Here is a 57,671-nt window from a genome sequence, read left to right as displayed (position 1 = left end):
CCGTATATCATAAACGGATAAGCTTTTACCGCCTTCATTCCAACCACCTTCTGTCTGCATACTGCTGACACTGTTTCCCCAGTAAAATTTTTTCAAATTGATTCCTCCATCATTTGTATTCGCTTACAAAACCTATTATAATTAGGTGAAACAGGCATGTAAATTTTTCAAAAACATATGTAAAGCTTTTTCTATACATGTTAATTTCAGCGGATTCTTTAGTGATAGACCTTGTTTTTATCCCCTTCAAACAAAACTCAAGTCCATGAATTTCTTTACATAAGGAGTGATGACTATGACAAAATACAAAGAGATCGTTGATCAGTTGCGGACGGATATTTATGAAGGAGTTTTTCCTGCTTTATCAAAACTACCGGAACAAACGGCGTTAGCCAAACGATTTCAAACCTCGCGAATGACGATCCAAAAAGCGCTAAATCAACTGAAGCAAGAAGGCCTGATTTCCACCAAAAGAGGTCATGGCACCTATGTCAATTCAGCGACCTACCAAGGACAGATCAATGAGTATATCGGTCTAGTCAACCGATATGGCGGACGGCATAAAGTGCAAAGTAAAATCATTAGTTTCAATGTACGTTTTCCAGAAGCCAACGAAATGGATTACTTGTCCTTGCGAGAAAACGAACCTGTTTATGATATCGTACGACTGCGCTATGTTGATAACGAACCCTTTGAATTGGAGTACACGATCATGCCCATCAAAACAATTCCCAATATTGATATGGCGATCCTTGAACACTCGATCTATCGATATATCACTGATTCCTTACATCTCAAAATAGGTCCCGCCATACGTAAAATCCGTGCCGACAAAGCAGATTCCTATGATATCAAATATTTAGAAGTCGATCCCAATGATCCGATCTTAGAATTAGAACAAGTTGCTCGTCTCTCCGACGGACGGCCCTTCGAATTTTCGCAAACTCGTTATCCATACCAAAATCGTGAGATTTACTATCTTTCTGAACCTTAATGGCAAAAAAACAAGTCTGAAGAAAACTCAGACTTGTTTTTATTATCCAGGGAAGGTGAATTCGTTAAGATTCTTCGGTTTTTTTCGCCGTTCGCTCAGGGCTGACCCAAACGCCGCTGCCGTAACCGAGGATGGTCTTAACGGCTGGAATAAAGGTAGTGACGATCGTTATGGCATTGATCATCCAGTAAAACAGCATGTAAAAAGGAGCAAAACGGAAATACTTCAGCTTGCTGCGGTTATCATCCGCCAAGAGGCTGGTAAATAGCTGCATGACCCCCGCAATCATCTCGAAACAAACGAAGAGAAAGGCCATCGTAAACATATGATAGATCCGTTCGTAATTCCCAGTTGCACCATAATAGATCAGATAGAAGACAAACAAGGCAGATGAAAGCCAGAAAAAGAATGACCAGATGATACTTAATGTTTGATCAACAAACATAGCGGTTCGACCAATGTTTTCAAAAGGATGCAAAAAGACCTTTTTAAAGTTGGTCAGCCATACTTCTGTACCGCCCTTCGCCCAGCGTTTCCGTTGTCGGTAGAGCATCTTGAGTGTTTCTGGCACCTCCATGAAAAACATCACTCGTGAAGCAAATAAAGACAGCCAACCTCGGAATTGGTGGTCCCAGGCAATACTGATGTCTTCTGTGGCTCGATTTTGTCGAAACAGCCCCACGTCCATCAATGCCGCGCGGCGATACATCGTATTGGCACCGCTATAAGCATAGATGACCCCAAAAACGGCTTGCTGGGTCCGTTTGATAATTCCTACGATACTTGAAAATTCAACGGTTTGTGATTTCCCTACGATCGTTGTGCGGTTTTGAACATCCATATTCGCCGTAATGGCAGAGATATTGATGGAATCTTGGCGGATGAAATAATTGACATATTTCCATAACGCATCAGGTTCAGGAACCGTATCTGCATCGTTGCTCAAGATCAATTCCCCTTTGGCAAACCCTACCCCAATATTAAAGGCATGGGCTTTTCCTTGATTTTTTTCGATGCGCAACACTCTTAGATTTGGGTACTGTTCCATCAATCGGTCTAGTATCACAGGAGTTTGATCCGTTAAGCCATCATCAGTCACCAACACCTCATAATTGCTGTAGTTCAGATTGTTCATTAAATAATGAATCGTGTCTTCAATAACGATTTCTTCATTGTGAGCTGGTACCATAATCGTGATCATCGGCTCGATCTCTTCGGGGATCGGTATCCACTCTAATTGTCGATAACGGAATAAAAAACGATTGCAGATCACCCCGATGAACCAAGCAAAGCCACCTAAAATTGGATACGTAAAGAGAATCATCAAAACGACTGTTAAAAATGTATCCAACCACGGGAACCCAGTATCAAAATTGACAACCATCAGCCCACCCCATTTCTACGGAAAAGTTCTTGAATCTCCGTTTCTCCGATGTTTTGCTCCGGTGCAACTGCGTAGTATTTTGCCCCGTGGCGTTCTTCTTTCGTGCCGAAGCGTTCTTCGTAAAATGCTTCTAGCAACTCTTTGCGTTTTTCCAAGGCAGCTTCATCATGCATCGATTGCTTTTGCAGCAATCGTTTGAAGCGGCGGTTGTTCCTCAAAGTTAATAAAGCAAACGTAAGAACTAAAATCAAAAAAGAAATGCCCAAAAATAACGCTAGAAATTCGAAAGTGACTGCTTCTTCTAAATAGGTCCGAAAGGCGATCCGATCCGCCAGATTCGGCAGCGTCAACGGAATGGCCAGCCATACAAAGGGAACCAAGACCATCAGCCAAGCAAGAATCGTCAAAATCGTTTGGCGGGTCTTTAAAGCGGAACGACCTTTTTGAAAATACGCATCGGTGACCAACCGTTCTTTGACTTCTTCCCGTGTCACTCGTTGTTTCATTTTTACTCACTCCTTAAAATTTTTTTATTTGCTGTGAAGAAAAAGAAGCAACAAAAGCAAGTCGTCTGGACCTGCTTCGTTCTTCTTCTGTTTGTTTCACTTAGATTTCTTGCCAACTTTCAACGCATTGAACAGCGTGTGAAATTGGCCTTTAAAGGACATCACTTGCTCAAACACATCTTCCCCATCATTCAGCATCTTGACCGTCACCCAGCCTAATGCTTCGGTAATACCGCTAGCCACACTGGCATTGATTGCAGCTCCAGTAACGGTGCCGACTGCTGGGACAAATTTCAAGATATTGCCAACGGCACTGCGACCAAAACTCACAACGACTAGCTCTTTCGAAATACTTTTCGCTAACCCTTCACGCCATGTTCGCCCAAAAATACGATACAAACGAGCCATCATTGTCATCTGAACTGGCACAAGTAACACTGCATCTGAAAAGGGAATCGGTGAACAGCCGATGATCGCCGCCGTCAAAGAAGCCGCATGGATCGTGCGGTGGGCTTTTTTTCGTGTTTCATCATCTACGCCAACTAAAAACTCCTCAAACACCTGATCAAATTGATCCTTGCTTTTCGCTAACACTTTTTCCGCCTGGGCTTTTGATCCGTCATAGCCTTTCATCACAAGGGCAGCCGATTTTTTCGGCATTCGCTTCATGACATCCGCAAAAAAAGAAGTAAACTCCGCTTCTTCTTGCAGCTCTTCTCTCGTTTGACTTTGCTCGACTTGAACGGACTGTTCCGTTAATAATTCATTTTCGTTTTGCTTCTTTTTGCGTTTTATCCATGGTTTTTTCAAAGAAATGTCTCCTTCTTTCGACTCGTTGTTCATTTAAAAATCAAAGTGAGCCATGATTTTGTTCCTCTTTCTATTTTAGCTCAGGTTTTTCAAGATAGCGAAAATGTAGCTTGAGAGAGCTTACACTTGCTGAAAAATGCAAATTTGCATCTTTAGATTATTTATTTATATTATCGTTTTTTTATGCTATGATACACAAAAGGAGTGGATCGAATGAAAAAGAAATTGAATTGGAAAGTCCTTTTTTATCTAGGCTTATTGACTTACTTTCTTTTAAGCGGGATCTTCGCATTCTTTGGCGTCGAAATACCGTTTCTTTATAAACGTTGATCTTCACGTTTTCTCAGAACCATATCATTCAACTCTTTGCTCTATGTTAAGAGAATCCATCATTCTATCGTCCATTCAATCTAATCAGAAAAGGTGATTTTCTTGTCCATTTTATTTGATCTATTGCAGCTGCTTGCCGTTATCTGTATCGCGTATTTATTGTTCACAAAAAACCATTTCCTCAAACAATTAACTGCTGTTCAGAAAATGGTCTTTGTCGTCTTATGTATTTCGGTGATACTGCCGGCTCTCTACGAATTTATTACTGGTTTTGCGCAGGGATTTTGGGAACGGTTGTGATTGACGTTCCTTACAAAACTCGCTGCCTTTACAAGACAAATAGATAGCTTATATCTACCAATCCTTTCTCCTTTTATTCAAGCAATGAACCAATTCTTTGGTGCTTAGAATACTAAGAAGAAAGGTTTTTTGTCTTTTTCTGTGTTGAAGTATTTTTTGATCGCACAAAAAAAGAACCCCTCAAAAGAGGAGTTCTCAAGGCTTGCTTACATCATGCCGCCCATACCCATTGATGGGTCCATTGCAGGAGCTGCTGGCGCTGCTGGTTCTGGTTTGTCGGCAACGACTGCTTCAGTTGTTAACAATAATGCGGCAACAGAAGCTGCGTTTTGTAATGCAGAACGCGTCACTTTTGTTGGGTCAACGATCCCAGCTTCTAGCATGTTTACCCATTCGCCAGTTGCTGCATTGAAACCAACGCCTAAGTCAGCGTTTTTCAATTTGTCGATGATCACTGAACCTTCGTAGCCTGCATTTTCAGCAATTTGACGAACTGGTTCTTCTAAGGCACGTAAAACGATTTTGACACCTGTTGCTGCATCGCCATCTGTTTCGATTTCTGCAACTTTGTTGATGACATTGACTAAGGCAGTTCCCCCACCTGAGACCATGCCTTCTTCAACAGCGGCACGTGTTGCATTCAATGCATCTTCAATACGTAATTTCAATTCTTTCAATTCAGTTTCAGTTGGTGCCCCAACTTTGATCACAGCAACCCCACCAGCAAGTTTTGCTAAGCGTTCTTGTAGTTTTTCACGGTCAAAGTCAGAAGTTGTATCAGCGATTTGGTTTTTGATCAATTGAACGCGTGCGTCAATTGCTTCTTTTTCACCAGCACCTTCAACGATTGTTGTGTTGTCTTTATCCACAACCACTTTGCTTGCTTGACCTAAGTTATCGATGGTTGCATCTTTCAGCTCAAGACCTAAGTCTTCAGTGATCACTGTACCACCAGTTAAGATCGCAATGTCTTCTAGCATTGCTTTACGACGGTCACCAAATCCTGGTGCTTTCACTGCAACAACATTGAATGTTCCACGGATTTTGTTCAATACAAGTGTTGGTAATGCTTCGCCATCAACGTCATCAGCGATGATCAATAATGGTTTTGATTGTTGTAAGATTTGTTCTAACAATGGCAAGATATCTTGGATGTTAGAGATTTTTTTGTCAGTGATCAAGATGTATGGATTTTCTAACGCTGCTTCCATTTTATCGTTGTCAGTTACCATGTATTGTGATAAGTAACCACGATCAAATTGCATTCCTTCCACAACATCTAATTCTGTTTCGATCCCTTTTGATTCTTCAATAGTGATAACACCGTCATTGCCGACTTTTTCCATTGCATCAGCGATGTATTGACCAACTTTTTCACTACCAGAAGAAACAGCACCAACTTGTGCGATTGCTTCTTTTGAATCAACGATTGATGAAATGTTGTGTAGCTCTTCTACAGCCACTTTTGTTGCCATTTCGATCCCACGACGAATACCTAATGGGTTCGCACCAGCGGTGACATTTTTCAATCCTTCACGAACGATTGCTTGTGTCAATAACGTAGCAGTCGTTGTTCCGTCACCAGCGATATCGTTTGTTTTTGAAGCGACTTCAGAAACAAGTTTTGCGCCCATGTTTTCAAAATGATCTTCTAATTCGATTTCTTTAGCGATCGTTACACCGTCATTTGTGATCAATGGTGAACCGTAAGATTTTTCTAAAACCACGTTACGACCTTTAGGGCCTAAGGTTACTTTTACTGTATCTGCTAATTTATCTACCCCACGAAGCATTGCTGCGCGTGCGTCTTCTGCAAATTTGATTTCTTTTGCCATGATTTCATCACCTCAAGTATTTTTTATTTTTGTTATTCTACTACTGCAATGATATCTTTTGCAGCAACGATCAAATATTCTGTTCCTTCATATTTCACTTCTGTGCCAGCGTATTTTTCGAACATTACTTGTTCGCCAACGTTGACAGCAACAGGAGCTTTTTCACCGTTTTCGAGCGTGCGTCCTTCGCCGACTGCAATAACGGTACCCGTTTGTGGTTTTTCTTTTGCTGCTGATGCAAGCACGATTCCGCCTACAGTTTTTTCTTCTTCTTTTGCGACTTCGATAATCACACGATCACCTAATGGTCTTAACACGATAAATCCCTCCAATGAATGTTATAGAATTTAGCATTAGCACTCTCTTGTATCGAGTGCTAACTTACAGTTTCAATATTACTCATTTTCCCAAATTTTTGCAAGCCTTTTGCTAAATTTTTTTTGCATTTCTAATTGATTGATAAATATAGTAGGATTTTTTGTTTCTAGAAGCAACCTAGTCTATAATGAAGCAAAGGAGTGTGAGGAAACAACTATGTCTTTATCAAAATATTCTTTGTCCACGATTCTTACTTACGGCATCGTCTTTTTTCTACCGATCGCCTTCGTCCCTAGCGGACATCAAGTAGCAGCAACAACGATCGGTTACTTAGCTGGTGCAGCGATCATGTTTTTCTTGTATTTCAAACAAACAGAACCGCTATCGTTTGAACACAAAAAAACCAAAGTCTCAGCGATTCTTATTTACGGGCTAACCGGCATTGTCGCAGCGATTTTGTTGCAAAATCTAGCCATCTTTATCGAATCCTTTTTCGGAGAAGTCAGCGCTTCGCAAAATACCGAAAACATCATTGCCATCGTGGTGCAAAACCCACTCTTTGCTCTCGCAGCAATGGTCGGTGGGCCAATTATGGAGGAATTTGTCTTCCGCAGAGCCTTAGTTGGCATCATTGGGAAATACAGCAATGTTTGGGTTGGTGTAGTGGTCAGCGCCGTAGCCTTTGCCTTTGCCCACAATGACAATCATCTCTTAGTCTATATTTTCTTAGGACTGTTCTTTTCTGGGCTTTATGCTTTGACCGGCAGTATTTGGACTTCCATGATCACCCATGTGGGAATGAACACTTTAGTTATTATTATTCAGTTATTGCTTCATTACGGCTATATCCAAATGCCCTAAAGAAAAAACGCTACGCAGAAATTTTGCGTAACGTTTTTTTCTTTAGACCTTCGTGCCATTGGACGCAATCACTTGCTGATACCATGCAAATGAATCTTTCTTCTGACGAGCAAGGGTTCCATTTCCTTCATTGTCTTTGTCCACATAGATCACACCATAGCGTTTCTTCATTTCCCCTGTCCCCGCAGAAACCAAGTCAATGATGCCCCACGGTGTATAACCTAATAAGTCGACGCCATCATAAGCTACTGCTTCTTTCATCATTTCGATATGGGCTTTTAGGTAGTCAATACGGTAGTCATCGTGGATCTGTCCATCCTCTTCCACCGTATCCACCGCACCAAAGCCATTTTCTACAATGAAAAGCGGCAATTCGTAGCGTTCGTTAAACCAGTTCATGGCATAGCGCAAGCCTACGGGATCAATCTGCCAGCCCCATTCAGAAGCATCGACATAAGGATTATCCACCAGATCTTGGCTCTCATCATAGTCATAGGTTGGATCATTCTCCTTGCCTTTGATCGCAAAAGACATATAGTAGCTAAAACCAATATAGTCAACACAACCTTTTGCCAAAGCTGCTTCATCTTCAGGGGTGATATCTAAATCAAATTGTTTTCTTTCAAAATAGCTGCGCATATAACTCGGATAGTGCCCACGGGCATGAACATCTGAAAACCAATAGCGCCGTTGCATGGCCACCGCGGCTGCCATCATGTCTTTGGGATCGCAAGAATACGGATAGATTGGGCACATCGCGATCATCGATCCGATTTGAAACGCAGGATTGATCGCATGTCCTAGCGCCACCGCTTTTGCACTGGCAACGAGCTCGTAATGAGCTGCTTGGTACATGACTTTTTCTCGGTCTTCTCCTTCCGTAAAGAACAGACCAGAATTGGTAAATGGCGCAAAATCTTCTTTATAGTTTGCTTGATTATTGATTTCATTGAAGGTCATCCAATACTTCACTTTCTTTTGATAGCGCGTAAAACAAACTTCTGCAAAGCGGACAAACAAATCGATCAACTTACGGTTACGCCAACCTCCGTATTCTGTCACTAAATGATAAGGCATTTCAAAGTGAGACAGGGTAATGACTGGCTCAATGCCATAGCGTAAACACTCATCGAATAATTGATCATAAAAGGCCAGGCCTTCCTCATTCGGCTCGCGCTCATCCCCCTTTGGAAAAATACGGGTCCAGGCAATCGATGTTCGGAAGCACTTCAACCCTAATTCGGCAAAAAGCTTGATATCTTCAGGATACCGATGATAAAAATCGATCGCTTCATGATTGGGATAGCTTTCGCCCGGTTGGATCCCTTCCGTGATTCGGCGAGGAATTCCGTTGCCTCCGACAGTCATGACATCAGCGACACTCACGCCTTTTCCATCCGCACGATAGCCGCCTTCCAATTGGTGAGCAGCGACTGCGCCACCCCATAAAAAATCGCTTCTTAGTTTATTCATTTCTATTCAACCTGCTTCCTTGGTATTAAACAATCTCTGTTTCTTGTTTATAGTTCAAACTATCGACCTTACGAATGAAAGGATAGTAAATAAAGAAACCGATTGCTAAAACAACAAATTGTAAGATAGCGGTCCGAATGCCACCTACTAGAAAACCTGAAATGATCGGCGGGGTCGTCCAGGGAACTTGCACAGCAGTAAATAGCGGTACGATACCGGTATAAAGTGCAAAATACGTGATCACGCCTGAAACCATCGGTGTCAAAATAAATGGTAATACCATGATTGGGTTCATGACGATCGGTGTCGCAAAAATAATTGGTTCATTGATATTAAAGAATGCCGGGATCAAGGAAAGACGTCCTAATTGTTTGAACTGCGCCGAACGGGCAAAAGCCACCATGTATAGCACGATCCCAATCGTCATTCCTGCGCCAGTTACCGTCATAAATTGATCCAAAAACTGCTGGGTCACGATGTGTCCGCCATTTTCTAATGTCAATGCTTTACCAGATTCAAGAATAGCCGTATTGGCTAGTGAATTGGCTTGTAAAATTGGTCCCATGATCCCGCCCACGATCGTCGAACCGTGAACCCCAAAGAACCACAAGAATGGCACTAAGAAGCCTAGCATCATTGCACCACCAAGGGAATCCGTCACCCCTTGCATTGGACTTTGAATCACGGTGTGATCCATTCGACCACGGTTGTTTGAAAAACTTTATCAAAGAAAATATAAATGCCTAATGCGATGGTCGTCAAAACAGCGGCTGGAATCAATGCTGTAAATGAGTTTGCGACATTGGTGGGTACTTGCTCTGGCAGTTTGATTCGGATGTCGCGTTTCAAGAACCACGTATAGCCCCAACCCACAAAAAGTCCCACTAAGATGGCACTGATCATTCCTTGTCCACCGGTCCACGTCTTATCAATGACATTTGCGATGGTCACATTTGCTCCAGCATCCGTCACACTTGACTCCATAGTTAATAAGAAAATAACTAAACCAATCATTCCTGCAGGGAGTCCTTCGTAACCTTCTGCTTTTACATATGAATAGGCGATGCCCATTACGGCGAAAAAGGCCATAATTGCAAAAGAGGCGCCATAGGCTTGGTTGAAGTATTCACCTAAGCCGCTACTCGTTACCCAATCCGCAATCGACTGGACGGGAAAGTTTGCTAATAGCAGGAAAATCGATCCTACGATTGAAAAGGGCATCGTATAGAGCATACCGTTTCTTAATGCAGTGATTGCTTTCGTATTGACAAATTTTAATATTGGGGGTAATAATTTCTCATTGATCCATTCGTTCATCTCACATCACTCCTAAAATAAAATTCTATCCACTGGCCAGTGAATTCGCTTACAAATAAATCTTAATGGATAATATTCCCCTTGCCTATAGCTTTTCTAAGTTATGAAACATGTTCCAACAAAAAAAACAGCCGAAGCTGTTTTTTTACGATCACTTAGATTTGCTTGTAGACTTGATGGGCTAAAAGTTCGATCAGTGTAATCACTGGGACTTGCGTCGTCAGGTTCAAATCGACTTCTTTTCCCCCACTGACGACGGGCATATAATAGGAAATATTGTAATCTGCCATTTGGGCGATCGTCGATTTTTCATCATTGGTGATACTGAGTACTTTTGCCCCATACCGTTTGAAGTCCTCCGTTTGCTTGATCATTTGAATGGTTTCCCCCGAAACTGATAAAATGATCGCTAACGTATTTTCCATCCCACGAGGCGGTACTGGCAAAAAGGGATCGACGATGCTATAGGCATTGATGCCTAAATTAGCAAAATAGCGGCTGCCATAGGTGCCAAGAATGCCACTTGTGCCGATACCTGAAAACGCCACATGGCGTGCGGAAAGAATCAGTTCTACCGCTGGCTGGATAAACTTACGGTAATCTTCATTATTGACTTTTTTTAAGAATGTATTGACTTGGATCGTTGCATCATAGAAAAGATCAAACGCTCGTGCATCTTGTTCCTTTTTTTGACAGATCGCATACTTTAACTCTGAATACCCGCGATAGCCTAATTTCGTGATACATCGTAAAATCGTCGAGGTCGAGACATGGCATGCAGCTGACAATTCGCGGATCGTCAGTTGATCGATCTCTTCAAAATGCTGGACAATGTACTTATAAACAGCCATTTCAAGCTCGTTCAGACGCTTGATTTTTTCTTCATCAAACATACCTGCTGCCTCCACCCGACAATTTTATCCTTTGTTGATCGATTAGATTGCAAATAACTCCGTCGCTTTGTCAGGATCGGTATCATAGACTTCAAATGTTTCTCCAACACCTAGATCATGTTCTTTCATGGTGTTGACCATCGTTAAGTGCGCCAACTCTTTCAAGTTGTTTTCTTTACTTAAATGACCAAGATAGACCCGTTTGGTATTGTCGGTCAAGATATCCGTCATGACCAGAGCGCCATCTTCATTCGATAAGTGACCACGATCTCCAAGAATTCGCTGTTTGAGGCTCCACGGGTAAGGGCCCATTCGCAGCATTTCTAGGTCATGGTTGCTTTCCACAAGGTACGCATCGGCGCCTTTGATAATGCCTCGCACATGATCGCTGCAATAACCGGTGTCCGTCAACATCACGAATGATTTGCCGTCTTTATGGAAACGATAAAATTGCGGCGCTGCAGCATCGTGAGAGACGCCAAAGCTTTCGATGTCCAAGTCACCCAAGGTCAGCACTTTTCCCATTTCAAAGATATGTTTTTGTTCGACAGCGACGTTACCGATCATTGGATCCATCGCTTGCCATGTTTTTGTATTCGCATAGACATCAAGTTTGTATTTTCGCGCCAGTACTCCGACACCGTGGATATGATCTCGATGTTCGTGGGTCACAAGAATGGCGTCCAAATCTTCTGGTTTACGCCCTACTTCATCCAATAATGAAGTGATCTTCTTGCCGCTCAAACCGGCATCCACTAAGATCCGCTTTTTATTGCTTTCGATATAGAGCGAATTTCCTGAGCTTCCGCTGGCTAGAATACTTACTTGAAAGGCATTTTCCTTCATCATGGTTTACGTGACTTCCTCTCTGGTTGTTTCAACGAATTCCATTATACCCGCTTTTTTATGGATTTTCTACCTTTTGAACGGCATTATTCGTGATGATCCGATTGCTAAAGGCATTGACCGTTTCGATTTGGATGGTGTCATCGCCATCTAATTGGAACGCAATAAACCATGCAGGAATATACACATTTTTTTCCCTAACCTTCAAAATCATCGTATAGGCTAATTCCGTCCAGAGAATTTTCGAGTGACTCGGCAGCTTGTTGTTTAGATAAAGCGTATTTACTGCTTCTTTTTCTGAATAGACCGTCATCTTTTCCCTTAGAGGCGTAATATTGGAGATATGTGTTTGCGTGTAACGGGCAATCTGCAATAGATCATCCGTTTGTTCTAAGGTGATATCGATTCGACTTGAGCTGTCATTGAAAGGAATGCCTTCATAGGATTGAACCGCCACCACGGTCGGATGATTGGCGTTCAAGACAGAGAGGTTTTCCAAATAGTCATATTCATCCCCAAACAGGACTTGATCTTTTCGTTGCAAAAAACCATTGACGGTTTCTTCCGTTTGGGAATCATCACTGATGTAAAAGCCATTGGTTGAGACATGGATCAACTGCTGCCCTTTGACCGTCGACCCTCTTTTGAACTGCGTATTGAGTTGCGGATTTCGTAGCTCCACATCAAAATCCGTCTGTTCACCGCTCAAATAATAGCCACTCAAGACCTCATCTGATAATTCGCCCGAATAGCGAATGTCCTCAGACTCGAGGCGTTGTTCGATAGGAATCGTTTGGTTTGATTGTGAAACCATCTGATGCTCGCTGCGAGCCTCACTGTAAACATTGAATAAAAAGACGTTCAGACCAAGAAAAGCGAGGAAAAAAATCCATTCGATTCGTTTAAAATCCAATTAATTCTCCTCCGTTTCTGCTAATTTTGTCATTAATGCATCATAACTGATCCAAGACGAGTCATAATTGACATACCAAGCAGGCGTCAAATCAACGAGTGGTGCATCTTTGATCTCCCCCCATTGATAGCCAACGATGATCTGTTGCAATAAATCAGGATCAGCCCCTGCCGCAATCAGCTCATTTTTGACCGACAAACTAGAGGGCAATTCAATCTCGGTTTCAGAAGGAATCGGCACTTGAATCGCGTTCAAACTGGCAGAAATCGTCATTTCCCGACTGCCGGTCTGACCACTTTCTGAAAAAGCCACACTAATCACCCCTTGACCACCAGTACTAAAGACTGGATAGCCTTCAACGAAAACCCGATAATCCAAGTGCTTGTCTTGTTGATCAAAATAGCGGATCGTCCCAAAATTGTTGCCTAAACGAATAATATAATCCGCACTCAACATCGCCAGGTCCGTTTCATCGGAACCATCTGTGGTAGTTTCAAACTTGACTTGCTGCTGATCTTGCAAGACCGTCATGTTTTGCCCACCTTCATAATAGTAGGTATCGACACTTTCATCATTGATCTTGACGTTTTTAGGATTGCTGAAAAAGGCTTCTCGAAACAAGCTCTGAGATTGGGTCGAAGAATAGTAGCTGTATTTTTTCAGCTTGATCGAATCCTGCGTATAATATTGCTTGCTGGATCGTTCTTCATCTGCCACCATTGTCGTCCATTCCCGAGGGTTGTCTGCTAGTAAGTGTTTTACTTGGGTTTTGTCCCAGTCAATTTTACCTCGCACCACTCGTTGATGGGTAAAATCAACAAATTGGATCGTGTTTTCTTCAAGGTCAAACTGGATGCGGGAAAACGGAAAATCCTCTGTTTCACTTTCGTCCTCTAAGGACAGCTCTTTTTCAAAGGTTTTCTCATAATCTTTCAAGTAAAACGTCGTATAGTAGTTTAAGGACACCCCTTGATTGACTTCTTGGGCTTTTGAAAAAGCTTGTTCCTCGCCATAGGTCCGCAGCGTCAAATCACTGATCGTTGCCTCATTGATCACCTCTTGGATCTCTCGAATCACCGCTTCAGAGTTGGTTTCTTTGATCGCGTCCTCGTCATTCCAAGTCAAATACAGGGGCAAAAACAAATCGCTTTTTTGTTTGTAGGTTTGAACCGAAGGATTGACGCCGGTATCTGTTTCCGTGCTGGCATTGTTGAACCCAGTCGGATTCAGCCAAATCATATAGGAGAAATAAAAACTCAAGGCGATCATTACGATCAAGCCTACACGAATGATTTTTTCTGAGATTCTCATACCCACCAATCCTCCTCATACGGTTCATACGGCAACATGATGTAAAATGTTGACCCGCGATTTTCTCGACTTTCCGCCCAAATCGCACCGCCATGAGCTTTGATGACTTCTCGTGAGATCGCCAATCCTAAGCCAGTACCTCCTTGCTGACGGGCACGAGCTTTGTCGACTCGGTAAAAACGATCAAAGATCTTCGTGAGATCTTTTTTCGGAATCCCTAGTCCTTGGTCATTGATGCTAAGTACGATGTTGTTATGGGTCTCCATCAATTTCACCGTAATGATCCCGCCATCTGGCGAATATTTGATGGCATTATTCATGATGTTATCGATCACTTGGATCATTTTATCGGTGTCGACTTCCACCCACAATTCTCGTTTAGTGAACTCCCGACGAATCAAGTATTTTTTGCTTTCATTCGTCACCATCATGTCAAAACGATCCAACACGAAATTGACCATCTCATTGAAGTTGATGTATTCCAGCTGCAGTTGCGAATTGCCGCTATCCATCCGCGACAGACTCAACAAGTCATTGATCATCCGAATCATTCGATCCGTTTCATCCAACGTCACTTTCAAAAAGTTCGGCGCAATTTCCGGGTCTTTCCAAGCACCCTCACTCAACGCTTCGATGTAGCTGCGCATACTCGTTAATGGTGTCCGTAACTCATGAGAAACGTTGGAAACGAACTCTCGCCGTTCCTGTTCATTTTTTTCTTGCTCTGTAACATCGTGCATCACCGCAACTAACCCAGAAATAAAGCCAGACTCCCGACGAATCATGGAGAAATCGATGCGCAAAATCATATTTGTTCCCGTCAAATCATTGCTAGGACGCTCCAACAGCATGTCTTCAGGATTTTCCAAAAGCTTTCGTAACGTGTATTCTTCATCGATTTCCAATAACGTCAAAATCGACTGCCCGATCGCTTCTTCGTTGCTGACATTTAACAAGGACATCGCCATCTCATTGATGGTAATGACTTTGCCTCGTCGGTCGGTGGCAACAACGCCGTCTGTCATGTGGGATAAGACGCTGTCCAAGCGGTTTCGCTCAGATTCCATCGCCTCTTGAGTCTCTTCGATTCGTTCTCCTAGTTGATTAAAGGTCTCCGCCAGTTGCCCCAATTCATCTTTTCCATGAATCGCGACCTTGCGGCTATAATCTCCTTTGGCGATGCGAATCGCTTGTTCGCGCATCTCTCCGATCGGTTGGGTGATGGAACGAGAGACCAATAGTGCCACAATGATCGAAATCACTGCCGCAATCAGTGAGGCTGTCACAAAAATGACCGCAGTCGTACTGACTTCATTGTATTTTGACTCAAGATTGCTCCGTAAATAAAGGGTTCCTAAAACGGTATCCCCTGTCGGTGATTGGATCGACTGCACGATATTGAACACCCGCTGGCCGCTGGATTCATCATAGAGGACTTCACTGCGGTTCGTATCGTAATCACGGTAATCATTTTTTTCTCCCACCGAGCCACGATCATTGATATTGGTGGTTGCACGAATGATCCCTTGCTCATCCACCACCCGCATCTCCAAAATTTCCGATGAGTTGGTACTCGTTAAGATTCGATTCAAGGAAGCATTCATGGAATCCCAATCTAAACCGTCATCATTATCCATGCGACTCAATTCAGAGCCTAATGTTACCACTAACGTGCTGGCACGTGCCTCCATGTCGCGTTTGAAGGCATCGACCGTTGTTCTTTCCAATTCGCGAATAAAATACGCCCCGATAATCTGGATCGCAATCAATAAGATCAAGATAAAAGTCAGGGCGATTTTGAAGTTCACCGATTGAAAAAAGCGAACTTTATTTTTCATAGCTTATTCCTGTTCTGGGTTCCGCAAGTAATAGCCCACTCCGCGACGAGTAACCAAATAATTTGGATGGCTCGGGCTGTCTTCGATTTTTTCACGTAAACGACGCACCGTCACGTCAACGGTCCGAACATCACCAAAGTAGTCATAACCCCAAACCGTTTGCAATAAATGCTCCCGGGTCATCACTTGACCAAGATGTTTTGCCAAGTAGTGCATCAATTCAAACTCTCGGTGCGTCAATTCGATGGCTGCACCATTTTTAGTGACCATGTACGCATCAGGATGAATGGTTAAATCACCAATCGTTAATTCGCTGTTGGCGTTATCGTCTGCTTCCTTCGCAGCTGCCGAGCCGCGACGCAGATTGGCTTTGACGCGGGCCACCAATTCCCGGTTTGAAAATGGTTTGGTTACATAATCGTCCGCACCAAGCTCGAGGCCTAGTACTTTATCGATTTCAGAATCTTTGGCTGTGACCATGATGATCGGCATGTCATGGGTTTTGCGCACTTCCCGTGCAACTTCCAACCCATCCATTTTTGGCAGCATCAAATCAAGCAAAATCAGATCAGGATCGACCTCGGCTACTTTTTCTAATGCCTCTTCTCCATCATAGGCGGTATATACTTCATATCCTTCTTTGGTTAAATTAAATTTGACGATATCAGAAATTGGTTTCTCATCGTCCACGACTAGGATCTTTTTCAAAAATGTCACCTCAATTTTTTTTGGTTTCTTACTTATTATACATTATTTAAACGGGCTTTTCATCTTTCCCAAAAACCGCAGCCTCATTCTTAAGGAAAGCACAAAAAAAGAAAGGCACGGGGCCTTTCTTTTTTACTCTTCTAAAAGCTGGATACCGATCCCTAACAACCCAGGACCCGTGTGGACGACTAATGCGGGAGAAATTTGTCCAAATAAGATTTCTTTGACCTTAGGAAATTCGGCTTCTAATCGTGCTTTCATTTCTTTGGCTTCTTGCAGTGCATCACCTTGCGCCACAGCTAAACGCACATGGCGATGATCACCGATGAATTGCTTGATCAAGTCAACGGTTTTGTCCAAGCTTTTCTTCCGTCCACGAGATTTTGCGACCGTATAGTAGATCCCTTCTTCATTACAAGAAATAATTGGGTTCAATTTCAAGGCATTACCTAAGATGGATGCAACCAGACCGATGCGGCCGCCTTTTTGTAAATACTCTAAGGTAGCTACGTTGAAAAAGACTTTGTTTTTCGGCACTTCATTCGTTAATTGTGCCCGCAGTTCTTCCCAAGTCACGCCTTTTTCTAACAGTTCTGCTGCACGAATCGCTTGCAGCCCTGCACCGATTCCGATATTTTTCGTATCAAGCACGAAAACCTCAAGATCCGTCCGTTGTTCACCTAACAGGCGAACGACGTTAAACGTTCCGCTCAATCCGCTGGAGATGGTTACGGCAAAGACTTTCTCATACCCATCGGCTTTGATCCGATCAAAGATTTCCCCGATCGCAGCACCGTCAGGTAACGAGGTACTAGGGATCTCTTGCGGCAAGCGCTCGTAAATTTCTTCCGCAGTAATATCAACTTTATCGGTATAGGTCCGATCCTTGTAGATAATTTGCAATGGCAGCATATACATGCCGTATTGCTCCATGATCTGTGCGGGAACATCGGTACCTGAATCAACTAATAGGGCAATTTTCTCTTTATTCATGGGCTTCTCCTTTATGTGTTTCTAAATAAATGACTTCTAATTCAATCGTTTTTTCTGCCAATAGTTTGTTGGCAAAGGAACGCGTCGCACCTTTCATGGCTACTAATTCAATTGGGATCGGTTCCGACGTCATTTGTTCGGGTTCTCCCATCGCTTCTTTGCCGACAAGGTGGATCGCTTTTTCTTGTTCTTCACAAAATACATTGTAGGCATTTCTGATGCCGACAACTTTCCCTTGAAAAAGGATCCCCGTCTTTATTTCAGGAATCGTCAGCACTTGCTTGAGCATCGTGATCGCAATCAAAAATGCGAGATGCTTTTGATTGTAACGTTTCTTCTCTGGTGCTGGAATCATCCCTTTTTTGACATAATTATTGACCATGGAAGAGGTCAATAGCGGATGCTTTTCCGTTTGGATCACCGGCGATAAATATTGATCGATCAATGTGATCACCTGATCCATATACAGTTCCAGCGTTGGCAATTCTTCCCATCTCGGCAGGTGGAATTTCAGCAATGAATTGCCCCAATTTTTCATGTCTGCTTGTAATTTTTCCATGTCATCCTCCATTTTGACGAACAGAAGGTTAGATTATCACAAACTAATCATCTAGTTTTGATAACTAGATATATTTTATCACGGTTTTCTGAGTTTTTAAAGCAATCTGATCAATCTTTTAAGAATTTCCTATCATTTGAATTTGGGGAACGAATGGTGTTTTTTTAAGATAACGTCAGTTTCTCAACTGAAAAAAGCGCATATTTTTTTCAAAAGAATGATTGATTTTTCAACAACGGAGTGCTAAGATAATGAAGTACTTTTGGTACGGGCCGTTAGCTCAGTTGGTAGAGCAGCTGACTCTTAATCACCTGCCCTCTTATGTAGAGGTGTGTTTATAAACGTTGATTTATAGAGGTTTTAATGAGGTTTACTTAGTTGATAATCTTCAAGCCTTTTAATTGCCAACAATTTGCCAACAAAATGACAGACTTTTTTTAATAGTAATCGTTTAAAGACTTGCCAGTTAATTTTGATCAAGTCTTTTTTTGTTATTTATTTTTTGAATCCAAATGTATTTGCTAAATTTTCTGCAGAAGCATATTTGAAACTTGGATCAAGGTGTGCGTAAAGATTAGCAGTTGTCGTATAAGAGGCATGGCCAAGCCACTCTTGCACCTTCTTCATGTGCTCACCATTTCCAATCATTATAGAAGCTGTTGTATGTCTCAAATCGTGGAATCGTATCCTTTTTATATTGTTTCTCTTGATTACCTTCGCAAATCGTTTGGAAACGAAATCTGGTCTTATGATATTGCCATTTTCCATGGTAAAGAGATAATCGTCGTCTTCGTAATTATATTCAGCTCCGAAAAGCTTTTTATTTTTTTCCTTCCACCACGCTAATTTCACTAACTCCTCTTCAACTGTTTCTATTAAAGGAACAGAACGATAGCTGGAAGCATTTTTAGTTCTGTCTTCTTTAAGAACGGTTGTTAAGTCTTCTTTATTTTCCAAAACTACGTGTTTAATGGTAATCGTCTTATTCACAAAATCAATCGCATCCCATTTAAGCCCTAAAACTTCACTTCTTCTAAATCCATAAAATACTGTTAATAGAATTATTGGATAGAGCTTCTCACCTTTAAATAGTTGAAGTAGTTTTAGCACATCATCCTTTGTGTAAAAGTTTGGCACGAAGGAGTCCTTTTTTGGTCTACGTACACGATCAGCAATATTTTTATCTATCTGTTCTGTCATAAAAGCTTCCTGTAAAGCTTTTCTAATAAAAGCGTGATAGTGTAGAGCAGTATTTCCAGTGCACCCATCGTCTAATATTTTTTGATAGAACCTTTGCAAGTGGACCGGTTTTAAGTCAGATAACATAATTCCACTTGGTCCAAAATAATCTTTTATCCTAATATCGATGTAACGTTTATAACTAAAATAAGACGTTTTTGACAGTTGTGTTTTAGCAGTTTCAAGATAACTATATAGGTAATCGACAAAAGGCGTTTCGGTTCTTTCCAGTTTTAAAACAAGATAATCCTCTTGTTTCATAGCAATTTCTTGCTCGATCTCAGATATAAATTGTTCTTTTATTCTTTCAGCTCTTTTTTTATTTCCTTTCATTTTTAGTTTGGTATCTCTCCATCGTTGAGAAGTTTTTCCAAAATCATCTTTTATTGTAACGACAACTTGGAGAGTTCCTCGTTTTTCTACAATATTCGCTCGTAATTTCAATTCAAATCCTCCTAAAAATGAAAAAAGCAAGCTATGGAAAACGCAATTCTAACATCTTTATTATACCATAGCCTGCGTATGCTCATCTGCCACATTTTGGGCATCTTGTAAGTATTCGATCACACACTTTTTAGGAATCTTGTAGTTGCTGCCTATCTTGACATGTTTTATCTTGTTCGATTTTAGTAGCCCATAAGCTTTATTTCTCCCTATCCCTCCTAACATTTCTCTCAATTCATTTATTCCAACCAGATCTTTATAGTTCTCAAACATGACGTCATAAATGTTTCGCTCCATTTTTACCTCCTAAAAAAAACCATAGATTATTGTTGCCAACATTTTAAAATAGTGATACTATATCAAAGTAATAAATTTTGGGCCATTAGCTTAGTTGGTAGAGCACTTGACTCTTAATCAAGGTGTCGAAGGTTCGAGTCCTTCATGGCCCATTGGGTGCCAAACCCACGGAACAGGTAAATGTTGGTGCGAAAGCATTTCGAAAACATTTATGCTGTTCTTTTTTTATTTTAAACATTTTCTAAACCACCTTGGAAAAGGTACACAGGAGTCTCCTCCTCCCCCTGTTCGTCAGCGGGACGCTTACGTGAGTATCATTATCTTCAACAATTATCTCTTTGCCTAAAGTTTCCATGCTTTAGTCGCAACTTTTGGTTTATCGCTCCTTCAAATCTAAGAGATCTTGGCGCCAAAAGTTGCCTGCTACTTAATCACTGAAAAGAATTTAGAAAATGGGCTATTTGGTTATCAATGAGCAATAAAAGAACGAAAGCGTTCCTTTCTAAAATAGTTTTACCAAATTTTTTTCAGAATATATATAAGTACAGGCTAGAATGACACATATTGAAAAGTAGTTGATCCGAAACACAAAGACTAGTGATTCTAAAAGAACAGTATGTCTCCTTCCTTCAATTAATTGTTAGTGATTGAAGACACCACTGGATTCATTTATCGTTCATTTTGATTTTCTTCTATATTGATAATAGCCCCTATATACTCGCTCAACATTAACATGAGTATCATCGTGCATCCTCTTAAGATAGTTGCTTTGCAAATTACTATAAGATATTGATATTAGCTTTTCTTTCACCAAGTATTCATAAATAGTTTTTGATCTAGTTGGGATACCTTTTTCTTTTAAAAAAGAAGCTATATATAACGAAATAATGTCATAATTATTCTTATATTTTTGGTAATCATTCTCTCTTACATATTCTTCATAAACTCTCTCTTGTGAAACTTTCTTGTCGTATTCAAATCTTTGATTCTTTAACAGAACATATTCTTTTGATAAAGCAACAATTTCATCCATGATTTCTATTAGACGAGCTTCTATTTCTCTACTTCCCATATCACTTTCACCTCTAAATAGTTAGGCTGTGCTCTTTCCAAGAATTAAAATAGTTTTGTCTATATTCTTTTGGAGATAACCCGGTTTCCTTTTTAAAAAAAATAGTAAATGCACTGGCGTTAAAGAAACCAGCTTTCTCACCAATCTCAAAAATTTTTTCATCTGTCGATTCCAACAAATTTTTCGCTAACGTAATTTTGATATCATTAATTAAATCCTGAGGCACTTTATTTAATTTGTTCATACAAAAACGATTTAAAGTTGGTTTGGACATGTGCATAAACTCTGCCAAGTCACTAACGGTCACATTTCCAGATAAATTCTCTTGTATGAATGCTATTAACTTAAATATTTCAAAGTATTCTTTTAGCGTAGAAAGATTCAATCGAAATGTCTTTCTTATTATCATTTCGATAGCGGGATTCACTACATACGTTCGATCTCTCGTTTCAAACCTTGTAAAAAGTAACTGAATTAAGCTAGATAACTCTTGATTGATTATCAGATCAATCTTTTGAATATAATTTGAAGAAGGCTTACAAAATAAATTCAACTCGACAATAATGATTTGATTCATTAAGCTCTGCGAAATGTAATGGAAGATCATATGTGATTCTATCAGAATTATTTCTACCTCAGATTTCTCCATATACAGTCCTTTCTTCGTCAACAGGATAGCCCAACCATTTGCGCCATGATCATTTGGAGAATAGTTATTACCATTTGTATAATAGATATTTTTGATTTCTATCATTCTTTTCACCCTCCTACTTTATGCTACTCACTTTATTTGTAAAAGTTGTCATATTCTGTACGTATTCATCAACTTCTTAATTCACTTTTATCATAAAGTATAAATAAGTAAAACGTTTTCAAATAATAATGATTAAAACCGCAAAATTATTGATTCAAATTACAAATTATTATTATCACTTCTAAATATTTCAATCCATCAATGCTAAATTATCAGCATATAATTTTTCTTTTTAAGCGATTCAATATACAATCCAAATTTCAGTAAAATATATCACTTATTAAGAAATAACACCGATAAAAAACTCTATAAACGAATTAAAAATAACTATTTAATATAAATAACAAAATTTCATATCTTCTCACGAAGTCCTGCCAAAATACTTTTTAATAATCAAAATGTCACCTAACTTTTTCGAACGCCTAACCTCCTCTTTATAAGTGTTAATTGATGCCTTTGGAGACACAGATCCTAATTTTTTCTTTTTACTTATTTATTGAACTTCTTTAACCTTTATATGGCGGTTTTCGAGTAAACCTTCAAAATTTTCTAACCTAATAAGAAAAAGTCATCACTAATGCGATGATTTATCCTGATCCCAATAGAAAAATAATAGATAAGAATACCCATACAAAAGAAATATTACTAGTTTCCTACGGATTTGAATCATATGAGTAATTGAGAACCAGGCCCTTTCTTGATCATCAATTGTTCAATGTGGAAAAGCAAAAAATCTGGGCCAGATTGATGTTCAATCTGACACAGATTTTATTTTGCACAACTAATCAATCTTTAATGACTAAGGTTTTTTTAATCATGTATTAAAATTAAATCTACTCATTATTACATATCTAGGAAAATCTTTCCCTTACTGAAAAAGCTATTCCTGCATTAATTGTAAAGTCCTTGTTTATGCTTTATGAAATCAAGAAATATAAAATTTTGAGTCCACGCTAAGCAAAGTCCCATTTTAAAATGTTCTTAGTTTACATTTCATATTCTTCCACCACTAACTTTCAAGAAAATAATTATTTCCTCTTTCTACTGATATCAAGAGATATTAAATATCATTGAATTTTCCGTTTTCATGCTTAAATTATAGCCACATAACTCTTTGAAATAGGTTCGATAATCATTCTCGGTGATTCGAATGATTTCATTACTTGAAAATTCTTGAATTTTACACAATTCCACTAAAAGATTCAACTTTGCATCAATCCCCAGTATTTCTGGAAGATCTTGCCAAAATGTTGTTTTTGAAATATTATCAGTCAGCTCTATCAGTCTAACTATCTGTTTATTGATATACTCTCGAATTTCTTCTGTATCTCTGCGAGACTCATCCAATTCTTGCCAGAAATAGTTAGTATAATCTTTTTCTGTTGTGAATAGAAGCATGTTTATTTTCCTTTCCAAACATTTAAATGTTATATTTGGTACATTCTAGCTACGCATTATTTTAATTCTTTTCACTGCCATCATTATGGTCTGTATCCTTTTAAAGAAACTATACATGACTAAAAATATTTTTTTCGTACAGTAATCAGGTGGATATCATATACCCTTAGACATGTAAAATAACACTGAAACTTAGTCAGAACCTCTCACCTATCATCTTAATTGACTTAAATTAGCTTAAGCAACTGTAACGATTGTTTACTGTATTCTTATGGATTAATTTTTTTTGTTAGAGAATTTACTTATTTGGTCTCCTATCACTATGCAATCTTCTTAAGTTGCTTTCTTATTCTTATAAAAAAACACTAAGAGTAAGAGTATAACAAGAAAAATAGAGATAAATAACCAGTAATTATTTGGACTAGAAATAGTTATATCTTGTCGATTAAATTCCTTAGACGTCTCATCATCTACCACAAATGACCTCGTCCACTCCCACTCTAATTCTCCTGAATTTGCTTGTAGATGGAGAACATAAGTTCCTGGGATAAATGACTCACCATTCAAAGGAATTGGAAACGCAAAATTGGAGTGAGGAGCCATTTGCATTCCTGATGCCTCTGTGGAATAAAGGCGTTCTGTTTGATCTTCATTATAAATTGATGCAATAACCTCAAACTGATTAACAAACGTCCCCGATTGATTTTGAATCTGAGCACTAAACACATTTCTAAAGTTTAATTGGTCCGCATAGACATCTAAAAGATCTAGCTCGGGAGAAAGTTGCTCCCGCTTATTCGATACAACGAGGCCCATAACATAAGACAGTGTGTTCTCAATAGCCATTGATTCTTCTGACAAATGCTCACTATCTTTGATTTCTTCCACGCGAATTCCTGCTGCTAGAACACCTTCAAATGGTTTATCTTCTGGTAAGGTTAATAAGAGATCTAATTGTTTCGTCTCCCCTTCACTAAGAGTAATCTTGCCATCTCCTTGAATATAATCAGCCAAAAAAAATGGTAGGGTGTCATCTGGGATATCGGCGTCACTACCATATTCCACTACACCACTCACATTTGTAAAAGCTGTATGTACGGATATTGATAAGTTGATCTCTTCATCAGACATATTTCGTAACTCCAAAGATAACGTCTGGCTTTCTCCAGGCTCAAGATTCAGATCAAAATAGCCTACCTCAGAATTCACTTGATTTTCACTCAGAATCGGTCTAACTGAAAAACCAGCAGATTGATCAGCAAAAGCAACTGGGCCAAAAAACAGGGTCAATATAAAAATTACCACTATGTACATCATAGTTTTCTTACTGTCAAATAGTATTTTATTCATAACGATCTTCCTCTCTATATTCCACGGGGATTGCCTTCATTTCTTTTGTTACTACCATTAGTGCCTAATTCCTACCCAGCATAGCAAAATTCATGAATCATATACGCTCGATTTGTGCATGCGACGATGACCAAACTGACCATCATGATTACTAATGAGGAGCAGTACCGCCAGATTCCTCTTGCTTGTAATCCTCGCAAATGGCCAAACAGAAAAATAGCCTAACAACCAAAATGATTTCCTATTGGATGTTAGGCTGTTTGAACATCTGATGAAGTACGCATCCAGTTGATTTCTATCATTGAATGACATTATCAGGGACCGATTGAAGAATCCACTCCAAGGTGGTTTCATATGTTCCAGTTTGACGTTCCTGTTCGGACTCTAAGTGCAGTACAACACTCTCAGCCGCTTGGTCTGTTGTACCAAAGGCAAATAACCACGTTTCTAATCCCGATCCTGCTTGTGCCTGAGCGACAGTAGATGAAACACCCGGAAGGAGCGAGAGTTGTTCTGAATGGGTAGGCTGATTTTCTTGATCGGACGCTGCTATTGCTTGAATATGATGAAACTGCAAAGAAGCGCCAGCTAAAACATGCCCTGTTTCGCTATTCTTAAACTGTTCTCGTTGTTTCACAGATAAGCGCCACCCATCACTTTGATTTCTTCCACGTCTATCAGAAACTTGCACAAAATTTGCACGTGTTTCATTTGCTGTTGTTCTTAATGGTTCGGCGTATAGTGTTTCCGGTGCAAAATACGATATTTCTTGATCCCCAAACTGAATCGTAGGAACAAAATCAATGCTTAAAAATCCTTGATTTTCTGGCAGTTCTGGCATCACCTCTGGATGCAATTCTTCTTGAGGATTCTCTGGATCTTTAGGTGAGACTTGTAACGGCCTTATTGTTACTGGAACGGTGTAATCCATTTGAGCGTATTGCCCAGAGGATAACTTTTCTTGCACTCGAACAACCATGGATGAATCTCCTGGCTGATTCGTATCAGGCATTTCAATGATCTCCGCTATGGAAACGTACCCTTCAGCAATGTCAAAATCAAAAAAACTTTCTGCTACTACCAATAACTCCTCTTCAGAAATATATTGCCAAACCTCATTGTTCAGCAACGGCTTCAACTGATTGATCACTAACGGTCTTAGGTTAGTTGCTGTCACTTCATAAAATGCACTATTTTTATGATTCGTGTGATCTGTGCCTACATTTTCTTCTGCTTCATCTTGCATAAGTACATTCCATTCTAGATTAGAGAAGCCAGCTAAGGCGCCATCAAATTCCTCTCCTGATGAAAACAAGTGCGTCGCGCTGACGATATCACCAACCGATAACTGTAGACGTCCATTTTCTCCCACCGCATTTTCAAAATCTTGTTGTGCTTCGGCAGGTGTTTGCTGAGTAGACAACGTAAAGTCAAAAAAATGTTGGCCTTGGTTTACAAGAATAGTGGCGGAGCCTGAGTATGCATGAAGGGAAGCAAACTCTTGATTTGGCAACTGCTGGATCATTGGTGTAGTTGGATTTGTCCCACCGTGTCCTGGCGATAGGGACAGTTCAGGGCCCAATTCTCCAACGTGATGTGTAAAAGCGGCTATTGTTCGCCACTCCTCGAAGTTATTCGCCCATGTTCCACGTAAACGTATTGTGTTGCCCCAACGAACGGAAATGGGAATACGGACAGATAACGTATGCACCGTTCGATATGTAATGGTCACATCTTTAAATCGATCACCTATATAAAGATAGGAGGATGAGTCAATGTAAGTAACATCGTACTCCCCTGAAGACAACAAGACACCATCTGCCGTTACCGTATGAATCGCACTGCCTAAATCTATGTCTTGGGTTCCCTCTCCTAGAAGGATTGTTTGGGGACTTACTTGTGCTTCAAGATCAATTGTTTCTTCCCAGACATATACGCCAGGATTCGCACCATTATACCCAGACATAAATGCAGTTGAACTAGCAAATGAAACAAAATTAGTTGAACTAGCCAAACTATCTTGAAGTACCCAACGCCCCGTATAGGTTTCCGTTACCGGTATATTGGATAACCAGGTACCGTTAATTCTTGTTCCGGTACCTAAAGTGAGATGATTGAAAGATGTCGCTCTAAACATGTTAATAACTAAGATATTGGCATGCCACGAACTTATATCTAGTTTTTTTAGATTGGACATTTCAGCGAACATTGTAGAAGTACTAGTAACATTGGACATATCCCATTGACTCAAATCTAATTCTGTCATACTACTTGCTCCTTGAAACATTGAGTTCATATTTGTTACATTAGCAGTATCAAACTTTTCAATGCCTTGTATACTTTTCAATTGAGTTAATCCACTGAACAAGCTTACAGCACTACTACCCAAGATGACTCTATCTTCAAGTACTATCTGTTCAACTTCAGTATAGGTTTTCCAAGGCGCTAGTCCGGTCAACCCAACCTCGCCTCCCCTGAGAACGATTGTTGACGATACCAAATCATAGGTCCATGGAACTGTCCCCCATACGCCAGTGATCAACTGACCTGCGAAAGAGTGGTTTTCAGAAGAAACCGCATTCTCTTCTTGCTTGCTTTCTGAAGTGTCCCTACCACTATCACTGGGAGAAACCGCGTCATCTCTTGCCACTTTATCGCTTGATTGAATCTCATCTTCCTCATTATGATTACTGCTTTCCTCAACGCTATCTTCCATAAAAGAATCACTAGTTTCCTCATAGACTTCGTCTATAGATACTGTTTGAGCAAAAGTTAGCATTGGGGATGAATGACTGATTAAAGAAAGTATCGCTATCAAAACTATGAATTTCTTCATTTTCTTCTCCTCATATTTCAACGAAATAATCTTCTTACAAATATTGTTGATCTCATTCATATAAAAGAGACCAACAATATTCTGCCAATATGTTTTTGTTGTTCTTAAATAACAGGGTCCAGCGAAGAAGGGACATTGCTTAGACTCCAATTCAATTCACTTGTGAATTGGCCGTTTGCTCGTTCCCCAGGAATTTCTAAAACAATATTCGGATTCACCTCACCATTTAACGTTCCCCAAGTAATCGAATTCCATCCACGCCCGTTAAGCACTTCTGCACCCATAAGAATTTGGCTGCCATGTTCCGCCGAAATAGTGACAGGATTTGAGTGAATAGCAACCTCGGAATCCCAGGCTTGAGAAAGTCTTGGGTTACTAAACGTAATGGATGCACCATTCAATTGCACATTATTATCATTTGTAAATGGTGTTACTTGTTCAACTCTCAACGTCCATCCTGTTGATACATCACGGGTATCACGAATCTGAGCAAAATGTGGACGCAAAACTTCTTCCCCAGAATCATCATTCACTTCAAAGGACTCTGCCAGAGCCTCAAATTTTAGCAAACCTGTTGAATGAACATTATCGTGCATCCCAAAATTTAAAGTAGGCACGTAGGTTATGGAAAATTCTCCGGTTTGTACTGGGGGAATGATAATTCCAGGACCTGGATCTGGATCTGGATCAACCGTATCAACATCATCAATTATCGAAAGAGTTACTTCTCCTTCTGTTTCTGCATTTCTTGTTATTTGTTCGGCTGAAGCTGTAACAACATTTCCAAACAATAGGCTGCTAAGTAATACGATTGCTAAATACTTCTTTTTCACTTCTTTTTCCTTCTTTCCTTTTCTTTAATAAGACAAACACGATCAACAAAATGCCTCCTAAAAAGACATTATGTGTTTCTCTTATAGCCATTAACTGGGGAAACCTTCCTGGCTTCTTATATGAGGGGATTTCTTGAATGTCTGCCTGATCTCCTTTTGGTGGTTCCGGCTGTATTTCGTCTTGAATGATATTTTGAAAGGTAATCGAACTATTCGATTGAACCGTTTGAGCAGAAACAGCTGGGACAAAAATCCACAATGCTAATAAACAAAACCAAATACATTTCCTCTTTAATAATTGCACATACAATCACCCCTTTTTGAACTTTTGGAAATAGTATCGAGCGCTTTAAACTCTATGTTAAATATATTTCGGATGGTGTTGGTTCAGGTTTTTCTGTAGGTTAATACGCACCCGTTAAGCCAATTAGTGCATCTGTCTCAACTTTTTAAGTTTCTTGTAAAAACAATTGGTTTGTCTCATAATTCTTCGATTTTTAGAGAAGAACAAAAATAGACATTCGATCCGATCGAATGTCTTGGAAAAGTTATTAGATTAGGTTTTCTATTTTAGAGAATAAACAACAAATGTCTATTCTAAAAAACGAAGGTTTTTGATACATTTGTCTGTAAGTTTGTATGCATACCTAATTCTTACATGACTAAGGTTACATGATTTTTAGATAAAATGGGAATCAACATTTTCATATACGGATGAAATAAATGAAAAAACACTCGTTAATACCTTTAACGAGTGTACGGAGATTAGAGAAATGGTTTTCGATACGGATCAATTTTTCTTTCCAGATTCCGCCAGTCATGCTCATCTGGGACAGCTTTTAATAACAAGTAATCAGTTTCAATAATATAGTCTAAGAGGTACCGATTATAGTTTGTGACAATCAAATCAATATGATCGGCATTTAACATTTCTTGTGTCAGATGTTGCAATGGCAAAAAGGTTAACTTGTGCTTTGTACCAAACTGTTGCATTGCACGAGTTCGAATCTGTTGGCAGATGAAGTGATCACCTTCTAGAAGAAAATAAATTCTTTTTGTCGGTGAATAAAAATCAAAAATCAAATCACTGTAGATCGTTAAACTCACACAAATATCTTCAAGATATGGCGCAGCCAAAAAGTCTTTTCTTTGATGCTTTTTTAAAAATCGTAAATTCCGTTGATAGTTTTCATTGTCAGAACGCATGAGAGATTCTTTGATGTCCTGTGCCTCTTTGTTCAATGCAGGAGCTAACGCATAGTTCACTTTTCTAGACAAAAAGAAGGATTGCAAGAAAATTTTTATCTTAGCATAACTCTCATTTGTGAGCTCAAACTCTTGTAAGTAAGCCTCCGTAAGTTTGGCAATTTCTGATCCTTGATGAAACTGCTGGTAGAACTTTTCCTCCGATGCTTCTCGATCTAAGGTACGTTTACAAATAGTAACTAAATAAATCCATGCAAATTCTTCCTTCGCTAGTTCTACGCCGTAAAGCTTGTTGATTCCGTCTTTTAAAGAATACAAGAGGGAGAAGCTATTTCCTTTGTAGGCTAATTCAATCAAATATTTCGGGACTGTTATCGGAAAACCAAGACTCGCTCGTTTGATTGCAATAAAAAAAGTATAGTAAAAAGCAGCTGGTGTTGTTCCAGAGCCAATATCATATTGTCCTAGTTTGTTGTTTAACTGGGTTAAGACCAACTCATGCAATACGGGGTCGGGAACAAGGGTATGAGCAGTATCAATCCCTTCGTAATAAAAGTCTTTGAAGAATTTCCGTAAATCCGCTTCGCTCCCTTCAATTGTCAATGGATTCGACACCCATTTTAACCGATAACTGCTCAATATTTTGTTCGATTGACCCAACAACCGTCGAAACGTGCTCTCAGAAAAATGATAATGATGGGCCAACTCGTCAATATCCATCAATTCCCCTTGAAAAATATGACCGATGATTTCAAATAAGCACTCATTTTCTAGCAAATCTTGTTTCTTTTCTTGGTACACGGAAGGTTTTTTCTCTTCAAAAAGAAAGCCACTATTCCCCGAAATTAGGGTGATACAATCACCAAAATAGTCTTTCACATACTTGAGATCATTTGCAATTGTGCGTTGTGTGACTTGCATCTTTTCTGCCATTTCACCAATTGTAAATAAACGATCTCGTTCCATCACACTCAAAACTCGAAATAAGCGCTTAGTTGTGCGATTACTGATAAATGCTAACTGTAAGTCTCTCATATTCTCCGCCTCATTTCTCATTATCAGATTCTTCTTTTTATACTATTACATAAATAGAACAAAAAGTGAAAATAAAGAATTTAACAAGATGAGCTACTCTGTTCCTTTTTAATTTTCCACAACATACCTGACCACCAACAATTGAGCTGCTTTAAAAGCTTTCAAATGACAAAATAAAAACGGGGTCAAAAACTTAAAAGTTTCTGACCCTTTTATTATTTCCTGAACAGTTCACAAAATATGAAGAGCTCAACTATTCTTACTTAAAGTATTTTTCCTTTCATTTATAAGATTAGAAAAATATTCCGTTTGGTGCTTAGTCTTTAAAGCTCTGAAGTAATCGTGCCTGCAATGACAAACCTGCAGTACTACAATACTGCAGGCCTATCAGCTGTAACGTTGGTCTATCGCTCTTTCTTGACCGTTTCGATCACTGGTACAGCTACTAATAAAAATATTATAAAGAACCCCAAAAGAAAAGCCGTGTGACTTTCTACGCCTATGACTTCAAAAGCGAATATCATAGCGATCCCAAAAATGATACTAGCGATAAACTCAAGCAATGGTGATTTTCTCCGTGACCTTGTTATCAGTGATAATCATTAATTCTTCATTGCGTATTCTTACTTGATCCACGAATGACAAGTAACGCAAGGAGTTCTCAGAACGTGTGTGCCAATGGTGCAAGCGGTACGCCTTCATACACTCAAAGTCTTTTCTTAGATAAATTTCAATGCTGCTCGGTACTAAATCACTGACGATCTTTTTAATAGCAGTATGTAAGTAGTCGCCCTCGTTTAAATATATGCGGCCTTGTTTTACCACACTGTCGATCTGTTCCTGCGTGTATTTTCTCATTGGCATATTTATCCCCCTAATTTCCTTTGTAGTTTACTCCTTGATACAAGAAAAGCCCAAAAGTGAGATTTTTCTTATCGTTTTGAGTGTTTTCCGATTGGTTTTCTAGGTTTGAAAAATAGTACTCCGGCTCCTGCAACAAGCGTTAAGCCAATCGCTGATAAAGCACTAGATAGCAAGCTGTCAGTTTCGCCTGTTTTTGGTAAAGCTACGATATTTGAAACGCCTGCGATCTCAGTAATCATTTTATCAGTGTCTGTTTTGCTCTCTGCTCCGTTTTGATCTGCTTGGATCTTGTTAGCCGGTTGATCGTATGTGCTGCTCTTTCCTGCGATCAAAGCGATCGTTTTTGTTTCGTCTGTGTCAGCTGTAGCCTTCGTGATATCGTGTTTGTCAGATTTAGTGGAATCTTTTTGAGCGGGATCTTTTTGATCCACCTCAGCGATCACTTTCACTTTTGATCCTTCGATATGCGTTGGTTTCGTGATATCATCATAGGCTGTCAAATCTTGCTCTGGATCTTGTACGTCCGTGATCACTGTTTCTGATCTTGTAATAGGTGTAAGTTCAAAAATCGGATCTGACACCTCAGCAATGATAGAAGGTTCAAAAGTTTCAACTGCAGTCCATTGGGTAGGCTGATTGTAAACCGTCTCTGTGTAAGTCGTTTTGCCTGTTTCTACGGCTTGCCATTGTGTTTCTGGTGTTTCGATCGTTTCTGTATAAACTGTTTTACCTGTTTCAATCGGTGTTTGTTCAAATGTGCGGTTTGACACGACTGCAGTAAAGGTTTCTGTTCCTGTAATAGGTGTAAGTTCAAAAATTGGATCTGACACCTCAGCTATGATAGAAGGTTCAAAAGTTTCAACTGCAGTCCATTGGGTAGGCTGATTGTAAACCGTCTCTGTGTAAGTCGTTTTGCCTGTTTCTACGGCTTGCCATTGTGTTTCTGGTGTTTCGATCGTTTCTGTATAAACTGTTTTACCTGTTTCGATCGGTGTTTGTTCAAATGTGCGGTTTGACACGTCTGCAGTAAAGGTTTCTGTTCCTGTAATAGGTGTAAGTTCAAAAATTGGATCTGACACCTCAGCAATGATAGAAGGTTCAAAAGTTTCAACTGCAGTCCATTGGGTAGGCTGAATGTAAACCGTCTCTGTGTAAGTCGTTTTGCCTGCTTCTACGGCTTGCCATTGCGTTTCTAGTGTTTCGATCGTTTCTGTATAAACTGTTTTACCTGTTTCGATTGGTGTTTGTTCAAATGTGCGGTTTGACACGTCTGCAGTGAAGGTTTCTGATCCTTCTGCAGGGGCTTGATCGTAAACACTGTTATAAACCGTCTCAGTTAACGTCTGTGATCCCTCTGCAGGGGTTTGATCGTATGATTCATTTGGTACAGTCTCGATCACCGTTTCTGATTGCTCTGCGGCTTGCCAATCGGTTTCTGGTGTCGTTCCTTCTGCAGTAACCGTTTCGGATCCCTCAGCTGCAGTTTGATCGTATGATTGATTCTGCACGTCTTCGATCACTGTATCTTTTACTAGCGTTACCTCTACGCCGTCTCCGATCCATTTGCCGCCCTCGTTGTGAACCTCTAAGCCATTTTCTAATACGATCTTTTGACCGTCATTTGATACAACTTTCAAACCTGCGATTGTGTCGGCCGTTACTACTGCTACACTCCCCGCTTCTGCTGCGATAATACCCGTAAGTGCTATAACTGTAAGTGCTACTGTTGATTTTTTCATTTTCTGTTTTCCCCTGCCTTTTATGTTTAGCTATCGAGAACCATGTCTATCTCACGTTAAAAAACGTTTGATTTGTGATAAAAGCGGCATGTTCATTTTGCGTTCATTTTTCATGAAAGTCTATACATTTTTCATTATTCTATATTTTCATACATTTCAATTTTAGATACCTTGCCACATTGGTATACTCTTACCCTCTGCGGTTTGGTGCCTGTGGTGTCTTTGATAGTTTCCTCTATTTCATTACTATTAATTTTATTACTACCCTTTATAGAAGCACCTTCCGTTATTTCTTTAGCAATTTGCTGTATAAAATGTTCAGATTTTGCTAAGGTATATCCAGCTAAAATAGCCAAAAAACAAGCTGTACCTATTGTAATCACTTTAATAATAGTTGTTTTCTTCATAAATTAGTTCCCTTTTAGCAATAAACCTTGCTCCAGTAGTAACTGAACCAACTCGTGGACTTCTTGTCGATTACATCTTCTTTCGATCTCTTGTTGATGTTTCCTCCTTAGTTCACGTTCTATTTTTAGTGCTCTTCGACGATATTTTTTTTGTGTCAATTCTTCCATATGGCTCCTCTTTCTTTTTTACCTCAGTCTCGTAATAACCTAAATTAAAGTAAGTCATAATAAAATCTTTATATTAATACTTGCAATCTAAATCCTATTTTATGCTTTTTCACCGATAAATTTTTGACAAGTTTCAACATCATTAAGTATAGATTAAGTCCCCCGTCAAAATATCATCATTATAGTTACTAACCTCCTCATTTAAAACTATATACTTTTAGCTATCAAAGAAGTAACAAAGACTTTCTCTGACTATGGTGTATCAAACTTCCATCCATTTTTAAAATTTCTTGATAATATGAAGTGCTGTCTATTTCCGAAAGGCGAATAATTTCTTGTTCCGGCAACTCGAAGATATTGTCTTCAATTAGACTAGACAGGATTTGTAACTTCGCATCGAGTATTATTAACTCTTTAATAGAAGCCCATGCATTAGCAGATGAAATATACTGGATTACATTAGAAAATTCTTTTTTTATCTCCTCATAGTAGTCACGAATTTTTAAAGATGTCTGTTTTTCAATAGCTTGATCAAAAAATTGAAAATACTCTTTTTCTATATCCTTATCCATTTAGTTTCAATCCTTTCTAACTTTAATAGAACATAGAGACCGACAGAAAGTAACCAATAGACCAACACCAATAATTGTTAAAAACTGACTAATTATTCTATCTACCTTATCGAATCCTGTCTGCGGTAAATTAGATCTATTTAAATATTTTGAACTATGAACAAACACGCTATTATTCTTTGAACCCTCATCTGAAGTAATATTTATCCGTTTATTAATCGATTTGGAATGTTCTTTTGACGCAGATACTTCTACTTCCGGCAATGATGGTACTTTTTGTTCAATTGCTTTTGGTGTTTGGACCTCTACTTCTGACACAGAAGGTTTTTAGTCAGCTAAGCCGCTGACACTGTTTAATGTATTGATCAATACCACTGAGGTCGCAATAAACATCTTTTTATTCATATTCTCGCTCCTATTTTTATTTATTTATTTATGTGAGTATCATACAGCCAATAATTTTCTCACAACTATTTGGTCCTATTATCAGGACCAAATAGATTTTACTCACGTATCCTCTGTAAAATTTGCTTGTTAAGAAACGCTATACTAGCTATGTGTTTTTTTTAAATGCTATACTAATGGAAGGTTTGACGTTTCAAATTTTTTATAAAGGGAGAGATTAAAATGAAATTAGCACTCACTGATTCTATGGTACTAACCAAGAAGGAAAGAAAAAGAAGTATAACACTGGCTATCATAATAGGGGTTATTCTTATGGTTGGAGTCCAAACAGTTGTTACTGAGGTGCCCAAACAATTTGTTTCAAATATTGGCGCACAAGAAATTATTGCTTTATTTGTAAACATCTTTGTGATATTAGCAGTTTTGTTATTTTCACGCATATTTGAGAGTCGTTCAGCAGCTTCCTTTGGTTTCACTACGAAACAACCGCTAAAGAATGTTGAAATAGGTTTATTGACCGGCTTTGTTTTTCTATTGTTCGTATTTCTTGTTAATTTACTATCCGGTTCAATTGAAGTTTCTTTCAATTTAAAATCAATTAGTTGGCTCTATGTCATTGCCTCTTTTTTTGGCTTTTTATTTCAAGGGACAATGGAAGAAGTCGTTTGTCGTGGGTTTATAATGAACACAGTAAGCGCAAAAACGAATGTTTGGATGGGTGTGATTATCAATTCTCTTATTTTTACCGCTCTTCATGGGGTGAATGATTCAGTAACTGCGTTGGCGATCTTCAACTTATTTTTAGCTTCACTTATTTTGTCGTTCATCTTTTATCTTTCCGATAATCTGTTGCTCGTTGGTGCTTTCCATGCCATCTGGAACTTTATGTTGGGACCTTTTTTCGGAGTACCTGTTAGTGGGTACAGCATCTACTCCTCCATCTTTCAAACTGCTCCTTTGACTAACAAAACGCTAATCAATGGCGGTGGTTTTGGCTTTGAAGGTGGATTGGGTCTAACGATTTGTGCCATTTTGATGTTGATTGTCCTATTCTATTTTGTAAAGAAAAAAAATGACGATGCTGCTAGGGGATAAACTGGCGATAAGACATATGAAAAAACTATTCTATCAATAATGACCTTTTTCATTTTTGATTGTTCAACGAATAAAAAAAGGAGAGAGACGATTGAGTTACGGAGAACTGATTAGGAAAATTCGATTGGAGAAAGGTTTTTCACAAAAAGAAATTTATTATGATATTGTCACAAAATCCTATGCTATCGAATTTGAAAAAGGAAATCATGATTTATCTTTTAAGCTCTTATTGAAGGTATTGGATCGTTTGATGGTTGATTTAGAAGAGTTTTTCTTTATTTTCAATTACGATAACAAACAAACGAAAACCAACTGGGAAAAATTCGAACTTGCTTCCAATGGCAATGATTTGCAACTACTCAAGCAGTTATATGAGGAAGTTGCTAGTTCTCAGAAAAGTAGCGATCGTGTGTTTAAAGCAATGGTCAACATGAGGTATAAGGTTATGGTCCATTTCAAAGAAACTGGAACGGTAGATAACAGCCAAGCTGAAATCAGTGATATTGAAATTGTTGTAGATTATCTTGAGACCATTCAAACGTGGACATTGCAAGAAATACAGTTGTATTCGAATACAATGGGCTTTTTCAAACCTGAACAACAAATCCTTTTCTTCGATAATGCGTTGAAAAAAATTGGTATGTATCGTCTCTATCCTCCAGGAGAAACTATCTATGCAAAGCTTCTTATCAATAGTTGCGGTAACTTTATCGCTCAAGGAAATTTTACTTATGCAAGAAAAGCGGTGGTCCAGTTGCATCCCCTAACGCTCGGACTACGCAGCTCTGTATTTAAACTCTATCACTCGTTTTTTGAACAAGTCATTCTCTTTTGTACGGAAGAAAAAAAGGCTAGTAAAGCTGCAATAGAACAGACATTACAACTTTTCGATTTGCTGGGTTTTACTTATTTACGTGCCCAATGTTTCGATTTTTTCACCCAAATTCAAGCGATTTATTAGAAAGTAGGCGCTATGTATGAATAAACTTTATGACAACCCGATATCCCCTCTTCGAGTGATTCTCGGTTTGGTCCTTATTTTCTTTGGTTTTTTAAACTTATCTTTCGGATTTCTTCCCTTTCTAGAACCTTATTCTTTGTTACTAGGCAGCTTGATCGCATTCTTACTTACCTATAGTCTGAAGGGAACGGCTCATTTGTTTTCTAAACCAGAAAATCCTTTCCGCAACTTCTTTCTTTTCCTCCTTGCTGCCTTTGTCCTAAGTTTTGTCACTAGTTTTTTATTGGTTCTTATTTTAAAACTCGATTTAAAAGCCAATGACCTTAGTGGAAATATTCCATGGCTGCAACTGCCTTTTATGCTTTTAGGAGAAGAATTATTCAGTTTTTACGTTTTGATCATTTCTCTGAATTTCTTACAAAAAATCCCGCAACGAATGATCATTGCCACTTTACTCAGTTCCCTTGTATTCGCCATATTTCATATGCTGACTTACTGGAATGGAAGTTTCCTATTAACACTCGTCCATGTCCTCTTATTGCAAGGATGTGCTCGAATTCTTTTCAATGCAGCAGGTGTTCGATCGAATTCTCTCTATGTTCCGTGGCTCATCCATATTGTGTTTGATTTAATCACGTTGGGTGCTATTTCTTTTCTATAAACTTCAATTTTAATAGAACTTATAAGTTAAAAAATTCTAACTAGGTTTACAGTTTTAAATTTATGCTAATACAGCTTTCTTCTCGATTTTTAAACAGAAAGGGTCAAAAACGTTTAAGTTTCTGACCCTTTTATTATTGCCTGAACAGTTCACAAAATATGAATAACTCAACTATTCTTACTTAAAGTATTTTTCCTTTCAATTATAAGATTAGAAAAATATTCCGTTTGTTGCTTAGTCTTTAAAGACCTGATTGCGTGATTCACCAATTTTTGTACAACCGCTTCTCCGTTTAAAGTAAGTAATCTCAATCGTTTACTCCTTTTTAATCCTCAATTCGATTACCTTCTTTATCGCTCAAATAGACCATATTCGTAAGTAAAATACAACCGGACATGGTAGTAAACAAAAAAAGCGGATCTTTTATAGATTCGCTCTTTTGTCATTGCTATTTTTTAATCAGTTAAATTTTTTTGTTGTTTTACTTTTTTTTACATAATCATATATAATTTTTACAATTAAAGAAATAATTAAGATTATATAAAAAATATTTCGATACAAACTTTGATCATATTTTAGAAATACTAAAGCTAAAATAAAAACAACGACTAAAATTATATGATAAATTTTAAATTTAGAAATTTTCATGATAGCTCACCTTCTTTTTTATTGCCATTCAAATCCCCACGGTATTGATGTCCCACTAAATGTCATGCCAGGTACGAATATGGTAGATACGTTAAATACAAAACCTCCAGGCACATTTGATAAAGCGACACCTCCTAAAGCAACTGCTAAACCAATTAGATTTGATTTAATGAAAACTCCTCCAATTGAAATTCCAGTAGAAATATTATTTGCTGCGCTTTTTGAAATCCAGATTCTCGTGCCCCACCAGTAACCTTTAATTGCTGTTTTTCCTTGTTTATATGCTCTAAGATAGACGTTATTGCCAGTCTTTTCGATCGTTACAGTTTTTTCATTAACATCAATATACAATTTTTCAGTTTTTGAATCAACCTGTAAGCTTTCAACCATACTGTTTGCATCATTGATTTTTTCAACTAGTAATGCATATTCATTAGAAGAAAGTTCGGTAGATGCTGTTTCGGATATGCTATAAAAACCATCTTCGCTAAACAAAACATATTTGTCTAACTTGTTAATTTGGTCATTTGTTATTTCTTCATTTTGAACATTGGATGCTTCTGTTGCACTCACTTGGACGGGAGGGAATACGATAGTAAGCATCATCATACTGCAGAATAATGTAACTAAATATTTAAAGTTCTTTTCACGTAAAGCGTTCGAAAAATTGTTCATCTTTTACTCTCCTTTGAAATTAAGACCAATTAAGTTCAAACATAAAATCTGGGACATCAATCAACGAAATTCTTATATTATCAATTATACAACCTATCATCATTTAATTGCAATGGTCATTTTTTTTAAATAACTATTTAAAACTTTTATAATTCTCACCGATTTCGTGGAACATCAAAAATACTTAATCCCACCGAAAAGGAGGGCCATGCTTTTTATAAGGTATTTGGCTTTTATCATTCTCAATCAAATTGTATATTTAAAGCGTACCCTAAATAGACATGAATATAACATTGAAAAATATGGTTTTTCAATGTATGATTAGGGTGTATTTTAAATACTTGTAGAAAGTAGGTAAAACTTTTGAAAATTTCATATATCCGAGTATCATCGATCGATCAAAATGAACAACGTCAAATCGAAGAAATGAAAAAATTCGGTGCAGAAAAAATTTTCATCGAAAAACAATCCGGAGCGACTATTACTCAAAGACCGATTTTTCAAGAAGCATTAGATTTTGTTAGGGAACAGGATATTTTTATTGTAGAAGCCATCGACCGACTTGGACGTAATTATGACGAGATTATCGATTCAGTTAATTATCTAAAAAAGAAAAATGTGCGGCTCATTATCACAAGTTTACCAATAATGGCTGAAGCAATCGGAAATCCACTCCTAGATAAATTTATCAAAGACCTAATCATTCAGATCTTGGCCATGATTGCTGAACAAGAGCGTACTGAATCGAAACGACGCCAGGCACAAGGAATTAAAATCGCGAAAGCAAACGGCGTCTATAAAGGTCGTCCTAAGTTATACAGTGCAGACACAAAAGATCCTCAGCGGCGCCTTGTTTATAAAAGCATCGTTCAGGATCTTGAAAATGGAGTTGCTATCTCAAAGATTGCAAAAGACTATAATGTGACTAGGCAAACAATTTACCGGATAAAAAAAGAATTGGATCAACTAATTGTATGATTTCTTTTTTTTACACGTAATTATCAATAGTTATGTTATCAAGATAGACAATCATGTTAAATTCATCTAACTAAGTTGATTATATTTATGATAATGGGAATTTAGTTGACATAAATATAATCAATGCATCAATTATCCTGATTTAAAGCTATTCATTATCGGTAACTTCGCATAATCTATCTTATGTAAACTAAAATGATTTTATATATTTCTTTAAATTTATTTGAAATAATTTATATTTTTCATTCGTGTAAGTTTAATTTCTATTATAAAAGAAATAATAAATTCGTTGCAAAACTTCTTAATTATAATATTGGTTTTGCAACGATACTTTAGCTTTTAATTACATTCAAATTATGTCCAATTATCATAATTTCTTAAATTAACTAAACCATTTCTAGATAAGAAAATAGATTCACTAGCCGAGATATAATCAGATGTTTTTGATCTGAATCTCTCAGTTCCTAACAATATATATACTGCTTCTTTTCCCCGCGTCAAGCCAACATAGTGTAAATTCTCATCTGCTTCCAGATTTGTATATTTTTTATTATATTCGTTAGGTATTATATATCTGTAACAATCCATTAGGAAAACCACATCAAATTCTAGTCCTTTAGATTTATGGTAAGTCATAACTTGGATTTCATTTTTTTCTGCAGGTTTAAAAGTATCTAATAAAGTTTTTTCTTTCAATATATGAATCAATTCATTTTTATTTTGCTCAGTAACTGGTCGATTTTTTGTTTCCAAATAAAGTGAACAAATTAAGTCAATCTCAGAAATTAAGTCTTCTGGTTTTTTAGAAAACAGCAAATCAACTTTTCTTCTAGTTTCTTTGTATAATTCTTGATTTCTATGTGTATTTACCAATTCTTCTACACAATCTTTTTTTGTAGTTTCTTTCTTCTTATATTGAAAAAATCTAATTAATAAATGCATACAAAATCTACTGAAGTCATCTTCCTTTTTAAATGCTACTAAGCTATAATCTTTGTTAGGAATTTTCAAAAACTGAGATACTCTACTAACCATGTCATTGGAACGACAAAATATAGCCATATTTGACATTTCTTCAATATTATATTTATTTTTAATGTCAGAAATATTATTTTCTAAGGACTCAACTATATTTTTCTCGTTTCCCTTAATATTAACTTTGGTTATCCTTGAATCCTCGTTCATTCGAGGCACATGATTAGCATTTTTGAATCGCATAGCATAATCAACGATAGTTTGATGTGATCGATGATTTACAGTCAATTCAAAAGAGGTAAAACTACTATCACTCATTAGCTCTCTTAAAAATTCAGGATTAGCATCCGTAAAGCTACTATATATTGATTGGTCAATATCTCCAACTGCAACTAACTTTATCCCTTGATGTGAAAGGAATTTCCATAATAAATGTTGATTTTTTTTGCAATCTTGATATTCATCTACAAATATCATTTTATATTTAGCTCTTAAATAATTCACACATTCGGGAACTTGTCTTAATATAAAATAAGATAAATCGGCAATATCGTTCAAGTATATCTGCCCAGCTTCTAAATGCTTTGTATAATACTCATCATCTTTATTTTCATTATTACTAGAACCTACTAGTTCAAAATCCTCTATGTTCTTTTCAATAACATATTTTGAGAATGGAAATATAATCTCTTTGAGACAAAAACTATCAATTGTCCCGATAAAAAATTTTTTTGTGTTTTCTCCTTTCAATCGACTTTTTATTTCATCTGCAGCTTTATTTGTGTACGATATTGCAACTAATCCCTCATAATTTTTTAAATCTTTACTATGTCTTTTAATCTTTTCTACAATTGTAAACGTCTTGCCACTCCCTGGACAAGCAGTGACAACACAATTATTATCACTATTAATTACTCTAATTTGTTCTGTTGTAGGCTTTTTCATTTTTGTTTCTCCCAATCTAAGCCGTATACTTCTTTAAACAGATAAGAAATAGGGTTAAAAATATCTTTGTCTTTAAGAGAAATAAAAGAAGTTTCACTTCTCACAAAATCATACATATTAGTAGCTTTTCTTTTTTTCAACTTTTTAATTAGAGTATTTTGATAACCATTATCCCAGCCTTCGCTTAAGGAGAGCTGATAAACTAAGTCTTCTTCTAAATCTGTATCAGCTATGAATAATCCTTTACTCTCAAAAATATCTTTCAGTTCGTTAATTTTCTGAATTTTCTCTTGTGGAATAATTTTTGTTTCCTCAGGAGACTTTACAATCCACTCAAAATCGCTCTCAGTGAAATCACTAATTATTCTTTCATCATCAATTACGCTATCTCTAAATAACTTATGCAATCTATTTACTCCTGAGCAGTATTGGTAATCTTGTTTATCTCTAGTTTTGTTAAAAATATCGTTATCAGTACGAAGAGTAAATGGGATCTCTAATAACTGACACATTTTGATAAAAGGTGTAAATCCTACACCGGCTGTAGATATTATAGAAAAGTTATAAAAATCTAAATCAATATCTAAATCACTACATAATGCTTGATAGAATATTTTTTCTGAAGGGCCTTCCACTAGGATCATTCCGTCAACAAAAAATAAATCTGATGTAATTAGATCTAGCCTATAGTTGAATTCATCAATCCCCGAAGAAATTCTTTCGCTTGCTCCATTAGAAGCAGCTATAGTTTTCCCATCATTTTTCTTTAGTTTTATAATATTTTCAGGTACAAAATCCGTTCCTATGAATGGAGAATGCGAAGTAATAAATATTTGAGAAGTAAACTTACTCATAATATAAGAGGAAAGTTTACGTTGCTGGTGAGGGTGCAAATGAGATTCTGGTTCTTCAATAGCATAAAAACATACATATTCATCTGTATTATCATTTAGTGCTTGTTTAGAAATCCAAGTTGCTAAGAAGATTTGATTATTCTTTCCATCTCCTCCAACTCCTATTTTCTGCCCTTCCTCCCTAAATGATAAGCTCACGTCAGATAAGACTTTAGACATGTCAGTTTCAGGAACTGTAAACTCTAAATTACCTTTACTATGATGAATGGACATCTCTTTAAGTTCATCATTTACAACGTCTAAAGCTTTTTCAATATAACTTAATTTTTCAATTGAATTATTTATTCGAGTTAACCTTTTTTGCAATCTTTTTTCAAGAGCATCATCTTTTTGAATTTGTTCTTCTTCTCTCGATTTTTTTGCGTTAACTAAAAGAGTACTTTTTTCTTTTTTAATAAACTTATTTAAGTCACGATTAGTATCGACACACTCCATAAATAAATGTCTTATGTAAAATCTGTTTTCAAAAGCTGTCATAGTCTCATCGTTAAACCCACAATAAATTATATATGGTTTTCCCTTTTCCTTATAGAATCTAATAATCATCTTATCTTCTTTTATTAATCCTTTAAAAGTTGAGACTAAACAATCTTCTATGACATTTTCAAAGTGTACTTCAATAGAAATTTGATTAGATGAAGAATGGATACAGTAATCACTATCAAACAGTTCTAGATCGCTCTCACTAATCTTTTTATCGAAAAGAAGTCGTAGAGCGTAAATTAGATTAGTTTTTCCTACATCATTCGCCCCTATTATTAAAGATTTTTTTGCTACAGTGATTGTAGCATCTTCAAAACTTCGGAAACCTTTAATTTTAATACAATTTATTTTCGTCAAGTTATTTCCTCCTCGATGCCATTTGAATTTAATAGTTTATACCAAATATACAGTTTTCATATAGAAAAGATAAAAGTTCTTTTTTTTCATTTAAATCTTCACTATTGTAATACACTGATAAAAGTTTATTAAATTGACCAAATAAATTACTTGGTATTGATAATAAGCCTAATCCTTGGCCAAACATAATTTTGTTGGCACTCAACAATGCTGTCCGCTTATTACCGTCCCAAAATATTTGATTTTTCGAAATGAATAGAAACAGTCGCAATGCCTTTTCTGTCTCTGATATCTCTTGATTCATTATTTCGTCATATTGATTCTTTACCTCATCTTCAGTTAACACTGGTGGCACATATCTTCCTTGAATAGTCGATACTTCAACTCCGCCGGTTCTTATTTCACCAGGAAAAAGGGTATCTTCCGCTGCAACGATCCGATTAATCCGCTTACTTGTCTCTATTAGGGGCTCCTGTAAGTCGTTTAAAAGCATTTCAAAGCCTCTTTTTAAGTTAACGACGGTCAGGACATCATCTACAGCCACATTATTAGCTCGATTATACTTGATAATCTCTTCTGTTTGTAATAACGTTGTATTTAACCCTTCAAATTTTCCCGCATTATACACCAGTTCCACAATGTTTTTCTTCAATAAATACACAGACTCTTTGCGAGATAAGTGGTATTTATCAGGAAATTTCGGACGCTTTTCTTCGTTCATTTTCTCACCTTTTGAATTTTTCCTTCTATTATATAGGGCATTATTCTGTCATAGATCCAAACTCTTTACTGCAGTATCTTTGTCTTCCTGGGTGATTCCAATATAGCGTAAGGTCTCCCGTTGTGAAGAATGGTTTAGCAGCGACTGAATAATCTCTGTTTTGGTCCCTTGCTTGTACAAAAAATAGCCGAAGGTCTTGCGCATCGAATGGGGACCAATTTCTTTCAACCCAACCGCCGTTCCTGCTTCATGAATGATCCGCCAAAGGCTTTGTCGGGTCAAAGGCGTATCTGCTCCTTTTCGACTTGGAAACAAATAATTACTGAAGTCCTGTACTTGCAGCTGGTCAGGAAAATCCGATTGAACATACTCAAGAATCACTTTTCGTAATTTGTTCGAAATGAAAACCGAATTGTGTTTAGCTGTTTTTTGTTCCTTCATGGCCAGACGTTCTTTGACAATCACCCGTCCACGGGAAATTTCTAACACATCACTTAATTTCAACTGTCTTAAATCGGAAATTCGATACGCTGTATTGATCCCGATCGAAAAAAGCACCAAATTTCGTTGCCCATATTTGCCGGAAGCCAAAATTGCTTTCATGGCATCGATCTTTTTTTTGTCGCGAATCGGTTCTACGCTCTTCATTTTTAGCCGCCTTTCAAATGTTACTTAATATGATTATAACAGATAATAAGTCACATTTAAACAAGCTATAGAAAAAAGGCCCTAAAAGAAAAGTGATTTCCTCTTAGAGCCTCTAAGGATGGATCGATTTTAACGAAAGTGACACAACCTGCTTGTGTCTCTTTCGTTGATACTAAAAAAATCATCAGTCTAGATATAGCTAGATAATATTATATTATGAGTTAATTAGCTTTCTAAAGTTTCTATCTAATTGCTCCTCTATAAATAGAGTATTTTCGCTTTTAATTTCTGAAATTGCTGTAATGATGTTTCTGAAAATGGAAATATAATCTAATTCTTGCTCATTTATACCAAATGGCGAATCAGTCTCTATTAAGAATCTTTCAATGGGGATTTTATCAATTATCATTCGTCCATTCTTACTTGATATCATTTGGGGATTTATAGAAAACCAATAACCTCTATCAATTGCAATTTCGAGATTTTTCATAGTTCCCATATACCAATGCAAAATAACTTGGCCGTTAAATTTATCACCCAATATACTAAAAACTTCTTTTTCTGCTTTCCTAGAATGAACAGTCAATATTTTCCCACCCACTTCGTGACAGCTTGATACTATTGATGAAAAAATGGCCTTTTGTTTTTCAAGTGACTGTCTATTCCGTTGTGAAGCATCAAGACCAATTTCTCCAATGTATCGCGTATTCTTTAGTTCTTTCTTGAATACTGATAGTAAATCTGGATAATCAGAAATTAATTCCGGATGATATCCTAGTGCGTGTTTTAAATATTTTGTTTCTGGAATTATCTGTTTATCTCGATTAAAAACTGTGGGTAAATTGGTGACAGCTATAGAGTAAACATTTTTTTTGGTAATTTCTTCAACAATTTTTTTACGGTTTTTCATTAGATCTAAATGTAAATGTGTATCATGTAAAATCATAATTTAAGTCTCTCCAAAAAATTCTTAAGTTCAATAAGGCCATTGAGGTAAATTTTTCCGTATTCCTCAAAGTTATTTAGTATTGGTCCATTACTTTGAATTGTAAATAATGGGTCCTTCTCCATATTATTTGCGATAGCTAATCTGAATGCGTTTAAGTTCGATTTTGATTCGTTAGTTGAATAGTCAGTTACAAAATATTCTGTTTTATCTATAAATTTACCTTCTAAAATTGATGCTCTCCTTATTGTACATGGAATACAGTATCCACAATGAATTGGTTCGTTGTAACCATTCCATCTTGCATGATCAGGTTTGGAACATGACATAGTATTTACAATATTTTTTTCTAAAAAATTTCGATTTTTACAGTTCTTTATCATTTGGCCCTTAGTTAAATACTTGAAAGGATTGTAAATTTCAATATTAATTCCCAGACCTTCAAGTAAATTTTCAAACAACAGAAAGTAATATGGGTGAGTGGTTCTTGTACTACTACTTCCTATTCTTGCAGGTGTTAAAGGAACGTTCAAGGAAATAAATCCATTTTCTGGAATGATAAGTTTGTTAGCACCCACTGACGTTGCTATAGATATTGCATGTGAAAAAAACAAGAGCGAGCGGCTACGTGTTGTATCTTCATTTCTATCCTTGTGTTGTATTTGAGGAGCTATATAGAATTGAAAAAAATCATTTTCATTTAAAGAAGGATACTTACCCATTAATTGTTCTCTTAATAGATCCTGATATTTTAACGTACCTTTACTTCCCCCATAGTGGCTTACAAAAATTTGCTTTTCTTCTTTTTCAAGCAAATCAATTGCTCCTATGAATGAATCAAGTCCACCTGAGAACATGCAGACATTAGAAATATAATTTTGGTCTCTATCGGCACATTTACTCCGATAACGTTTCTCATTATCAGTTTCTTTTCTTTTAAAGAAACTTAAATTCCACGTATCTCCACTCAAGAAATTTAATAAATCTTGTATTATGTCTTTTTTATCTTCAAATTTTTTTATATTTAATACAGGAATACTCAATGATATATCTCTTTTCCATCCATCATCATTTAATTCACGCATAAAATTTCTGTCACAAAAATAGACGAATTCTGAAAGATACATTAAATCAATTGCTTCTGTAGATGGATAACTAAATAATTCATTTTTCAAAAATCTATCCCAAAAATTATTCTTTTGTATTTTGTTATCCTCTAAGTCAATTTCAAATAATTCATTATTAAAATTTGCTTTCCCAACTAATTGTTTCATCATCGTTCCTCCACAAAAATTTCAAAACAATTTTTTATAATTGCAGTAGCAATCTTTTCCGGATTACCATTAATTCCTTCATTATTAACTGCAACATCCACGGAAGACTTCACATAATCTCTCATTTCATTTTCGCGCTCAATGACCCTTTCGGCGTCACCTCCATATTTCTCTAAACTAAAACCTAAATCTTTAAAAACCATTGCTATGATTAATTCTGCGCAATAAATCTTTACACCTTCCAGCAAAAAATAATCCGGTAACTGTGGCAAAGGAGTATCAAACGGTACCTTTAGGTCATCCATTAATTCATATAGCTCAGATGATGCCCTAAGCAGCGCATCTCTAGCCACTACATCCTCTTTGAACTCTCCAGATGCTCCTAATTTATTCGCTAGTTGACTAAAAGCAATAATCGGATTTTTCGCGTCATAGTCAATCTTCAATTGTTCAAATGAATTTGCAAATCCAACTTCTTGGACGTTATTCAGGAATCCAATAAAGCCTCCCAATGAACTGACTGCGGATTGTGCTCGCTGAGTTAATGCTTGACTACCACCATTTGCTCTAACATATTTTCCTAAAATTCGTTCTGAGCTATTTTTTCTACTTCCGGTTATAAACTGACTCATTTCTGATTTAAGATCTGCCCAACTTTTTCCAAAATCATCTGGGAGTAACGGATTTCTCCCGTTTGGACCTTTGTATGATGATGAAGTCCCCATATTATTTCCCCCTTTCTGCTTGTAAAGCACGACTTACTGAAGTATTTTTTTCAATCCAATCGTCTATTAACATTGTGAAGTCATCATCCTGGATTTTATTTTCGGTTTCTATAATATATGGTGCCATTCCTACTGTTAAACTATCAAAAGGAACCATTTTCGTGTAAGCTACTAATAGTTTAGTTAAATTTGACGTTAAACTTCCAAAATACATATATGAAGTAAAATCATCTACTTGGATTTTATCCACCTTGTTAATTTTTTCAGTAAAAATTGCTGTTATAATCTCGTCCAATTCAGTAGGTTGAATATTATGGATCAGACTTTCTACCCTTTCTTTATATCCATGTGTATGATCAACAAGCAGCGAATAAATATTTTTAGCCCCAGGACTAAAGCTAAATGTTGCTAATTCTTCCACTCCTTGTATCTTATCTCTTGAAAAATAAAAATAAGGCGATAAATCTTCTTCATGAAACTCAGGAGACAATTTAAGCCAGGATTTTCCCCATGCCGTTTCTCCAAAAGCTTTAAGCACTGGATTTATGATTGTGCCTTCATTGCCTTTTTCCAAAATATAAAATTGCTTCAAATTTTCTTGAGAAGTTTCATCTCCATTCGTAACAGAATTAAGCAATAGCTCGAAAACATCTTGTCTAAAATATTCCAGTAACATCAACTTAGCCAATACTAATTTATTTAAAATTATACTATTGTACTTCGCCATGATTATTCTTGACTCCATCGTATTTAAAAAGCGCTTGCATTGTCTTGGATTGCCATTCATTCCTCTTGATAAAATTGGTGATAAATTTTTGGCTAATTGTAAATTATCTTTAATCTCATCGTTATTAAAATTTGAATTACTTGATACCGAATTAAATAAATCAAACTCTAAAATATTTGTTTTTCTTTTCTCTATCAAGTAGTTCAGTATGTCAGAAAAAGCATAGTTTTCATTCTTCCACTTTTCTGTTAATAAACAAAAGATATAAAACTCTACTTCTGCAGACTTCATTCTATGAATATTCACAGGATACTGAATAATCTTTTCAAGATATTCCTTACCAATATTCATTTGATTACCCTCGATATCCGCAAATTTTCTTTGAACAGAATACTGAATATGTCTCTCATCCGCGCCAATAATAAAGTAAGTATTCTCTGTAAAAAGAAATAATCGGATTGCCTCTAATGTTTCCAAAATAGTTTCAGGATTGCATCTATCAAGTTCGTCAATATAAACTACTAATTTTTCTGTATTGGTTTGTTTTAACAATGAACAAAACTCTGACCTAAACGATGATATGTCTTCACGAATTTCTGTCATATTCAATTCGTCCTGTACATTTTGGACAACTTTTTTTAGTTGATCTGTTGGAACTGTTTCTTCTTCGGAGATTAAAGACTTGATCCCTTTTATTCCCTCTTTAGCTGCCGTCAAAACCCCACCAGTAAGGAAATAATCCGCACCAAATTTAATTGCTCCTTTCGCTATTTTGATTTTGTCCACACTCTTGTAAAGACCTCGCAAAGTTGTTTGCGCTGTTGCACTTATAGTGCGGTTATTTTTAATTTCATCTAATATCGTTGATAATAGAACACTTTTAGCATCGTCATAGCCTTCAAAAAGCCATCCGTTAAATTTAACAGTAAGAATATTCTTTTCCTCTTTAAAACTATCTAGAGACAGTTCAATCAAACTTGATTTTCCTGATCCCCAGTCGCCATAAACTCCAACGGATGCTGGTGATAAATCGTTATCGCTGATAATGTCTTTCAGAAGATTAACTAGATGATCAATATTTAAATAATCAATATTTGTTTCACTATCTTTCCACATACTTTTTCTCCATTAATTAATTATTATTTTTAAACAATTATTTATTTTAAAAAAACAGAGTGATACTAAAATACAAATTACATATTCTCATTATACCACTTCTCATTATTACTTTTCGCATTAATCAAAACTTAATTACTACATATTTTGGGGGATATTTATTGTTATAGGTTGCTTGAAATTTGTATAAACTGCACTAATTTATATTTGGTAATCTCTGTCAGAAAAGCTTTGTCCTAAACTATGACACCGAGGAAGAACCAATCTTAAGTTCGGTGATTCAACTTTTTTTACTCAACTTAATTTTTGTTGTTGTAGTTTAAATAAATAACTTACTGAACCTAATTAGTTGAGCTGCCGAATAAGCTAAGAAACAAGAAAAAAATCAGGGTCCGAAACTCTTAAGTTTCTGACCACAGTCAATGTTTGTCCTAATACTCATAAATTTAAATTTATATTGAACAATGATTTATTTTCGAGTTTATGAACACAAAAATAAAGTGATACCTATCAATTATGCTATCTAAAAGAGTGTCCAGAAATATGTCATTTTATGAACATTCAAACATTCACTTGAATATAGATGGATGTTCTGATACAATACATTCAAACAAACATTTGAATGTAAAGGGATGATCGTATGAATAATGAAATTTGTGAAATAACTTGTATTCATGAAGACAAAGTTAATCGTGCTAAATCTAAACTAGCAAACTTTGATACTCCGTCAGTAAGTGGTTTCTTTAAAATATTGTCAGATGAAAATCGACTTAAAATTGTACATGCTTTAGTTCATGAAGATGAGCTATGTGTTTGTGATATTGCTAATATCATTGATGCTTCGGTCGCAACAACTTCACACCATCTGAACTCCTTAAAAAAATTGGGAATAGTTGATAGTCACAAGGATGGTAAGTTAGTCTACTATTTTATTAAAAATATCAAAATCTTAAATCTTATGGAGCTTGGCGTAAATTTTAAAGAAGAGGTGCTAGCATGAGTGAGAAAATGACCGAAAAAACCTATCGAATAGAAGGATTAAGCTGTACAAATTGTGCAGGTAAATTTGAAAAAAATGTAAAACAGTTGCCAGGAGTTACGAGTGCAACAGTAAACTTTGGTGCAAGTAAGATTTCAGTAGAAGGCCAAACAACAATTGAAGAACTCGAAGAAGCGGGAGCCTTCGAAAATCTTATCATTCGTGATGATCAAGAAAATGATGAACAAGTTAGATCAAAAGAGTCTTTTATTAAACGGAATATCGCTTTAATCATCTCTCTTGGTTTTATACTTGTTGCTGTGATTTCCCAACTATCATTGGGCGAAGATCATTTATTAACGAAAGCTCTTTATATATTGGCAATAATAATTGGTGGATTTGATTTATTTAAAGAAGGGTTCTCTGATTTGATCAAATTGGACTTCTCCATGGAATCTTTAATGACTATTGCAATTATTGGGGCCGCATTTATTGGAGAATGGGCCGAAGGTTCTATTGTAGTAATACTATTTGCTATTAGCGAAGCTTTGGAACGATTTTCAATGGATAAAGCAAGACAGTCGATTCGTTCTCTTATGGATATAGCTCCCAAAGAAGCTCTTATCAGGAGAAACAATGTAGAGCAATTAGTCAGTGTCGATAAAATCGATATCGACGATATTATGATCATTAAACCCGGACAAAAAATAGCCATGGATGGGCTTGTTATCAACGGTCATTCTTCAGTAAATCAAGCAGCAATAACAGGAGAATCGGTTCCTGTTGAAAAACAGTTAGATGATGAAGTGTTTGCAGGAACACTAAATGAAGAAGGTGTTCTTGAAGTCAAAGTAACAAAAAAAGTAACGGATACAACGATTGCCAAAATCATTCACTTAGTTGAAGAAGCGCAAGGAGAACGAGCTCCTGCACAAGCCTTTGTAGATAAATTTGCAAAATACTATACGCCATTCATAATTATTATGGCCCTTTTGATAGTGGTTGTTCCTCCGCTATTCTTTGGTGGTGACTGGAATAAATGGCTTTACCAAGGGTTATCCATTTTAGTTGTCGGATGTCCTTGTTCATTAGTGATCTCAACACCTGTTTCAATTGTTTCGGCTATTGGTAATGCAGCAAAAAATGGTGTTTTAGTAAAAGGCGGAGTCTATCTGGAAGAAATTGGTCATTTGAGAGCAATTGCTTTCGATAAGACTGGAACCTTAACAAAAGGAAAGCCTGTCGTAACGGATTTCATTGCAACCAGTTCTGAAACTGATATAAATTATCTATCGATTATTTCATCGTTGGAATCTCTTTCTCAACACCCATTAGCTTCTGCTATATTAAACGAAGCGGATAAAACTAATGTGGATTACAAGTCAATACAAATCGAGGATTTCCAATCTATCACAGGTAAAGGACTTACAGGTATACATCAAAACATACGTTACTATATTGGAAGCCCTAAACTGTTTTCTGCATCAGTAATCGAAGAAACAGCGGTCAAAGTACAATACAGACAATTTCAAGAACAAGGGAAAACCGCCATGTATTTCGGTACTGACGAACAAATTTTAGGAGTAATTGCTGTCGCGGATGAAGTAAGAGATTCAAGTGCTGCCGTTATTTCTGAACTCCACAAGTTGTCAATTGAACACACTATTATGCTTACTGGTGATAATACTAAAACCGCTGAATCTATTGGTAAGCAATTAGGTGTGACTGAAATAAAAGGAGATCTAATGCCTCAAGAAAAATTAGATTCGATTAAAGCGTTGCGGACAACTTATAATAAAGTAGCAATGGTGGGCGACGGCATTAATGATGCACCAGCATTAGCTGCATCGACGGTTGGTATTGCAATGGGCGGTGCAGGAACAGATACGGCTCTCGAAACTGCTGATGTTGCTCTAATGGGCGACGATTTACAAAAATTACCATTCATTGTTAGACTTAGCCGCCAAACTCTAAAAGTAATTAAGCAAAATATCACCTTCTCATTAGGTATAAAACTATTAGCTCTACTACTAGTCATACCAGGTTGGCTAACACTATGGATTGCTATTGTAGCAGATATGGGAGCAACGCTTTTAGTAACATTAAACGGATTACGATTGATGAAAGTTAAATAACACAACAAATAAAAGAAGGCATGTTTATAAGCGTGCCTTCTTTTTATGATACATTTTTAGTTTTTTTGAACGCTAGTTATGAAGCAAACTATGCGCCATTTAAATATTAAAATGACAAGGCCCTAAAAGAAAAGTGATTTCCTCTTAGAGCCTCTAAGGATGGAGCGATTTTAACGAATGTGACATAATCTGATTGTGTCACATTAGGGTTTTGATATTTTCGGTAAGATTTGATTATCTCAGAACATTAATATTGTCCCTTTAAAAAATTTTGTCAGTACTTTTAAGTTATTCTATTCTGAAAATTCAAAATTTTCAGTCTATATCATTAACTTATATTCAGTTTTACCAAATGATAAGCTTTAAAAAGTATTCAGAATTTAGTCATGTTATGGATCCAATAAAGTAGATATGGAATATTTATTTTCTCTTGTCTAATTTATAAGAATATGATTTGTCAAAGAATTAAAGCTATGAATTATTCAGGAATAAAAATTATTTTTAATAACAACCTATTATCCTTTCCAAGCTTGTAGATATTTTGGTTTAGATGTTTTTTATGTGAGTTCAATTGGTTCTGTTGCAAAGTTTTCTGATAAACTGATTTTAAGGTAAAATGAATGGAAAAGATAGCTTGGAGGAATCAAGATAGATCATTTTAAAGGCAAGCAATTTCAGCAGGATGTGATTATTGTAGCCGTGGGCTACTATCTTCGTTATAACCTTAGCTATCGTGAAGTTCAAGAAATCTTATATGATCGTGGCATTAACGTTTCTCATACGACGATTTATCGTTGGGTGCAAGAATATGGCAAACTACTCTATCAAATTTGGAAAAAGAAAAATAAAAAATCCTTTTATTCATGGAAAATGGATGAAACGTATATCAAAATTAAAGGAAAATGGCATTATTTGTATCGAGCCATCGATGCAGATGGTTTAACCTTGGATATTTGGTTACGTAAAAAACGGGACACACAAGCAGCCTATGCTTTTCTTAAGCGGTTAGTGAAGCAGTTTGATGAACCGAAGGTTGTAGTCACAGATAAAGCCCCCTCTATTACAAGTGCCTTTAAGAAACTAAAAGAATACGGCTTTTATCAAGGGACAGAACATCGTACCATTAAATACCTGAATAATTTGATTGAACAAGACCATCGTCCAGTAAAGAGACGCAATAAATTCTATCGAAGTTTACGCACTGCCTCTACCACGATTAAAGGCATGGAAGACATTCTAGGATTATATAAGAAAACCCGAAAAGAAGGCACTCTCTTCGGGTTTTCGGTCTGTACTGAAATCAAGGTATTATTGGGAATCCCAGCTTAAATCATAGATACCGTAAGGGATTTTATTCTTTATTTAAAACTTTGCAACAGAACCGTTCAGGGCGTATGGCGACACAAAACGAAAAAATGGTTTCAATAGATATGCTTTTGAAAAAAGCACTCCATACTCTTGTCTTTTAAGGAAAAACGATTGCGATTATAGGAGTTTTTCTTTTCCCTGCTTTTGTTATTATTCTCTCTTTTCATCAGTAAATGAAAGTCGCTGATAAAAAAAATCAGGACATTTACTCCTTGTCCCCCTTCACAAAACGAACACTTGTTCTTATAATGGTTCTAAAGGAGTGATTATCCATGAAATATTTGAATGACGAATATCAAGACCGGGGTATGAAAAAATGGGCGGGCTTTTTCTTATCTGAACACACAGCTGAACAGGAAAAAATTCAAAAAGGATTGGCTCACATCAATTCCCCAAAGCCCCAAATGTCCGAACAAGAGATTGGCGAGGTGCTTCAAGTGGCTAGATTAAAAAATAAGTCCGTTGCCATCCAAATCGAGGCCATCGATAACGAAGGAAATTATTACGATTAATATGCCACTGATGACGGTGATTTGATTTTTCTTTCCTAAAATACACCTTTGCATGATTTTTTCCTCCTGTTTGTTGTTTGTAATGTAAGTCTACTGGATTGAATCAGATTAAGAATTGATCCTCATCAAGAAGTGGTTTTCCTTCGAAAATAGTTTTTCACTGCGCGGTCTTTTTTGTTTTACTCTTTCGTATAACTCTATGATAGCTCCTTTATTGTTTTTAATAATTGATGACAATCAAGTTTGAATAAACGATTTTTAGCATGTATTTAAAATAGATAAAGCTGATAATTTCTGTTCAGAAATTATCAGCTTTTTTGACGATTTAGGCTTTCGCCAAGGGTAAGCTTCATTCCCTACAGATACAAATTTAAAAAGCTGTAGATATTCGCTCACCCTTTCAGCTAATATCATGATGCAGTCTAATAAGCACCACTTAATTCCGCTTTTGTTTTTTCGGACCCTAACAACCGCAAGCCGTTTAAGATGACGAGGATTGTGGAGCCCTCATGGAATAGTACTGCTAAAGGAAGTCCCAGAACGCCGAACATATTTAAAGTAATCAAGCTGACAATAACAGCGATGGAGAAAATGACATTTTGAATAATGATTTTATTTAATTTCTTGCTTAGCTGATAGCTATAAAACAATTTAGACAAATCATTCTTCACTACAACGACATCAGAGGATTCCATTGCGACTGACGAGCCACTTCCCATCGCAATTCCGATATCTGCATTCGCTAGCGCGGGCGCATCATTGATCCCATCGCCAATCATCCCAACAACTTCTTCTTTTCCTTGGCTTTTTAAGACAAAATCTATTTTATCTTCCGGTAACATGGAAGAAATATAGTCATCTACCTTTACTTCCTTTGCAACCTGTGCCGCAACCTTTTCGTTATCTCCCGTTAAAAGATAAACCTTGATGCCCTCTTTTTGGAAATCCGCAACCGTACTCGCTGACTGCGGACGAATTCGATCCCGGAGTGAGAAGTAACCGACGACTTCATTTCCCTTCGCTACAAATATGGTCGTATCGCCTTTTTCCAGTAGCTTTTCAAACTGATCAAATTTATCATATTGCTTAAATGCATCCGGTTTTCCAACTAGGATTGCCCCTTTTTTAATTCCCGAACCAGCAATTTCTTCAATCGATTCCGCTTGATTCACTTGTGCTAAGTTAATCTCTTTAAAGGCAGAAACAATTGCTCTTCCGATTGGGTGACTGGATTGTTGCTCCATATAAATGACTTCTTTTAACAGCTCTTGGTCCAAATGATAATCGACCACTTGGAAGTCGCCATACGTCAATGTTCCGGTCTTATCTGTATACAAAATATTCATTGTACTTAACGCTTCCATTGCGGCTCCACCTTTAAATAAGATACCGTTTTTGGCTCCATTACTTATCGCGCTTAACGTAGCCGGTGTAGCTGATGCCATCAATGCACATGGACTAGCCACTGTTAAAAGTACCATTCCACGATAAAATGCTTCTTCTAATGGTAGGCTTAGGAAATAATATAGAAAGAAGATGAAAATAGGTATGATAATTAAAACGCCAATCACGTACTTACTTTCAATACGGTCTATAAACTTTGCGATTCGAGAAGGTTTGTTTTGTGCTTCTTCAACCATCCGGATAATATTGGAAAACATGGTTTGATTCAGTGTCTTGTTTACTTCTATATGAAAAACATTTCCTTCATTAATCGTTCCGGCAAAAACTTCCTCCTTTAACTCTTTTTCTACTGGGACAGACTCACCCGTTAAAGCCGCTTCATTCACGATTGCATTTCGGTCGATCAAGCCATCAATAGGGATTTGACCACCTTTCGATACCACGACAATGTCCCCAATAACTAACTCTTTCGTAGGGGTAACCACTACATCCCCATTTTCTTTTAGCACTTGGGCTGTGTCGGGTACTTGCGCCATTAATTCTGAAATCGCGCTGGTGGATTTGTTCGTTGCATAATCTTCCAAAACTTCTGCAGCAGCAAAAATCAATAGCAACGCCGCTCCTTCAGACTCAAAATCAATGATTACTGCACCAACTGCTGCCAAAACCATTAATAGGTCGACATTTGGTGAGCGATCTTTAATCGTTTCAACAACAGCATGTTTTGCCGCATAGAAGCCTAAAAAGAAAATTGAAATATAAAATAGTATGGAACTGTATGCATCATTTAGTGGGATAAAGATAAACCCTAAGATTGTAAATAAAACACCGACAACTAAAAATTGTCCTTGCCTACTTTTTGTTAGATACTCAACCATTTCTAAAACCTCTTTCTTATTTTTTGTTTTTTTGCTTACCAATTATTACAAATCCATTTCATCTCATCTTTTCACTCCCCTTTATTTAGAAATATATATATAAAAAAGGGCACACCTATAGAACAGAATTAACTGTCCCACAGGTATGCCCTTATTATTTACATACTCTGCTGCCGCAAAAATTGCAGCCCGGCTGCATGGACCTTTTATATGTCCACCGCCTGTTCAGATCACAATGAATATAACCAACAAACAAAATCTGTTATATTCCAAAGCTTTCATTATTTAGTTTTAATATGCTTCATTGATTCTCATGTGACTATTATAACAAATTTTTTTTGAATTTCAAATCGCTTTTCCATTATTTGAACAGGGTAGAATAGCAATCGCAGCCATAAGCTTTGTGGCGGATCGAAGTCTAGGAAATGTATGCTTCCTTAGTTAGTTCATAAAGTTTTATTTCCACTTTTTTAAATAATTTTTGATATTCTTCTCCCATTTTTTGGTAAATTTCTAATAATTGCATCAATTCTTTTTTTTTAATAAATCACCCATGTGTTCACTCCTGTTCTCCCTCTGTTGTTTTGAATATTCATAATACTTTAAAGGGTTCTGTTGCAAAGTTTTCTGATAAACTGATTTTAAGGTAAAATGAATGGAAAAGATAGCTTGGAGGAATCAAGATAGATCATTTTAAAGGCAAGCAATTTCAGCAGGATGTGATTATTGTAGCCGTGG

At 37.0% G+C, this 57,671-nt stretch carries 51 protein-coding genes, 1 tRNA gene, 1 pseudogene and 1 riboswitch (2 of these 54 only partly in view); of the genes and pseudogenes, 12 read left to right on the top strand and 41 right to left on the bottom strand.

The features are described 5' to 3' along the window. Positions 1–96, bottom strand: partial view of a glycoside hydrolase family 1 protein gene (locus IGI72_RS04680; protein ID WP_332283286.1) — the 5' end (the start) only. 1,284 nt of this gene lie to the left of the window's left edge; only the first 96 of its 1,380 coding nucleotides appear in the window; the start codon lies at positions 94–96; its stop codon lies beyond the left edge, outside the window. A 199-nt stretch (positions 97–295) separates the two neighbouring features. Between IGI72_RS04680 and IGI72_RS04675 the strand changes: the two genes are divergently transcribed. Beyond that, entirely contained in the window at positions 296–994 is a 699-nt protein-coding gene (locus IGI72_RS04675; RefSeq protein ID WP_332283285.1) for a GntR family transcriptional regulator, read from the top strand. 64 nt (positions 995–1,058) lie between these two features. On the opposite strand, the gene IGI72_RS04670 is transcribed toward IGI72_RS04675, so the two are convergent. The 5 genes from IGI72_RS04670 to groES all read right to left on the bottom strand — a co-directional run bounded on the left by IGI72_RS04670 (position 1,059) and on the right by groES (position 6,476). Then, positions 1,059–2,378, bottom strand: a complete 1,320-nt coding sequence (locus IGI72_RS04670) for a glycosyltransferase family 2 protein (protein ID WP_438753297.1) — start codon at positions 2,376–2,378, stop codon at positions 1,059–1,061. After that, a complete protein-coding gene (locus IGI72_RS04665) occupies positions 2,378–2,884 on the bottom strand; it encodes a hypothetical protein (RefSeq protein ID WP_015509138.1) in 507 nt (168 codons plus the stop codon). The genes IGI72_RS04670 and IGI72_RS04665 overlap by 1 nt, the downstream gene beginning before the upstream one ends. A gap of 96 nt (positions 2,885–2,980) precedes the next feature. Continuing rightward, positions 2,981–3,727 (bottom strand): YcjF family protein, encoded by a 747-nt coding sequence (locus IGI72_RS04660; protein ID WP_017144502.1) that lies wholly within the window; start codon positions 3,725–3,727, stop codon positions 2,981–2,983. A gap of 803 nt (positions 3,728–4,530) precedes the next feature. Then, positions 4,531–6,159: a chaperonin GroEL gene (gene groL, locus IGI72_RS04655; protein ID WP_005237384.1), complete on the bottom strand. Its 1,629-nt coding sequence runs from the start codon at positions 6,157–6,159 to the stop codon at positions 4,531–4,533. Positions 6,160–6,191: 32 nt separating this feature from the next. Next, positions 6,192–6,476: a co-chaperone GroES gene (groES, locus tag IGI72_RS04650; RefSeq protein ID WP_005225291.1), complete on the bottom strand. Its 285-nt coding sequence runs from the start codon at positions 6,474–6,476 to the stop codon at positions 6,192–6,194. Between the two features lie 217 nt (positions 6,477–6,693). Here groES and IGI72_RS04645 point away from each other — a divergent pair, with 217 nt between their 5' ends. Continuing rightward, positions 6,694–7,338, top strand: a complete 645-nt coding sequence (locus IGI72_RS04645; RefSeq protein ID WP_005225290.1) for a CPBP family intramembrane glutamic endopeptidase — start codon at positions 6,694–6,696, stop codon at positions 7,336–7,338. Positions 7,339–7,380: 42 nt separating this feature from the next. Here IGI72_RS04645 and IGI72_RS04640 read toward each other — a convergent pair whose 3' ends face one another. The 12 genes and pseudogenes from IGI72_RS04640 to IGI72_RS04585 form a co-directional block, all read right to left on the bottom strand. Continuing rightward, the gene (locus IGI72_RS04640; protein WP_015509136.1) at positions 7,381–8,811 is read right to left on the bottom strand and encodes a 6-phospho-beta-glucosidase; all 1,431 of its coding nucleotides are present in this window, start codon (positions 8,809–8,811) and stop codon (positions 7,381–7,383) included. A gap of 25 nt (positions 8,812–8,836) precedes the next feature. Next, positions 8,837–10,128 (bottom strand): annotated as a pseudogene (locus tag IGI72_RS04635) (PTS sugar transporter subunit IIC). A gap of 155 nt (positions 10,129–10,283) precedes the next feature. After that, positions 10,284–11,021 carry a MurR/RpiR family transcriptional regulator gene (locus IGI72_RS04630; protein ID WP_010747610.1) on the bottom strand — a complete coding sequence of 246 codons (738 nt, stop codon included), beginning with the start codon at positions 11,019–11,021 and terminating at the stop codon, positions 10,284–10,286. 42 nt (positions 11,022–11,063) lie between these two features. Then, a complete protein-coding gene (locus tag IGI72_RS04625) occupies positions 11,064–11,870 on the bottom strand; it encodes an MBL fold metallo-hydrolase (RefSeq protein ID WP_005231151.1) in 807 nt (268 codons plus the stop codon). A 55-nt stretch (positions 11,871–11,925) separates the two neighbouring features. After that, a complete protein-coding gene (locus IGI72_RS04620; protein WP_005225285.1) occupies positions 11,926–12,780 on the bottom strand; it encodes a two-component system regulatory protein YycI in 855 nt (284 codons plus the stop codon). Next, entirely contained in the window at positions 12,781–14,091 is a 1,311-nt protein-coding gene (locus IGI72_RS04615; RefSeq protein ID WP_223597469.1) for a YycH family regulatory protein, read from the bottom strand. Continuing rightward, positions 14,088–15,929 (bottom strand): cell wall metabolism sensor histidine kinase WalK, encoded by a 1,842-nt coding sequence (walK, locus tag IGI72_RS04610; protein ID WP_005225283.1) that lies wholly within the window; start codon positions 15,927–15,929, stop codon positions 14,088–14,090. The genes IGI72_RS04615 and walK overlap by 4 nt, the downstream gene beginning before the upstream one ends. A gap of 3 nt (positions 15,930–15,932) precedes the next feature. Then, a complete protein-coding gene (gene yycF / locus IGI72_RS04605; protein ID WP_010747607.1) occupies positions 15,933–16,637 on the bottom strand; it encodes a response regulator YycF in 705 nt (234 codons plus the stop codon). Positions 16,638–16,769: 132 nt separating this feature from the next. Further along, on the bottom strand, positions 16,770–17,630 hold the full coding sequence (locus tag IGI72_RS04600; protein ID WP_005225280.1) for a DegV family protein: 861 nt from the start codon (positions 17,628–17,630) through the stop codon (positions 16,770–16,772). Further along, positions 17,623–18,189 (bottom strand): DUF1836 domain-containing protein, encoded by a 567-nt coding sequence (locus tag IGI72_RS04595; RefSeq protein WP_010747605.1) that lies wholly within the window; start codon positions 18,187–18,189, stop codon positions 17,623–17,625. The genes IGI72_RS04600 and IGI72_RS04595 overlap by 8 nt, the downstream gene beginning before the upstream one ends. Positions 18,190–18,684: 495 nt before the next feature. Further along, positions 18,685–19,872: a tyrosine-type recombinase/integrase gene (locus tag IGI72_RS04590; RefSeq protein ID WP_223597470.1), complete on the bottom strand. Its 1,188-nt coding sequence runs from the start codon at positions 19,870–19,872 to the stop codon at positions 18,685–18,687. 60 nt (positions 19,873–19,932) lie between these two features. Beyond that, a complete protein-coding gene (locus IGI72_RS04585; protein WP_074536550.1) occupies positions 19,933–20,169 on the bottom strand; it encodes a helix-turn-helix domain-containing protein in 237 nt (78 codons plus the stop codon). Between the two features lie 79 nt (positions 20,170–20,248). Between IGI72_RS04585 and IGI72_RS04580 the strand changes: the two genes are divergently transcribed. After that, positions 20,249–20,321: transfer RNA gene (locus IGI72_RS04580), tRNA-Lys, on the top strand. Positions 20,322–20,845: 524 nt separating this feature from the next. Here the strand turns inward: IGI72_RS04580 and IGI72_RS04575 are convergent. From IGI72_RS04575 to IGI72_RS04515, 13 genes are all read right to left on the bottom strand, one after another. Beyond that, on the bottom strand, positions 20,846–21,241 hold the full coding sequence (locus tag IGI72_RS04575; protein WP_074536551.1) for a hypothetical protein: 396 nt from the start codon (positions 21,239–21,241) through the stop codon (positions 20,846–20,848). A gap of 13 nt (positions 21,242–21,254) precedes the next feature. Next, positions 21,255–21,995, bottom strand: coding sequence for a helix-turn-helix domain-containing protein (locus IGI72_RS04570; protein ID WP_074536552.1), 741 nt, complete (start codon positions 21,993–21,995; stop codon positions 21,255–21,257). A gap of 1,050 nt (positions 21,996–23,045) precedes the next feature. Next, the gene (locus IGI72_RS04565) at positions 23,046–23,393 is read right to left on the bottom strand and encodes a DUF7006 family protein (protein WP_074536553.1); all 348 of its coding nucleotides are present in this window, start codon (positions 23,391–23,393) and stop codon (positions 23,046–23,048) included. Between the two features lie 333 nt (positions 23,394–23,726). Beyond that, positions 23,727–24,743 carry a DUF916 and DUF3324 domain-containing protein gene (locus tag IGI72_RS04560; protein ID WP_074536554.1) on the bottom strand — a complete coding sequence of 339 codons (1,017 nt, stop codon included), beginning with the start codon at positions 24,741–24,743 and terminating at the stop codon, positions 23,727–23,729. A 298-nt stretch (positions 24,744–25,041) separates the two neighbouring features. Continuing rightward, complete coding sequence (locus IGI72_RS04555) at positions 25,042–27,729, bottom strand: WxL domain-containing protein (RefSeq protein WP_175445293.1); 2,688 nt, start codon at positions 27,727–27,729, stop codon at positions 25,042–25,044. Beyond that, positions 27,684–28,412 carry a WxL domain-containing protein gene (locus IGI72_RS04550; RefSeq protein ID WP_074536556.1) on the bottom strand — a complete coding sequence of 243 codons (729 nt, stop codon included), beginning with the start codon at positions 28,410–28,412 and terminating at the stop codon, positions 27,684–27,686. The genes IGI72_RS04555 and IGI72_RS04550 overlap by 46 nt, the downstream gene beginning before the upstream one ends. After that, on the bottom strand, positions 28,378–28,716 hold the full coding sequence (locus IGI72_RS04545; RefSeq protein WP_074536557.1) for a hypothetical protein: 339 nt from the start codon (positions 28,714–28,716) through the stop codon (positions 28,378–28,380). The genes IGI72_RS04550 and IGI72_RS04545 overlap by 35 nt, the downstream gene beginning before the upstream one ends. A 461-nt stretch (positions 28,717–29,177) precedes the next feature. Beyond that, the gene (locus IGI72_RS04540) at positions 29,178–30,653 is read right to left on the bottom strand and encodes a helix-turn-helix domain-containing protein (RefSeq protein WP_159161295.1); all 1,476 of its coding nucleotides are present in this window, start codon (positions 30,651–30,653) and stop codon (positions 29,178–29,180) included. 555 nt (positions 30,654–31,208) lie between these two features. Next, on the bottom strand, positions 31,209–31,517 hold the full coding sequence (locus tag IGI72_RS04535; RefSeq protein WP_159161296.1) for a hypothetical protein: 309 nt from the start codon (positions 31,515–31,517) through the stop codon (positions 31,209–31,211). Between the two features lie 68 nt (positions 31,518–31,585). Next, a complete protein-coding gene (locus IGI72_RS04530; protein WP_438753289.1) occupies positions 31,586–33,256 on the bottom strand; it encodes an LPXTG cell wall anchor domain-containing protein in 1,671 nt (556 codons plus the stop codon). Between the two features lie 134 nt (positions 33,257–33,390). Then, positions 33,391–33,663 (bottom strand): hypothetical protein, encoded by a 273-nt coding sequence (locus IGI72_RS04525; protein WP_074536942.1) that lies wholly within the window; start codon positions 33,661–33,663, stop codon positions 33,391–33,393. A gap of 3 nt (positions 33,664–33,666) precedes the next feature. After that, on the bottom strand, positions 33,667–33,831 hold the full coding sequence (locus IGI72_RS04520) for a hypothetical protein (RefSeq protein WP_159161298.1): 165 nt from the start codon (positions 33,829–33,831) through the stop codon (positions 33,667–33,669). A gap of 224 nt (positions 33,832–34,055) precedes the next feature. Next, positions 34,056–34,403, bottom strand: coding sequence for a DUF7006 family protein (locus IGI72_RS04515; RefSeq protein ID WP_074536943.1), 348 nt, complete (start codon positions 34,401–34,403; stop codon positions 34,056–34,058). Positions 34,404–35,030: 627 nt separating this feature from the next. Between IGI72_RS04515 and IGI72_RS04510 the strand changes: the two genes are divergently transcribed. The 3 genes from IGI72_RS04510 to IGI72_RS04500 all read left to right on the top strand — a co-directional run bounded on the left by IGI72_RS04510 (position 35,031) and on the right by IGI72_RS04500 (position 37,525). Further along, positions 35,031–35,903: a CPBP family intramembrane glutamic endopeptidase gene (locus IGI72_RS04510; RefSeq protein ID WP_081343914.1), complete on the top strand. Its 873-nt coding sequence runs from the start codon at positions 35,031–35,033 to the stop codon at positions 35,901–35,903. 91 nt (positions 35,904–35,994) lie between these two features. Next, entirely contained in the window at positions 35,995–36,864 is an 870-nt protein-coding gene (locus IGI72_RS04505) for an Rgg/GadR/MutR family transcriptional regulator (protein ID WP_074536945.1), read from the top strand. Between the two features lie 16 nt (positions 36,865–36,880). Continuing rightward, positions 36,881–37,525, top strand: coding sequence for a CPBP family glutamic-type intramembrane protease (locus tag IGI72_RS04500; protein ID WP_159161300.1), 645 nt, complete (start codon positions 36,881–36,883; stop codon positions 37,523–37,525). Between the two features lie 666 nt (positions 37,526–38,191). Here the strand turns inward: IGI72_RS04500 and IGI72_RS04495 are convergent. Continuing rightward, positions 38,192–38,848: a hypothetical protein gene (locus IGI72_RS04495; protein ID WP_074536929.1), complete on the bottom strand. Its 657-nt coding sequence runs from the start codon at positions 38,846–38,848 to the stop codon at positions 38,192–38,194. A gap of 363 nt (positions 38,849–39,211) precedes the next feature. Between IGI72_RS04495 and IGI72_RS04490 the strand changes: the two genes are divergently transcribed. Further along, on the top strand, positions 39,212–39,826 hold the full coding sequence (locus IGI72_RS04490) for a recombinase family protein (RefSeq protein ID WP_074536930.1): 615 nt from the start codon (positions 39,212–39,214) through the stop codon (positions 39,824–39,826). A 354-nt stretch (positions 39,827–40,180) separates the two neighbouring features. Here IGI72_RS04490 and IGI72_RS04485 read toward each other — a convergent pair whose 3' ends face one another. The 8 genes from IGI72_RS04485 to IGI72_RS04450 form a co-directional block, all read right to left on the bottom strand. After that, positions 40,181–41,746: a UvrD-helicase domain-containing protein gene (locus IGI72_RS04485; protein ID WP_029485589.1), complete on the bottom strand. Its 1,566-nt coding sequence runs from the start codon at positions 41,744–41,746 to the stop codon at positions 40,181–40,183. Continuing rightward, a complete protein-coding gene (locus tag IGI72_RS04480) occupies positions 41,743–43,500 on the bottom strand; it encodes an ATP-dependent nuclease (protein ID WP_029485588.1) in 1,758 nt (585 codons plus the stop codon). Before IGI72_RS04480 ends, IGI72_RS04485 begins: the two co-directional genes overlap by 4 nt. Positions 43,501–43,528: 28 nt before the next feature. Continuing rightward, positions 43,529–44,221, bottom strand: a complete 693-nt coding sequence (locus IGI72_RS04475; RefSeq protein WP_029485587.1) for a Fic family protein — start codon at positions 44,219–44,221, stop codon at positions 43,529–43,531. 48 nt (positions 44,222–44,269) lie between these two features. Further along, a complete protein-coding gene (locus tag IGI72_RS04470; RefSeq protein ID WP_021470057.1) occupies positions 44,270–44,869 on the bottom strand; it encodes a tyrosine-type recombinase/integrase in 600 nt (199 codons plus the stop codon). A gap of 214 nt (positions 44,870–45,083) precedes the next feature. Then, positions 45,084–45,815: a Qat anti-phage system TatD family nuclease QatD gene (gene qatD / locus IGI72_RS04465; protein WP_142425229.1), complete on the bottom strand. Its 732-nt coding sequence runs from the start codon at positions 45,813–45,815 to the stop codon at positions 45,084–45,086. Further along, positions 45,812–47,089, bottom strand: a complete 1,278-nt coding sequence (gene qatC / locus IGI72_RS04460; protein ID WP_185932368.1) for a Qat anti-phage system QueC-like protein QatC — start codon at positions 47,087–47,089, stop codon at positions 45,812–45,814. Before qatC ends, qatD begins: the two co-directional genes overlap by 4 nt. Further along, complete coding sequence (locus IGI72_RS04455; protein ID WP_142425227.1) at positions 47,089–47,814, bottom strand: hypothetical protein; 726 nt, start codon at positions 47,812–47,814, stop codon at positions 47,089–47,091. The genes qatC and IGI72_RS04455 overlap by 1 nt, the downstream gene beginning before the upstream one ends. Position 47,815: 1 nt before the next feature. Further along, complete coding sequence (locus tag IGI72_RS04450) at positions 47,816–49,657, bottom strand: KAP family P-loop NTPase fold protein (protein ID WP_142425226.1); 1,842 nt, start codon at positions 49,655–49,657, stop codon at positions 47,816–47,818. A 640-nt stretch (positions 49,658–50,297) separates the two neighbouring features. On the opposite strand from IGI72_RS04450, the gene IGI72_RS04445 reads away from it, so the two are divergent. The 4 genes from IGI72_RS04445 to IGI72_RS04430 all read left to right on the top strand — a co-directional run bounded on the left by IGI72_RS04445 (position 50,298) and on the right by IGI72_RS04430 (position 54,651). Next, positions 50,298–50,657: an ArsR/SmtB family transcription factor gene (locus IGI72_RS04445; protein ID WP_074536946.1), complete on the top strand. Its 360-nt coding sequence runs from the start codon at positions 50,298–50,300 to the stop codon at positions 50,655–50,657. Next, on the top strand, positions 50,654–52,771 hold the full coding sequence (locus IGI72_RS04440; RefSeq protein WP_001291323.1) for a heavy metal translocating P-type ATPase: 2,118 nt from the start codon (positions 50,654–50,656) through the stop codon (positions 52,769–52,771). The genes IGI72_RS04445 and IGI72_RS04440 overlap by 4 nt, the downstream gene beginning before the upstream one ends. Positions 52,772–53,419: 648 nt before the next feature. Then, positions 53,420–54,100, top strand: coding sequence for an IS6-like element IS1216 family transposase (locus IGI72_RS04435; RefSeq protein WP_375354781.1), 681 nt, complete (start codon positions 53,420–53,422; stop codon positions 54,098–54,100). Positions 54,101–54,411: 311 nt separating this feature from the next. Further along, on the top strand, positions 54,412–54,651 hold the full coding sequence (locus tag IGI72_RS04430) for a hypothetical protein (RefSeq protein WP_002316697.1): 240 nt from the start codon (positions 54,412–54,414) through the stop codon (positions 54,649–54,651). Positions 54,652–55,073: 422 nt separating this feature from the next. Here IGI72_RS04430 and IGI72_RS04425 read toward each other — a convergent pair whose 3' ends face one another. Then, on the bottom strand, positions 55,074–56,933 hold the full coding sequence (locus IGI72_RS04425; protein WP_002337545.1) for a heavy metal translocating P-type ATPase: 1,860 nt from the start codon (positions 56,931–56,933) through the stop codon (positions 55,074–55,076). 130 nt (positions 56,934–57,063) lie between these two features. After that, positions 57,064–57,172, bottom strand: a riboswitch (NiCo riboswitch). Positions 57,173–57,616: 444 nt separating this feature from the next. Here IGI72_RS04425 and IGI72_RS04420 point away from each other — a divergent pair. Further along, positions 57,617–57,671 carry the start of an IS6-like element IS1216 family transposase gene (locus IGI72_RS04420; protein WP_162985213.1) on the top strand. It continues 626 nt past the right edge of the window, so 55 of the gene's 681 nt are visible here — the first part of the coding sequence; the start codon lies at positions 57,617–57,619; its stop codon lies off the right edge, out of view.

Source organism: Enterococcus sp. DIV1059_2 (assembly GCF_051713685.1).
Lineage (GTDB): Bacteria > Bacillota > Bacilli > Lactobacillales > Enterococcaceae > Enterococcus_D > Enterococcus_D casseliflavus.
The sequence above is the reverse complement of the archived record's forward strand: the minus strand, read 5'-3'. Positions and strand labels throughout refer to the sequence as shown.

Coding starts and splice junctions, on each gene's coding strand:
- IGI72_RS04675 (WP_332283285.1), top strand. CDS start 296: ATGACAAAATACAAAGAGATCGTTGATCAGTTGCGGACGGATATTTAT.
- IGI72_RS04670 (WP_438753297.1), bottom strand. CDS start 2,378: ATGGTTGTCAATTTTGATACTGGGTTCCCGTGGTTGGATACATTTTTA.
- IGI72_RS04665 (WP_015509138.1), bottom strand. CDS start 2,884: ATGAAACAACGAGTGACACGGGAAGAAGTCAAAGAACGGTTGGTCACC.
- IGI72_RS04660 (WP_017144502.1), bottom strand. CDS start 3,727: ATGAACAACGAGTCGAAAGAAGGAGACATTTCTTTGAAAAAACCATGG.
- groL (WP_005237384.1), bottom strand. CDS start 6,159: ATGGCAAAAGAAATCAAATTTGCAGAAGACGCACGCGCAGCAATGCTT.
- IGI72_RS04645 (WP_005225290.1), top strand. CDS start 6,694: ATGTCTTTATCAAAATATTCTTTGTCCACGATTCTTACTTACGGCATC.
- IGI72_RS04640 (WP_015509136.1), bottom strand. CDS start 8,811: ATGAATAAACTAAGAAGCGATTTTTTATGGGGTGGCGCAGTCGCTGCT.
- IGI72_RS04630 (WP_010747610.1), bottom strand. CDS start 11,021: ATGTTTGATGAAGAAAAAATCAAGCGTCTGAACGAGCTTGAAATGGCT.
- IGI72_RS04625 (WP_005231151.1), bottom strand. CDS start 11,870: ATGATGAAGGAAAATGCCTTTCAAGTAAGTATTCTAGCCAGCGGAAGC.
- IGI72_RS04615 (WP_223597469.1), bottom strand. CDS start 14,091: ATGAGAATCTCAGAAAAAATCATTCGTGTAGGCTTGATCGTAATGATC.
- walK (WP_005225283.1), bottom strand. CDS start 15,929: ATGAAAAATAAAGTTCGCTTTTTTCAATCGGTGAACTTCAAAATCGCC.
- IGI72_RS04600 (WP_005225280.1), bottom strand. CDS start 17,630: ATGAATAAAGAGAAAATTGCCCTATTAGTTGATTCAGGTACCGATGTT.
- IGI72_RS04595 (WP_010747605.1), bottom strand. CDS start 18,189: ATGGAAAAATTACAAGCAGACATGAAAAATTGGGGCAATTCATTGCTG.
- IGI72_RS04585 (WP_074536550.1), bottom strand. CDS start 20,169: ATGGAGCGAAACATTTATGACGTCATGTTTGAGAACTATAAAGATCTG.
- IGI72_RS04575 (WP_074536551.1), bottom strand. CDS start 21,241: ATGGGAAGTAGAGAAATAGAAGCTCGTCTAATAGAAATCATGGATGAA.
- IGI72_RS04570 (WP_074536552.1), bottom strand. CDS start 21,995: ATGATAGAAATCAAAAATATCTATTATACAAATGGTAATAACTATTCT.
- IGI72_RS04565 (WP_074536553.1), bottom strand. CDS start 23,393: ATGCTTCTATTCACAACAGAAAAAGATTATACTAACTATTTCTGGCAA.
- IGI72_RS04560 (WP_074536554.1), bottom strand. CDS start 24,743: ATGAATAAAATACTATTTGACAGTAAGAAAACTATGATGTACATAGTG.
- IGI72_RS04540 (WP_159161295.1), bottom strand. CDS start 30,653: ATGAGAGACTTACAGTTAGCATTTATCAGTAATCGCACAACTAAGCGC.
- IGI72_RS04535 (WP_159161296.1), bottom strand. CDS start 31,517: ATGCCAATGAGAAAATACACGCAGGAACAGATCGACAGTGTGGTAAAA.
- IGI72_RS04530 (WP_438753289.1), bottom strand. CDS start 33,256: ATGAAAAAATCAACAGTAGCACTTACAGTTATAGCACTTACGGGTATT.
- IGI72_RS04525 (WP_074536942.1), bottom strand. CDS start 33,663: ATGAAGAAAACAACTATTATTAAAGTGATTACAATAGGTACAGCTTGT.
- IGI72_RS04520 (WP_159161298.1), bottom strand. CDS start 33,831: ATGGAAGAATTGACACAAAAAAAATATCGTCGAAGAGCACTAAAAATA.
- IGI72_RS04515 (WP_074536943.1), bottom strand. CDS start 34,403: ATGGATAAGGATATAGAAAAAGAGTATTTTCAATTTTTTGATCAAGCT.
- IGI72_RS04510 (WP_081343914.1), top strand. CDS start 35,031: ATGAAATTAGCACTCACTGATTCTATGGTACTAACCAAGAAGGAAAGA.
- IGI72_RS04500 (WP_159161300.1), top strand. CDS start 36,881: ATGAATAAACTTTATGACAACCCGATATCCCCTCTTCGAGTGATTCTC.
- IGI72_RS04495 (WP_074536929.1), bottom strand. CDS start 38,848: ATGAACAATTTTTCGAACGCTTTACGTGAAAAGAACTTTAAATATTTA.
- IGI72_RS04485 (WP_029485589.1), bottom strand. CDS start 41,746: ATGAAAAAGCCTACAACAGAACAAATTAGAGTAATTAATAGTGATAAT.
- IGI72_RS04475 (WP_029485587.1), bottom strand. CDS start 44,221: ATGAACGAAGAAAAGCGTCCGAAATTTCCTGATAAATACCACTTATCT.
- IGI72_RS04470 (WP_021470057.1), bottom strand. CDS start 44,869: ATGAAGAGCGTAGAACCGATTCGCGACAAAAAAAAGATCGATGCCATG.
- qatD (WP_142425229.1), bottom strand. CDS start 45,815: ATGATTTTACATGATACACATTTACATTTAGATCTAATGAAAAACCGT.
- qatC (WP_185932368.1), bottom strand. CDS start 47,089: ATGAAACAATTAGTTGGGAAAGCAAATTTTAATAATGAATTATTTGAA.
- IGI72_RS04455 (WP_142425227.1), bottom strand. CDS start 47,814: ATGGGGACTTCATCATCATACAAAGGTCCAAACGGGAGAAATCCGTTA.
- IGI72_RS04450 (WP_142425226.1), bottom strand. CDS start 49,657: ATGTGGAAAGATAGTGAAACAAATATTGATTATTTAAATATTGATCAT.
- IGI72_RS04445 (WP_074536946.1), top strand. CDS start 50,298: ATGAATAATGAAATTTGTGAAATAACTTGTATTCATGAAGACAAAGTT.
- IGI72_RS04440 (WP_001291323.1), top strand. CDS start 50,654: ATGAGTGAGAAAATGACCGAAAAAACCTATCGAATAGAAGGATTAAGC.
- IGI72_RS04430 (WP_002316697.1), top strand. CDS start 54,412: ATGAAATATTTGAATGACGAATATCAAGACCGGGGTATGAAAAAATGG.
- IGI72_RS04425 (WP_002337545.1), bottom strand. CDS start 56,933: ATGGTTGAGTATCTAACAAAAAGTAGGCAAGGACAATTTTTAGTTGTC.